We start from the raw sequence: 57,671 nt of genomic DNA on the forward strand, positions 1-57,671 counted from the left end.
AGACGGGCGGATTGACCGGGCGCAATAGCGCCTCATGCACGATTCGAGTGCGAAGAGATGAATGCCCATACATTCACAAGCGCGTGAGGGGGTTACTTGCCACGGACGCCGCCTCATCATAGAGATGATGCGACTTTTCGCCCTAGCGCAAACCGGGGTTTGCGCTGGGCCGAGCGCAAGCTTCGCTTGCGCTTCGGCAAAAGTTGCTGCGGAGTCACCTGGCGGGCCACATTTCTTCTCAAAGAAAACGGAAACATTCACGGCGGGGTCGTCGCCTAGTTGGCGGGTCTACGGGACAATCCTCGTGAGAGCGCCTCTATCGCGGGCCGGTTCTCCTCGAACCATTTCTTGAGCTCGGCGAGTTCGGCAGAGACCTTTTCCTTCTCCGCCTCCGTCTCCTCGTAGACCGTGTAGAGTTTCGCGAGCCTCTCGCGCTCGGTCTCGATCTTGGAGTTGAGGTCTTTGTTGTCCGCCTTGTAGTGTTCGAGTTCGGATATCTCGCTTCTCAGTCCTTCGAACTCGGCGAGTCTGCGGCGAAGCTCGTTCGACTCCTCCTCGAGCGATCGGACCTTCGTGTCCTTCTGGTTGATGACGCCCTCGATCTCGTAGAGGTTCGTGTCCTTCGCCTTCAACTCGTCCTCAAGGCGTGCCGTCTTCTCTTGAAGCGACCGCACGTCCTTCTCCTGCGTCTTGTAGATGTCCCAGAGTTTCACGAGCCGCTCCTCCTCGTCCTGGAGCCGTCGGCGGTCTGCGGCGGAGCGGTCCTCGGCCGTCCTTGTGGCGCCCGTCGCCTCGTTGACCCTCGCTTCGAGGCCGTCGATGAGGGCCATGAGGCTGTCGAGGTAAGACGTGTCGAGCCGTTGGCGGAAGCGTTCGAGCGAGTCGGCATCCCGCTTGACCTCGCTTTGGATGCGGCGCAGTTCCGCGTTTACCGCTTCGAGGCGGGTCTTGAGTTCGTCGCCTCCAGCAGCGCTTGGTTCGGCCATTCTTCCGGCCGCGAGATGTGCTCCATGCCCTTAAATATTGTTTGAGACTCGCCCGGCCACCGAAAAAGATGAAGTGGAGGCGTCGGTTGGGGAGTGCGTGCGCTACGCGGCAAAACTCGCCTACCAGGGGAGTGCTTTCCACGGCAGCCAGCGCCAGCCGCACGCTAGGACCGTTGAAGGGGACCTCTTGGAGTCGCTTGGCGCCGTCGGTGCCATCGATTCGGCCGAGGCCGCCCACTTCGCTTTTGCGGGCAGGACCGACCGCGGTGTCTCGGCGCTTGGGAACGTCGCGGCGTTCGATACTGGCTTTCGCCGCGATGAACTCCTGTCGGCGATCAACGCGAACATGCGGGACGCGTGGGTGTGGGCGATCGCGGAAAGGCCGTCGGCGTTCAATCCTCGGCACGCGAAGGCGCGTACCTATAAGTACATACTTGACGAGCGGGCCCTGTCCCCGGCCCGCAGCGAAAGGTCGAAGGCCGCCGCGGAAACGTTATCGACCGCTTTCAACGACGCGCTCCAGGTTTTCGTCGGCGAGCACGATTTCACCAGTTTCGCCCGGATCGAGCCGGGTGTCAACCCGGTGCGAAGGATCGATTCCATAAACGCGGTACCACGCTCCGGATTCGTCGAGGCGACCTTCGTCGGCGAGAGTTTCCTTTGGCACCAGGTGCGTCGCATCGTCGAGGCGGCGCGACGCGTGGCAGCCGGCGACATTCCTCTGAAGACGGTCGAACTCGCCCTCTCTCGCGAACGCGAAGCGGATCTCGGCATTTCTCCCCCGGATGGGCTGATCCTCATGGACGTCGCATACGACTTCTCATTCACGACGGATGAGCGCGCCGCCCGCGGAGCCCGCGAGGAGATCCAACGACGGCTCGCCGCCGCGACGCTTTCCGGACGCGTATTCGAGGAGATCGGCGCGTTCTAGCGCGGCCCGCCGCGCCGCAAATATATAAAAAAGGGGACCGCCTTGGCCCCCAAAAGCGGTGGCTCCATGGATATCTCCTCGATCCTGTCGCGTTACGACAAGAACAGACTGACGGTCGCCACCGTCTGCTCGCACTCGTCGCTCCAAATCTTCAACGGGGCCCGCAAGGAGGGCTTTCGCACGTTGGGCCTCTGTGTCGGAAAGCCTCCACGATACTACGACGCGTTCCCCTTAGGGAGACCCGACGAGTTTCTGTCGGTTGCGAGCCTCAAGGACATCGAGGCGTACCAGAAGGACCTCGTGAAGAGGAACGCGATCCTCGTCCCGCACGGGAGCCTCGTCGAGTACATGGGGACCGACGTCTTCGAGCGCGTCCCGGTCCCGACGTTCGGCAACCGCAAGGTGCTCCAATGGGAAAGCGACCGCGAGCGGTCGCGTAAATGGCTCGAATCGGCGGGGCTTCGCATGCCGGAGGTCATCGCCGATCCGAAAGACATCAACAAGCCGGTCATCGTGAAATACGACGGGGCGAAAGGCGGCCGCGGCTTCTTCATCGCCAGAAACCACGAGGAGTTCAAGCAAAGGATCGATCTCACGAAACGGTTCACGATCCAGGAGTTCGTCCTCGGGACGCGCTATTATATCTCCTACTTCTATTCGCCGCTACGCACCGATGGCTACCGCCTCTCAAAGGGATCATTGGAGATGCTTTCGATGGACCGGCGCGACGAATCCATCATCGACGAGGCGCACAGGCTCGGCTCCATCTACGAATTGGAGAAGATGGGCATCACGCCGACCTTCGTCGTCACGGGAAACGTGCCGATGGTGATGCGCGAGTCGCTCCTGCCGCAGGTCTTCGAGATGGGCGCGAACGCCGTCGAGCGCTCGATAGAGCTCTTCGGCGGCATGGTGGGACCGTTCTGCCTTGAAACCGTCGTCACGGACAAATTGGAGTTCAAGGTGTTCGAGATATCCGCCCGCATCGTCGCCGGCACGAACATCTACATCTCCGGTAGCCCCTACAGCGACCTCGTGGAGCCGGATCTTTCGACAGGCAAGCGTATCGCCCAAGAGCTGAAACGCGCGGTCAAGATGGATGCGTTGGACAAAGTAGTGAGTTAGGCAGCGGCGATCCGATCGAAGGGACCCCCCGGCGGGCCTCGCCCCCGGTACGAACTGTTATTACAGATTCGTGGCCATCGGGTCTTGACAGAATGCCGATTCCCTCGTTGAGCGCGATAGAAGGCGCGTTCCTGGTGAAGGCGTCATGCCGCGCGGTCCTTCGACTCACGGGCAAGGGGCTCGTGAAGACACTGCAAGACATCCTGTCAAACGACGTCGAAAAGATCGCGGGCGGCTCGGTCGCAACTTCGCTCCTCCTCACGCCGAAGGGCAAACCCGTTGCGGTCTTCGATGTCTTAGGCGGCGATGAGGCCGTCGAGATAGTGACGGACGTCGAATCGGTCGAGGAACTCACGAGGGAGCTCGGTCGTTACGCCCGTGTCGCCCGGGCGAGGCTTGAGCTCGCCGACGCGGTCGCGATGACGCTTTACGGCTCAAAGACCGTGGACACGATCGAAAAGGCCGAGGCCGGCCTCAAGGGGATCCATGACTCGCGCGGAGTCGTCACCATCCTCGCCCGGCCCGACGCGCATATCGCAACTGAGGCGAGCCTTTCGAAAGCAGGCGCCGTGGTCGTTTCGCGCGAGGACTTTGACCGCGCGCGGGTCAAGGCCGGCGTGTCATGGGGCGGGCACGAGATAGTGCCCGAATACTTCCCGCAGGAATTGGGGCTCGGGGGACTCATAGATTACAAGAAGGGCTGTTTCGTCGGACAGGAAACGATGGCGCGGCTCAAGAACTTCGGGCACACGAACCGCGAACTTGTTGGCATTGAGGCCGCGAGCGGCACACGTGTTTTGGTCGGCGCGGCCGTTCGTGTGGGTGGAGCGCAAGTCGGAACCACTACCAGCGCGATCGGTGGCGCTGCACTCGCGGTCGTGAGGACCGGCGCAGCCATTGAAGGCTTGGACGTCGAGATCGACGCCGCGACCAATCCGGTCCCATTCAAAGTAAGGACCATCGCAGGAATCCACGAGTGACGAATACGAGGCCGAGCAAAGAGCGGCATGGTTTTTGGCCTTGATCCATGGCCCCGCTTACGGTCCTATGGTTGCCGTCGAGGATGGGCAAACAGTGCGACTCCAAGGGGGACGGCGAGTGCGACTAGGAGCGCGGGACCAGGAGTTCGCGCTACCCCGTCGATGTCGCCGTTGGCGACCGACGTTTCCGGGCCGAGGCGGCCCTCCGCCGGACTATCGTCGGTGGTCGGGACAATAACCTCGAACTTTCCCTCAACCGCGTCGGACTCCACATTGGGTTGCGGGAATTCGTAACTTCCGGTGGGCTGGCCGGTGTTGTGGTAGGCAATAATCTTGAATTCCCTCATTTCGTCGGACGGGAAATTCGCGCGCGTGAGCGGAAGCACCCACACAAACTTGTTGTCCTCCGGTTGCGCCGTCCAACCTATGAATCCGGCACTCTCCGCACGCTCTTCCGTGCGGTTTCGATGAAGTTCCGTGAATCCCTCCGTGCGTCGTTCCTCAACGGGAACGGTGCCATCGAAAGAGAGCTCGAACAAATAGGTGTAGTCCGCGCTCTTGTACCAGGCTCGGTACCTCCAAGAATCGGTCATGGTGCCGTTGCGTTGATTCGAGAAGCTTGAGAGGTCTCGCAGATTCAATTCCAGTATTGCCCGCGACGACGTTTGTGCGAGGTTCACACTTAGAATGTCGACAGAGTCTTTCGCGGCAGAGGCAATCCAGGGAATCGTAATAGGTTTCACAGGCGTGACTAGGAAGGCGCTTACATCCCCCGCCGGGTCGTGCAAAATCTGGGGCTCACTCGACGTTGCGGATGCGATCCCGCCTAGACTTGGGATAATGAGTACCAAGAATACGATTAGAACGCCCGTTCCCGCACCGTTCACGATTTTTTCACCGTCTTCCGATATATATATATATCGGTGGCATTGAAACGCCGGGGTTCGAATGGGGCGAACAATTCTGGTAGCGGTTTTTCTCATGTGCGGAACGATGACTTTTTCGCCCGGTGTCCTTGCCGACCATTGCCGCGAAGGTTGGACGCATACGGACGCGGGTGCATGTGATCCTCCGACCTGCCCGGCCGGGGACGTATTCACGGTTTACCCCGAGGATCGTTGCGTGGATGGGCACGAATTCTGTGGCCAATTTGGCCAAGTACCGGTGTACAACCAAGATACCGGGCGCACCACATGTGCCAACGACGCTGACGACGACGGTGTGGGCGATCCCGTGGACAATTGCCCGGACGAGGCCAACCCGGGTCAGGAGGACGGTAACAATGATGGAATCGGTACGGCGTGTGACCCGTGCGAAACGCCGAGTGTGCTCACTCCAAGGGAATACGTGGATTGCGTCGTGATGAACTGGCAGAACTACTAGGGCATCCATGTGTATCTGACCGACGTGGACCGTCGGGGCTCGTTCCGCCCGAATGGCGCGAATCGGGCGCGCCTCCTCAGATGACCAAAGGATAATCCGTGGCGAGCGCGTGGGCCGCGCGTGCTCACACTCATCCTCGCGGATGCTGAACTCGAACGCGTCCCGCCGCAGATAGCAGGGCATCCATCGGTGCGCGTCCACTCCAAGAAGGCGCAGAAGAAGGGCGAGTGGCTGATGCTCGATTCGTCGCTTCACCACAAGGCCCTCGAATCCGTCCCGGACGGGGATCGTCGTGGGCGCCCCGACATCGTGCACCTGTTCCTCCTCACGGCCCTCGACTCGATCCTCAACATCGAAGGGGGCCTACGCGTCTACGTCCACACGCGCGACGACATGCTCATCACGGTCGACCCGAAGACGCGCATTATGCGCAACTACAACCGCTTCGTGGGGCTCGTCGAGCAGTTGTTCCACGTGGGGCGCGTGCCCCGCGAAGGCGAACCGTTGATGACGTTGGAGAGGGACGTGACGCTCGTGGATGCGGTGGAGCGCGCGAAGGCGGACCGCGTCATAGTCCTGTCAGAAGCGGGAAAACGCGTCGCGGTCCACGAATTCCTGGAGGAAGTCGGGTCGGCGAGCGAAAACGTCTGCATCGTCATCGGAGGCTTTCCAAAGGGAGAGTTCAGAAGCGACGTGTCAAAGATCGCGGGGGAGACTTTCTCCTTCCACACCTCCGCCTTGTCCGCGTGGGTCGTGGCCGCCGAGGTCATAGTCAATTGGGAACGGATCGCACTGGACCGATCGAAGGGCCCGGCGGAGGGGACCGCGGCGAAGGCGAGCGGGACCTTGAAAGGCTCAGGATTGAATCGGGAGCGGTTCCGCTAGCGGATCCGGAAGAGACGAGATCGCTCCCTACTGCTCCTGCTGCTTCGGAAGGTCCGCGACGAGTTCCACGAGCACGCCCATCTCGCCTCTTAGCTTCGGCCCGGTAAGAAGGGTGCCTGCGAACCCGCGGCTGCCTTGGCTGTTTTGCGTCGCGTCTGGAGCCGTGCAGTTCTCGTAGCAGTTGTCGGAGATCGAGGACCAAGGCCGGCCTCCCGTGTCGATGACGATGTCGATGAAGTCCGTGTTCCCGCCGCAGCGCACACCGCGGCCACAGTTCGCGCCGCCGCGTGCCACCGGGTCGCCCGGTTCATGGAGCGTGACGGTGACGATAGTCGGTTGTGAATCGAGCGCGTTCGTCGAAAGGCCCATGTACGCGTACCAGGCAACCTTTTGCATCTCGTCTTGCGTGCGCTCGCCCGTGAGGTTGTACGGGTCATCCTGTTCCGATCCGATGTATGCGAACGCGATGCGGCCGGCGGAGCCCGCGGCTATCGTGGCGTATGAAAGGCCCTTGACCTGCGGGGCCCCCACGATTATCGGGTCGCTCCATGTCGCCCCCTGGTCGGACGAGTGGGCGAAGTAAGCGAGGGCATCGTCGTTTCCCTCCCAGAGGGCGTAAAGGTTGCCGGCCTCGTCGACTGCGAGATTCAGCTCGTGGCCGGCGATCGGCACCTTTTCGCTCACGGTGTGGATCGTCCATGTCTTCCCATCGTCCTTGGTGACCGCGACTTGCGGGACGCCGCATTGGCCTTTCGGCAGGTAGACCGTCCCATCGGGCGCCGCCTTGAGGTGGCCATGGAGACCGCCGCAGAGCCCGTTCAACGCTCCGTTGAGGGCACCGTTCGGCGGGTCGCTTGCATCGATCTCGGCGTCCTCCGCCTGATAGCCGAGCCACACGGTGACGAGAGGACCCCACGTGACGCCGCCATCGAGGCTCGTGGCGCAGGAACTCCTATACACCTGGTTGATGCAGTAATAAAGGACGCTCGCGTATCCGGACGTCGTGACGGTGCGGGGTTTGGCGGCGACTATCGTCTGGTGATCGTGGACACCCGGGGGCAGGCCGCAGCCAGCGGGGTTTCGCTCCCAAGTCTTCCCCTCGTCGTCGCTCCAGCGCAGATAATCGCAGACGGTCCCGAGCAGGTCGATGCTATAGACGCGGTCCGTGGCCGGGTCGACATAAACGTAAGGATCGTTGGTGACCGGGGGTTCCGTGTGCCCGGTGGGAAGCTTTGGCGACACGTCCTTCCACGTGAGCCCCGTGTCGATGGTGCGCATTATTCTCGGGCCGCCCCCTTGCGCGGACATGAATACGGCGCCGCTTTTCGTGACGCCGATAGTGGGCTCGGCGACGGGCGCGGGAACGATACGTGCTATTCCCTTGGCAAGGATGAGTTCGGTCAGGACATCGGTCGAGGGGCCCGTCGTGACTGTCGCCGACGTGTCGAGAGCCCCCGTCGCCTTGTGGACGGTGGTCCCCGTGGGAGCGGTTGATGGCACGCCGGACAGCTGGTCGGAGACGAGGTCCGGGGTCGGCGCGTTCGAGACGCAGCCGGCGAACGCCGTCGCGATGAATATGAAGACTATGCCAATACTGATGCCCCCCTTACCCTGACGTTTCATCACGCAAAACTAGCCGCTGCATTGTTAAGAAGGTTGTTGACCACCGGTTGCCCGACCTCGGCCGTGGTTATATATGGCCCGCCGACCGCGCTCTCTCTAATTCTGTCCGATGTCGGCGCCCATTGGCGGCGCTTCCACGTAGGCTGAGACCGCAACGATCGGCAGAGACACCATGGAAGCTTCGACCGCCCCGTCGTGGCTGAAGCCTTGTGCGCCGAGAAGCGATGCATCGTGGGGTTTGGCGGGGTAGAGCCTGAATTCCGTGTAACGCCCCTCTTCGAGGATCCAATCCGGGTCTTCGGACTTGAGCGATAGGCCGATCGAATGGCCGGCCTCGAAGACCGTCTCCTGCGCGTACATCTTGAACGTGATCTTCGTCGCCTTGTCCATCTCCATCGGTGTCCCCTTGTCTCGGCTTTCGCGGTGACGTAGATCAAGGAAGCCCTTGTTCACCCACTTCATGGTGCCATTGGGGGCGACGTCGAAGAGTGTGAGCGACAGGTGGGCGTTGTCGCGGTTGATCGCGAGATACAGACTCACCGTGGGCTCGCCCGCGGACGCCATCGCGGCGTCGAGCGGGTCGCTCTTGAAGAAGAGCCGGTCGGGTGCATCCACGGGCGCGTCGGGGATCATCGATTGACCAGTCTCGTAGCGCCCCGCTTCCTCCAAGTTGGTCCTGAACTTGATCGGCTCATGGTCGTCCTCGGCCTTGAGTTTGAGGCCGCCGCGCGTCAAGTGCAAGTCCAAAGCCGATACCGGCGCGGGTGGCCACGTCGATTCCGTGTGCCAGCGGCCCGTGTTGTCTTGCACGAGGACGGCCGGTTCGTCCATTATGCCGTTGTCCTGGCAAGGAGAGCCGTCCGCGTTTGGCGTCCCGCCGGTCGAGCCGCAGAAGCCGTCCTTCAACCAGTAGTCGAACCATCGGGTCAACGTCTCATTCCAGTCGCTTCTCGACCATTCTTTGTTGAACCTGTTGTTGTTCGGGTAATCGTGCGCCCATTGGCCGAGCCACATCTTCTTCGGGCTCTTGATCGAGTCCCACTGGGGGATCGCGTTGTCTATCTTCACGTTCCAATCCTGGAGACCGTGGATGAGGAACACCGAGGCCTTGACGTTCCCGAGTTTCCCAGAGTAGTCGCGCTCGTCCCAGAAGGCATCGTGGTCGCCGTCGACACCGGTGGTGTAGCCTTTCGGCAGGTTTTCTGCGACTTCGGGGCAAAGGCTTTCGGCCGCGCGGTTCGGGTGCGGGCTGAAAGCCACGGGCGAATTCGGGTTCGCGTTGACTGGCGGAAAACCCATATCCCAGTCGATGAGCATCGTGTAATAAGTCGGGAAGAGGACTCCGCCGCCCGAGCTTCCCCAGTATGAGATGCCTTCGCGGTACATGTAGCGGTACATGTCGGTGATGCCGCTGATGGGGACGATGGTCTTCAGCGCCTCCGGCGCCCCGATGGCGGCCTCCCAGGGCGTGGTGCCGTCGTAGGACTTGCCGACCATTCCGACGCGGCCGTTCGACCAAGGTTGTTTTCCGAGCCATTCGACAAGCTGTTGTGCGTCCTTCTGCTCCTTCTCGCCGCCGAAGTCGTAGCATGCGCCGGAGTTCCCCGTTCCCCGGACACTCGAATGGACGACCGTGTAGCCGCGGGGGACGAAGTACTTGACGATGAAACCGTGGAAGCCGAGCCCCGTGTCGGTGGTGTTGTCCAGATTGGAGTTGCCGTAGTACGGCGAGAGGTCGAGGATGACGGGGGTCTTCGTCCCGTCAGGGACTTCGGGCTTGAAAATCGCGACATCGAGTTCGATCCCGTCGAACGCTTTCAAGAACGACTGCTCAACCGGAAGGATCCGGTGGATCGGGAGAGAGATCGCGCTGCTTCCGACGTCGATTCTCGCGTCGGGGGCGGCTTGGGGTGTCGAGATGCAGCCCGAAAGCGCGAGTGCGAACATCAGGGCGGTGGCGCCTGCGATCCTCATTATAGTACTGGTCCTCGGGAAGGAAGCCCGGTTTGCGCCACTTATAATTTGTTGTGCAAGCGTGTGGTCGGCCTGGAGCACATTGGGCCACGTCAAGCCTGCGCATCGGCCACGGCCCGTGGAAGCGGACGCTTGTTCGCGGCCTGTGTTGGGTCGCGGAAACGGTACCGGGTCATGTGGAATGGCGGCAGCCGCTTGTCGCGGGCTCTCGGGCCAGTGCCAATGGCCCTCGCTCCAATAAGTATTAAGTATGGCCCAGGTGACATTCGGCCTGTGAAATCCGGGGCGATCCTCGTAATCCTCCTGCTCATCGCCGGGAGTCTCGCCTTGCCGTCCGCGTCCGCCGCGCCCCAATTGGTCCATCACTATCCGCAAGTCGAGCAGGAACTGCGCGCGATCGAGACCGCGCACCCCGACCTTGCGACCGTGAAATCCATCGGAAAGAGTTCGCTCGGCCTCGACCTGTGGCACATAATGCTCACCGACATGAAAGTCACGGGCCTCGCGGACTCGCGATGCTCGTCCGCTGGCTCCTCGGCGGAAGGAGCCGCCTGTGGTCCCAAGTACAAAGTCTACATGGACGGCGGCCACCACGGGAACGAGGTCCTGGGCGTGGAACTCGTCTTCCTCTACATCAACTACCTCGTCCTCGGCTACGACGCGAAGGACCCCGAGGTGATGAACCTCCTCGCCCAGAACGAATTCCATCTAACTCCGATGTTGAACCCCGACGGGAACATGCTCGACACGCGAAAGAACGGCAACCAGGTGGACCTCAACAGGAACTACCCGTACGAGTGGGGCACCGACGGGGCAAGCGCCGATATCACGGCGGGGAACTACCACGGGCCGCAACCCCTCTCAGAATCGGAGATCAGGGCGAACACGGAGCTCGCGGCCAAGAACGACTGGGACGTCTGGGTAACGATGCACACGGGTGTAGCGGAGTTCTACTGGCCTTGGAGCTACACGAACGACGACCCTCCGGACCACGAGATGTTCGTCGCGATGGAGAAGCCCTTCGAGGCCGCGACCAACGGGCGCGTGGACGCGATGCAGTCGGCGGAACTCTACATCGCGGACGGCGACACCGAGGACTTCGCGTACGGAAGCCTTGGTATCCCCGCGTTCGTCTTCGAGGTCCACGAGGACCAGACCGTGCCGGTCTACCCCGAGGAGCTCACGGGTGTCTTGAAGGACCAGTTCAACGGCCTCAAATGGGTCGTCGCGAACACGCCGAAGTACGGAGCGAACCTCACCGTGGTATCGGCTGAACGATCCGGCGCCCTGCTGAACCTCACGCTCAGAAACGACGGCTTGGGCCCAGCTCGAAACCTTTCCTTGGCCGTCAAGGTGGGAGGTCAAGCCCAATACGTGTCTTCTGGCGGCTTGAACGGCGACGAACGCTTGGCGCCGGGCGCGACCACGACGCTGACGATTCCGCTCGGCGCGGCCCCCGTGGGATCCATTGAAGTCTCGGGAACGTATTCGCAGCTTCTCATCGGATCATCACGCACGAAGACGCTCGCCTACTCCTCGGGCGAGGCGTCGCCACTCGGACTTTCCGACGGACCCGCGCGAGTGCCCGGGTTCGAGCTTCCGCTCGTGATGCTCACCGCACTCGCGGCAGTCACGTTTTCCCGACGCAAGGCCTGAACCGCGTTCCGCCTTCTGTCGATCCACATCGCCGTCCCGAGCGCGAGCGCCGTGGCGGCGAGAAGGCCCGGCGCCGCATCGAAAGCGGACGTGACGATGTCCGAGGCCGCCGTCGTGACCGGATTGTTCCCTGTTGTTTCCCCGTAACCGGCGCTACGCTCGGTGTTCCCGCGCGCCTTCCCCGGAGGCGTCAAGGGTTCATCGGCGTACGGGATCCCCTCGCCGAAGCCCGAGACGCGGTCCCCGTGCCCGCCACCGGTTCCCGAGGGCCCATCAGCCGTCCCCCACCAGTTGCGATCGAATTCGGTCGAATGTTTGCCACCGACCACCCCAGCGTCCGAGTTGTCGAAGATGTCGTTTTCCGCGATCCGGTGGCTTCCATCAGCGATCGTGATGCCGCGCTCGTTGTCGTGGATGCTGTTCGCCTCGACGAGGAAGCTCCCGCCGTCGAGAACGACGCCGTCGGCGCTACGCGAGACGTCGTTTCCCTTGAGTCTCCCGGTCGCGTCGTGGAGGGCGAAGCCTTGACCGTTTTCCTTCACGCGGTTGTCGGCGATACGGGCGTCGCTGGTTTCCGACACCGAGACCGCTTCGCCCAGGTTCGCCTCAATGACGTTTCGAGAGATGTCCAGCGGCATCGCGCCGTTCGCCTTCACGCCGCCGTCGTTTTCCCGCAACGTGTTGGAGCGCGCGATGAGCGAGGAGGTCCCAGGCGAACTGGAGTCGATCTCCACGGCGTAAGCGCCCGCACGCGTGATGGTGTTCCCTTCGAGGGTCGCCGTGGAATCGAACATGGATATCCCCGCATCTTCGCTCTCCCGGATGACGTTCGAGCCGATCGTCGCCTCCACGTCCCCTCGAAGGAGTATCCCGTGGTAGTCGCGCGTAAGGATGTTGCGCTCGATCGTGACGTTCTCCGCGTTCCCCAGCACGATCCCGGAGTAGCGGTACCGTCCACCGGTGTCCTTCCCGTCGATTATGGTGTTGTCGCTTATCACGAGGTGGAATCTCGTGTTGAGGACGATGATCCCGTCCTGGGCCCTTGCCGAGACGGTCCACCCGGAGAGCCGGAACGGATCGTCCGCGGTCCCCTTGCCGCCGCCGACACCGTTTTTCAAGATGGTGTCACCAAGGAGGAGTTCGGCGTCGCCGTTGATGATGATCGGCGCGTGATGGCTCGTCTTCCCCGCGTCGATGTCTATCGCCGCGCCCAGAGGATCTTCTGGGGTGACGGAAAGGAGATCCACGGGAAGTGCGGCGGCGGCACTGCTTGCCACGAGTAGTGCAAGGATGACCGCCGGGCGGGAGGACATCGACAGTCCTTTGATCGTCAAGGTTGAAACCAGGAGCGCTCGGGCGCGAATGCAAAAAATGGTGTTGTGGCCTAGGGGCAAAAGGCCCCATGGCAATCGTCAAGAACGCGGGCACAGAACGTCGCAACGCCTTGGGGCGTCCAGTGGCACCAGCGTCGCCGAGTCAGCCGGGCTGCCCGTCAACGGTCTACCCGTCAACACCAGCCGTATCGGCGTTTCGACGAGCCACAGATGCTCAGCGGCCGGCACCTACAGGGTGACGCTCACCGTGACCGATGACGGCGGCGCCAAGCCGACCGACTCGGGCTACGACTGCAGGCGGTACGAGGGCGATACCGGCGAGTCGTACACCCTCACGGATCCGGCCGCCGCTGTTGGGGAATCCGGGTGAAGGTGTTCTCCGGCTCGGCGAGCGTGAGCTACGAGATAAGGGCCACGTACTGAGGCCTCACAAGTCCAATGAGCGGGTGCGGCGTTGACGCCGCCCGTGGTTGGGGTCACCGCACCAGGCCCAATCCGCAGGCTCCACCATTTCCTTTGGAGCGCTTCAAAGCCGAAACCTGGTGACGATTCGTCACGCACATAAATGGCGACCGTCATTGGGCGCCCCGGCGAAAATCCGGTGATCCGATTCTGGCCCCGTCCCGTTGGCACGGGAACGTTTATCTTCCGACCTTCGATATTCGGGTGACCCGCCGGGGGGCGGGTGATTTGGAGGTGAGGTTGGAGAATGTCCAGGCTCCTGTCGGTCACGTGCCGTCTTAGTGGGAGCCGCGCGTCGTACGCATCTTTCCATTCGGGGTTTGGAGGCTGGAGCGTAGAACACTTATCGACGGTCGGCAAGGACCGTCGAACGGATATCAACAAACGAAAGTGAAAATTCTCATGAAAAGAACTTTGTCAATCTTCGTTGCGATAGCGATGCTTGGAGTGCCGGCCGCGATGGCCCTTCCCGACGTAGGGACGCCCACCGTGCCCGAGACAGGCCCGACACGATGGATCGTCGGCTTCTACGAGATGCCCGACATCAAGGAAGGGGACCTCTACCTTGGCGAGCGCGTCGTCAGCACGACGCCGCAGGGAGGCTTCATCACCATAGAGACGATGAACTTCGACCTATTCGAGGCGAAGGCGAACCTCGACGAGAACGTGCAGTGGATCGAGACCGACTTCTCCGACCACCAGCTCTTCTTCTCGCCGAACGACTTCTACGTCGCCCACTCGTCGAACTGGGGCATGAACAAGATCGGTCTACCGACCGCATGGGACACGACCCTCGGCTCGACCTCCATCAAGGACGGTCACCTCGACTCCGGCCGCGTCATCGGCCACGAGGACCTCTCTGGGACGCGCTTCCAGAACGGTTTCGACTACAAGAACAATGACGCGACCCCGGACGACAACTCGGGCTGCAGCTGGCACGGTTCGCACACGAGCGGAACCGTCGCGGCGACGATCAACAACGCCAAGGGCTTCCCCGGCACGGCACAGGTCACGCTGCGGTCAATCAAGATCTTCGGCACCAAGGGGAACTGCCTAGCGGCCTCGACCACGGGGATCGCAAACGCGATCTACGAAGCTGGTAACCAAGGGAGCCACCTTAGCTCGAACAGCTGGGGCGGCGGCGCGTTCTCGACCGCGATAAACAACGCCATCAACACGGCGCGCGGCCAGGGGACGATCTTCGTCGCAGCGGCCGGAAACGGCGGCTGCAGCAACTGCATAGGGCAGCCTTGGCTCCCACAAGAAGCGAACGTCATCATCGTGACGGCGACCGACGTGAATGATGCGGGCGCCTCCTTCAACTCGAAGGGTCCGCAGACGGACGTCTCCGCTCCCGGTGTGGGCATCGGCAGCGCAGGTGGGCCGGGCAATAGCTACTATGTCATGTCGGGAACGTCGATGGCCACCCCGTACGTGACGGGCGTCGCTGGGCTCATCAAGACGCTCCACCCGACCTGGACGGAGCTCCAAGTCGAGGGCTGCTTGAAGAGCACCTCGCTCGACCTAGGTTCGGCCGGCGAGGACGACACCTTCGGCGCGGGCCGTATCAGGGCGAACCTCGCGGTAGGCTGCGTCTAAGCCTGGCTGATTCTGCCGCGCAGGTAGAAGTTGGAAGGCGGAGGGGAAAGGCGCGGGCGAGACGCTCGCGCCGTCTTTTTCCTTTTTTTATCGATGATAGCCGTACGCCCCGCGTTCGCTAGCCTCGGCGCCGATCGGATTGCGCCCGAAAGAATCACGACTTCCGCCGGCAACGAGATGGAACACGGTCCGCGCCCACTTTTTTATATCCCCTCGCCGTTGGCTCGCCGCCGCCAGAGGCGAGCCTTCATGGACACGAGGATATTGTTCGCCGCCGCGCTCGCGCTCGTTATCTTGTCATCCTCGGAGGCGACGGCGCGCGATTTCGATATCACCGTGGACGCGGACGGGGCTGTCTCTTTCACGACCGGCGACGCCTCGGTGATGGGTCCCGTGGACAACACGCCAGACGCCCGGTCTGAATGGCGCTTCGACAACGCGCTCGGAAGCATCAACGGCTCCATCACGTTCGAGGGCTTTTGGAACGTGACGCACCCGCGCCAGCCGCTCCCGAAGATCGACGGCACCTACTTCGCCGAGTGGCACGGCGACCCGACGGACGGGGCCCGTGAGGACGAGAATTTCACGAACGTGACGGGGACCGTCGACCGGCAGGTGTTCCTCTTCTCGTTCGCCCCCAACACCGTCACGTCGGCGCGCACTCTCCTTTTCGAGAAGGACACGACACCGCCGGGGTACACGCTGGGGGAGATCACGAACATCACGCACTACTCTTTCCTCATCGTCACGAACACGACGGAACCGGCGCTCGCCGACCTTCTCATTCGTCCCATGGCAGGAGGCGAGTACGTCATCAACCCCACGCCGTTTCCCGCGCGCCGCCAGAACTTCCCCGTCCAAGGCCTCCAACCGGCGACCACGTACGATTTCACGATCGAATTCTGGGACTTCTCGATGAACCACGTGAAAAGCGAGGTGCTCACGATGACCACGGCGCGTAAGCCCACGCCACCGCCTCCGATCCTCCTGAGCCTGTTCCCAGAGGACAATGCGTCCCTTCCAAAGAGCCCAGACGCGATCCGCGCGCGGGTCGTAAGCCCCAACGTGCCGCTCGTACACGGCGATGTCCGCCTCATACTCGACCTCAAGGAGTACACGCCGAACAGCACGTTCGATGGGGCGAACTTCACGTACGTGCCGGACAAGGCGCTCGCAGCTGGCCTCCACAAGGCAAGTCTCGATGTGACCGATTCGGCCGGTGGGTTCCTGCGCGTGATCTGGCGTTTTACGGTCGAACCGCAACGGGTGCCAGGATTCGAAGTCGCCCTCCTCGCTTCGGCGCTCGCGTGCGCAGCGACCGTTCTCAGGCGGCGCGTGTGAGGCGAGGCGCCCGGGATCGGGGACCACGTAGCCTTCTCACGTCTCGGATCATCGCCATCGCCGCTGCGACGTCGCTTATCGTCGGCGCAGTCCCTGCGAGCGCGAAGAGCTTCGACGTGCATTTCCTTGGGCAGAGCCCCGAGCCCGGCGAGACTTACGTGGGGACGCCTCTTGCCATCTTCGCCAACTACACATTCGAAGGGGACGCGGTCCCGGCGCGCACAGTCATCATCCTCGACGGGCGTAACGTCACATCGGGAGCCGCCGTGGGGCCCAACGGTTTCTTCGTCCTCCCGCCTCGGATACTGGAGATCGGCAAGCACAACGTGACGCTGGAGTTCTACGATGAACCCGGAGAGGTGACGACCGCGGGATGGGAGTTCACCGTCCGTCGCTCGGAAAGCCGCGGGGGGTTGGCGCCAGAGCTTGCCGTGTCCATCGTCTGGCTTCTCATCATCATAGCATCCATCGAACTCCTCGGCAGACGCCGCGAGTGATTGTGGATGAGTCCACCGTTTCCGAAAGGGTTTCCCCGGTCGGCCTAGTTTTGCGCGCCTGGCGTCCCGGTCTTGAAGTCCCAGCCGTACGAAACGTCTGGAAGCTCCACCCATTGGTTGGTCCGCGGATCGTTGGCGGTGTCGTTCAGCACCGCCGTCCTGTCCACTTCGACGTCCCAGAGGTTCGTGAGGACGACGGTCTCGTTTACATTGTCAAGGAACTGTCCTTCCGTGAAGTTCACCTGCAGGAATCCGTCGGCCGGAATGGTCGCCCCTTGTGGAAGTAAGAGGATCTTCTGTTCGCCGTGGAGCGCCCTTACGACCCACCCCGACACATCGACTTCCGAGAACTCCTCGTTGTGAAGCTCAAGCCACTCGTTTCCCGCGTCGCCGCCGTCTGGGTTCGCTTCCACTTCGTTGATGCGGACCATGGCGCACGCGGGCTCCCAAACAGTCGGCGCGTGGCGAAGCACGTTCTGGCCCTTGATCGTAAGGTTCCACGTGGCATCCGCTCCCACCAACATTGTGAGGTCGATCGTGTAATCGCCGCCTGCCGGGGCGGTCGCCAGGAACTTACCGAAGCCGGGCGAGGTCACGCTCTGATTCCCGACCTCGGCACCGGTTGAGTCGATGAGTTCGACGAGGAACCGGAACGCGATGCTAGCCGAAGGGCTGTCTTCGCCCACGACGAATTCGCTCGGCTCGTAATGGAGATCGAACCGGATGTTCCGATGGCACTGGTCTACGCTTATCGGAAAACGCGCGAGGTTCACGGGCTCGACGCCCTCGACGAGCAGACCGGCCAAGAAGTGGCCGCTCTGGTCAGCATACACGGGAACCTCGTCGAGACCCACCGCCGCTACGCTGGGACCCAAGAATAGCGTTACCGCGAGCACCGGAATCCCTCGGTCGAGCATGCCTCCCGGCACCTGATGCGCGCTGAGCCTTAAAACGGTTTTTCGGGTAAAGCCGGCCGGTCGGGGGAACGTCCTCCACCCGTCAATCTTCCGGGTAGCCGTTTCAACTGCATCAGTTGCGCCGGGAAACCCGGTTTCTCTCCGCCAGTCTGCCTTATGACGGGGTGCTGCGATTCTCGTAGCGGGGTTGGTGCGGGAGGTTGGTTCGACTTCTTGCCTAAAGGGGGAGCGGGCGCTCCAGCATCGCTGCACCATTCCGAGGTGAAAACTTGAAGAATGGAGTGAAGAACGGAACATTGGCGGCAGCTGTTTTGCTGGTGGTCGGAATCCTTCCCGCGCAAGCGCTTCCTGATGAGGGGCTCATCGGAGACGCGTTGACACCCGGGAATTACATCGTCGGCTTCTACAAGGACCCGTTCCTGAAAGCCGGCCAGGAGTACATGGGCGAACCCATCCTCGCAGTGGACCATGAACTCCTTTACATCATCGTCGAAGTCGATGACCCGGCGCTTTTCCAAGCGCGAGTCACCCTTGACGACGCGGTGCGCTACGTCCAATTCGACGATCCGAACTACGCGCACTTGAACTTCGTCCCGAACGACACGCAGTACAGCGCCGCAGGCCACTGGGGCTCCAAGAAGATCGGTGCGGAGGCCGCATGGGATCGGACCCTCGGCTCGACAAGCGTCAAGGTCGGCATGATCGACTCCGGGATATTCGCGACGCACGAAGACGTCGTCGGCTCTCGACTACTCGCCGGCTGGGATTTCGTGAACAACGACGCGACCCCGAACGACGAGTCCGGTTGCAGCTACCACGGGAGCCACACGAGCGGAACGGCCGGCGCAACGATCAACAACGCGAAAGGGATTGCGGGGATGTCGCAGCATTCGATTCTCCCTATCAAAGGCCTCGGCGGCGTGGGCTGTTCGGCGAGCTCCAGCATGCTCGCGAACTCGCTGCGCTTCGTGCGTGACCAAGGCGGCCACATAAGCAGCAACTCATGGGGTGGCGGCGGTGTCGACACCCTCATCAACGACGCGATACAGTACGCGCACGACGGCGGTGTTATCCACATTGCGGCGGCGGGTAACTCGGGTCCATGCACTAACTGCGTTGGCCAGCCGTGGAAGTCGAAGCCGACGGTCACCATCATCGTCGCCTCGACGACCTCGACGGACACGCAGTCCTCGTTCTCCAGCGAAGGCAGCGAGGTGGACGTATCCGCGCCCGGTTCGAGCATCCTCTCGCTCGGCGGGGGTGTGAGCACTTACCAGACGCTCTCCGGAACCTCCATGGCCACGCCCCACGTCGCGGGCACGGCGGCGCTTCTCAAGGCGCAGAACCCGGGCTGGACGTTCGCGGACGTCGACAACCGCCTTAAGACGACGGCGGTCGACCTCGGCCCCGCGGGATGGGACACGGACTTCGGCTACGGCCGCATCAACGCGGACGCGGCGACCGCAGGCGGACCCCCGCCTGCTGCTGCCTGTGGCGACGGACTCGACAACGACGGCGACGGTCTTACGGACTACCCGGCGGATCCGGGCTGCACGTCGACCTCCGACACCGACGAGTTCAACGCGCCTTCGGGTTGCAGCGGCGGCCCCGCGAACAACTGCTTCGCGAGCGCCACGACGATGTCTGCCGGCGGACAGACGATAACGCAATCGAGCGTCGGAGCGACCACGGAGACCGGTGAGCCAGCCCCATGTGGAAGCATCGGCGGCACCGTCTGGTTCAACTGGACGCCGACGACCTCGGGCACTGCGACCTTCGAAACGGCCGGTTCGAACTTCGACACCGTCCTCGCGGTCTACACGGGCTCGTCCTTGACGGCCTTGACGAACCTCAACTGCAACGACGACATCTCGGGCACCGACCTCGATTCGAGGATCGTCAGCTCCGTGACGGCCGGAACGACTTACCGCATCCAGGCGGGAGGCTACGCCAGTGCCACGGGCACGACGCTCGTGATGCGCGTCGTCGCGCCGGCGGCCTGCAGCGGCCCGACCGGGAACTGCTTCTCGACTGCGGTCGGGATCACCTCGATCCCCTATACGCAGACGAAGAGCACCGTGGGAGCGACCCTTGAGACGGGCGAGCCGCGGCCTTGTGGATCGATCGGCGCGACGGTGTGGTACACCTACACGCCGGCGACGACGGGGACCCGTGTTGCGGACACGATGGGCTCGAACTTCGACACCGTCGTCGCGGTCTACACGGGCTCGTCCTTGACGGCGTTGACGAACGTCGGCTGCAACGACGACATCTCGGGGAGCGACCTCGACAGCCGCGTGACGTGGACGGCGACCGCCGGAGTCACCTACCGCATACAGGTGGGCGGCTACAACGGTGCCACGGGAAGCAGCATGGTCTTCCACCTGAACTAGCGGGGAAGATCGTCGGGGGGCGATGTCGCCCCCATTTTCCTTTTCTTTTTTTTGATGTAGCGATGGGCCTCAGGTGGAACGTCCGTGAAGCATACGGTTCAGGCGATCCATGCCGAACGCTGATCCCTCGCCAGCGAACCGAAGCCTTGCAGTCATCGGACGGAAGCCAGTGGCCGGGCCGATGATTCTCTTGCCTCCGCCAACAAATGTCAATCAGGAGACCGTAGCAGCATCGACCGGGGCGAATTTCTTTCGATCGTCTTGCTTCCACCTCGCCACAAAGGTTAATCTCGCGACCATTGATGCACGCAACGTGCGCCGGGAGGCGCGCCGTTGCCGGCGGCCCACGCCGCCGGTTTCGCAGACACCCGCGATTTCGGGGTGCCAGCACCGCAAGGTGGAGAAAGAGATGACGGCAAGACAACGCAGACTACAATCAGCGCAAGCGAGATCGATAAACGCAATCGTCGCGATCTCAATGATCACGGCCGGGTTGGGACTTTCAGGTCTAGTCGGGGCAAGCCACGACACCACGGCGCCGACCTCTTCGGCGACCGTCAACGGGACCGTCGGTCTCGCAGGTTGGTACACGGGCTCGGTCACGATCCAACTGACGGCGACAGACGACCTCTCCGGCGTCGTTGCCATCTACTACGTCGCCGATGGCGGCGCGACGACCCTGTACGACGACGCGGCGCGGCCGGCATTTGGCACGCAGGGGTCGCATACGTTCAAGTTCTGGGCCGTGGACAATGAGACGAACGTGGAGACCGAGAAGTGGAACAACGTGAGCATTGACGTTGCGGCCCCACTGCTCGCGATCATTGCGCCCGATGACATCTCCGACTCCGGGACCGCCGTTCTATCGCGCGGTAACATCACGTTCCAGACGGAAGCCGCGGACCCGGCGAGCGGATTGAAGAACGTCCGCCTCCTATTGGACGGTGTCGTCGTCGTTTTCAGCGCGTCGACTGGCGGCCTGTACTCGTACACTTGGGACGCGACGAATGCCATGGTCGGTCAACACTCGTTCACGATCCGGGCGTTCGACAACGCCGGTCACCAAGCCGAGAAAACGCTGAAAGTCGTTATTCTTCCGTAGAGACCCCAAGGGGGCCCGATGGCCCCCTCTTCCTTTTCCCGTCCTAGTTCTCGGCGGCCGAAGGATTATCTCGCTTCGCGGCGATGCGCCGCCGTGGACGTCCCCCTCATCGCGGAGCGCTACATCGCCGAGGACGGCGAACAGCTCATCGACATCTGGAGGAATAGCGCCCGCGAACGCGTGTCGCCGCCGGTGTTGCCGTACTGCTTCTCGCAAGACGGGCTCAACGGCGGCTTCGTCACCGAGGAGCGTGTTCCCGTCCGGCCCCTCTCGTCGCTCAAGACCGAAGAGTGGTGGCGCTATTCGTTCCGCAACGTGACCGGAATAAGCGAGGCTTCGAGGAACGCCCGACCGCTCACCACGGCGGACGACCACGTCGCGTTCGTGGAGCGCCTTCTCGTCGATTTCCCCGATTTCTACAGGGGTTTCGCGAACAGCGACGAGTTGAAGATGCTCTTTCTCGACATCGAGCAGTACACCGAAGGCCGCGGCTTCCCGACTTACAAGGACCCGATGATCAGCATCGCGTGGGCCGTCAACGATTCGCCCGTCGAGTGCGCGCTCGCGACGTCGAAGGACGACCGCGATGTCCTCAAGCGTTTCCTGGAGGCCTTTCGGCGCCTCGACCCCGACGTGATCGTCGGTTACAACGTGCAGGCGTACGACCTCACGACCATTTTTCGCAGGATGCACTACCACGGGATCGACTGGAGAGCGATGTCGCGCGATTCCTCGCAACCCCGCCTCGGCGAGGACGTCTACGTCCCCGGCCGGGCAATCTATGACGTCTACGATTCCGTGAAGTACGACCAGACGCTCTACGGGATCAAAGGGCGGCGTCTCAAGGATGTGGGCGAGTGGATGGGCTTCGACGTCATCCGCGAGGACACATCGAACACGGCGGCGCTACTTGGAAGCGAACGCCTCGCGGCGTACAACATCAGCGACGTCGAACTGACACGTAAGCTCACCAACGTCTACTTCAGGAATTTTCTGGAGCTTGCGGACTTCTATGGGGCGCCGCTCAACCTCATCCTCCGTTCGACGCCCAACATCCACACCAACATCCTCCAAGGCCGCGTGTTCGCAAGGCTTTCGCCCCGGATAGTCTCCGATGGGCGTAACGACGAGCGGTTCCCGGCGTTCTATGGAAGCGCTTCCGAGAAGGCGTTCGAGGCGGCGGTCGTCGACATCTACAAGCGGGGACGCTTCGAGCCGCTCCACAAGCTCGATTTCTCGTCGATGTTCCCGTCCATCATGGTGAGTCTTGGCGCGGGAAGCGACAACACGCGGATAATCGGGACCGAGCCGTATGGTGCTTTCAGCGTGGAAAAGCGCGGCACGACGCGCATCTACCACATCCCGGACAAGACGAGGGACTGGAACGTGCTCGTCTCGATCGAAGGCCGTAGCATGACGGCCGAAGAGGTCGAGAAACTCATCAAACGGCGCCTAGAGTTGAAGCGGGAATCCAAGGAGACGACCGATGCGCGCGTACGCGATCGGTTGAACGCCCGTCAATCGGCGATGAAGATCATCCTGAACTCGATATATGGCGTCATGGGCTCGAGGCACGCAAGGTACGGGTCGCTTCCCGTTGCCATCGCAATCGTCGGCGTCGGGCGCCAACTCATACGGTTCGTGGAGGCGTACCTCGGCGACTCGAAGATCGAGACCGACACGGATGGCGTGTACTGCGACCGCGCTGTCGATCTTGACGACCTCAATCGAAGGCTCGAGACCTACGTGCGAAACGAATTGGGCGCGGAGTTCAAGCTCGGCATCGAACAGGATTCATACAGGAGCGGCTACTTCCACGAGAAGAAATCATACCTGCTCCTTCTCAAGGACGGTAGGCTCGAAAAGCACGGCGTCGCATTCAAGGGGTCGTCGCTTTGCGGCGTGTTCGACAAGACACTGGACCGGATCGCGCAGTCACTGCTTTCCGGCGACGGCCGCGAGCGCGACGTCGCCAAGTCATGCCTCGATCTCGAATCGTATGCGCCGGCCGATTTCGTGATGCGTCTCAGGTTCGGCAAGGAGGCGGACGATTACAAGAGCGACAACGCCCTAGGGGCCCAACTCGGGCGTGCCTTCAAGACGCTCCATGGTCGCGACCCGCTCGTCGGCGAGAGCGTCGAGTACGTGAAGACGAAAGACGGGTTCGATATAGTCTCGGAGAACGCGTTGGGGTGTCTCGACATGCAGTACTACAAGGCCCAAGTGGAGTCCATCGCGGAGCGTTTGGGGATACGTCTGAAGCCATCGCAGGCCTCCCTCGCCGCTTGGACCCCCTCTTAAACTTGATTCGTTACTCCCTATGGTTACCACCGAATGTTCTTTGCTTGAGGAAGCGGCTTCCACTTTAGCCGCCGGGAGCCGGTGGCCTAGAGGCTGCAAGACATGAGCAAACGTTCAAGCAAGGGCACTTATGCGAAGATTCTGGCGACCGTCCTCATCGGAGGCGTTTTGGCAGGGCTTGGGCCCCTCGCGGCCGCCGACGTGGACACGACAGCACCAGTCACTACCTCAAGCGTCAGCGGTACACAGCACTCAAGCGGCTGGTACACGTCGAACGCCGTCGTGACCCTTTCCGCCACGGACGACATCTCCGGCGTCAAGGCCACTTACTACAGGTGGAACGGCGGGAACAGGATCGGTTACAACCCGACGACGGGCCTCAACGTGCCCGCTGAAGGCACGACGGTCATCACCTACTGGTCCGAAGACAACGCGGGGAACGCGGAATCCACGCAGACACTCACGATCCGCGTGGACAAGATAGCGCCTGCGGTCGCCGTCACGTCCCCCGAAGCGGTCGCCGCGGACACGGCGGTCGCCGAGCCGGGCGTCATCCACTTCGCCGTGAGCGCGAGCGATGCGCCGGGAAGCGGCATCGTGCAGGTAAAGATGTACTTGGACGGCGTACTCGTGAAGGTGGACAATTCCGCGAGCGGCCCGTACTTCTATGACTGGAACGCAACGACCTCGGGACCCGGCAGGCACAGCTTCGTGGCGCGGGCCACGGACGCGGTCGGCCGCTCGGCGGAATCCTCGATCTCGGTGATCGTCTCCGTCGGAACCATAGGATAGGTCACGAGAGTGAGGGGGGAGGTGCCTCCTCATCTTCCTTTCTTGTTTTCACGTGTCTTAGCGACTCGCTATGCAACTTCCGCGATGCCCATGTCTCCCTTAGCGAGGCGAAGCGCGACTCGCCCCACGTCGTCCCGGAAAGCGAAAGTTTTAAACGACGCCGCTCCTTAGCGGGTGCGTCGGGCCCAAGGCCCGGTCAGACTGGTTCAAAGGCGGCCTTGGCCGCCCACGACTAGAGGGAGATAACATGAACGGGAGCAACGTTGGTCAGTCCAGGCTAGGCCTGGCGATGGTTGGATTGTTGATCGCATCTGCGTTCGGCGCGGGTTGGGTCGTCCCGGTCACGGCGACGCACGGCGTCGGGACGATCACCGCATGCCCGGCCGCAGCGCCCGGCTGCGATTACACGAGCATACAGGCAGCCATCGACCACGCCAACGCAGGCGACACGGTCGAAGTCGCGGCAGGCGTCTACTCGGAATCCCTCGTTGTTGACACGGACTTCCTTACTCTCAAGGGCGCCACCGGCGACCCCGCGCATGTGGTCGTGCAGAACACCGCGGAGATTGTGTTGTTTGTACGTGCCGATCAGTTCACTCTCCGGGACATCACGATACGAGCCGAGGGCGCGCCGAGCGGACCTGGAAACGGCGAACCCTACGCCGTACGGGTCGGGAGCGGCGCCACTGCCGGCTTCACGGCGGTAAACGCTGTCCTCGTGGGGGCAAAAACGGCCCTCGGGATATTCGGGGACGGTCTTCCCAGCGGGTTCGACGGCGTGACCGTGACCGACAGCAGGCTCACCGTCACCCAAGAGACGACCGGATTTGCGTTCAACGGCGACGGCGTCCGAGACGTACTCGTCACCGGCACGACCATCACGGGCGGCAAGGCCAACGTCTATTTCGAGGACGATTCGACCGCGGACATCGCCCTCAACAACAACACCTACGTGGGCGGCACGTGGGCGCTCTACGCGTCGAGTTCCGTACAAGGCGCGCAGATCGATGCGCGGTTCAACGACTGGGGCGCGTACACGCGCTCGGGCGTCGACGCGCGCATGTCGAACAACGGTGTGGCCACGACCGTGGATTCGACGTGCTTCTCCGATGGCCTCGGGAGCTGGCTCGAATGCGCGATACCTGTGCACAACGCCGCAACCGGGCAGGGGTACTGGACGATCCAGGATGCCATTTCAGCCGCATCCACAGGGGACACGATCCTCCTCGGACCCGGGACTTACTTGGGTGGCCTCACCATGGACAAGGCTCTGACGCTGTGCCAAGGGAACGCGGAGAACACCGGCTGCGGTTCCGACCCGGCGGACGTCGTGATCGACGGCAATGGCGCCATCTACACGATCTGGGTTTCCGCCGACGACGTCACCATCGAGGGCGTCACTGTGCAGAACCCGTCCCTCACGACAGTGGACCAGGATTGGGGCGCCGTGGATCCGAGCCTCATCGTGGTCTACGCCGACCGCTTCACGCTACGCAACGCGATACTCCAGGATCCCGCGTCGCGACTTCTTGCGGGTGAAAGCCGTTGGCACACGGTGGGAGTGAACATCGGCACGGGAAGCGATGACACGACTGTCGAGGACGTATTGATCCGGAACATGCCGGATTCGCTCGGGCCGGACGGGACCTGTTTCAGGCTCCCGTGCCGGACGACAGGCGTGTTCGATTGGAGCGGTGGGGCCGGCTTGAGCGTCGTCGATTCCACGATAGTGATGCCGGCCGGCGACTTGCAGGACCTTGCCGTGCGAAGCGTCGGCATCGGGGCCGGCGTCATGACAGGGGCGCTCGTGAGCGGCAACACGATCACGCTCGCGGACGGAGCGGCCCCCGGCGGCCTCTATGGCGTCTTTGGGGAGTTCGGCGCGTCCGAGTTCTCCGGCAATACCTTCGAAAGGGGCCGCCACGGTCTCTTCCTGAGAACGAACCCGACCGGAGACAACATCGTCTCCGGAAACACGTTCCGGACGAACTCCGAAGGCGTCCGGAACTACCCGGGCGGCACGCAGATCCTCGCCAATTCCTTCGATGGCAACGCCCGTTCGATTGTCTTGGCCGGGGCGCAGTCCAACGGCGGAAGCTCCCTTGGTATCGCCATCAACGAGAACATGTTCCAGAACAACCAGTACGCGCTTTCCCTCCTTTCCCAATTGTCTGGTGCCTCGGTGGACGCGCGCGAGAACGATTGGGGGGTGTACAATCGGAGCCAGATAGCATTGTTCGTGGATGACGCGGGCACGGGCAACGACGTGGATGTCTCCTGCTTCATCGACTCGGACCACGTGAGTACCGTCTGCCCGCCAACGCCTGATTTCTCGTTCGCCCCCGTTTCGCCGAAATGGGACGCGAACGTGCAGTTCAGCGACGCTTCCGCGTCCGGTGGCCGCGACCTCAACAGCTGGACGTGGTCGTTCAGCGACGGCGGCACGGCGTCCGGTCAGAGCGTCGGCCACGTGTTCGCCGCTTCCGGGACGTTCACGGCGACCTTGACGGTCACCGATGAGGAAGGTTATTCCGGATCGGTCACGAAACCCGTGACCGTTTGGAACACGGCTCCCGTGTTCGCGGCCCCGGCCGCGCAGACGGTGATGGAAGGATCCCAGATCGTGACCTGGATAACGGGTTCTGATGCCGATGGGGATCGCGTGACCTATTCGGCGACGGGGCTCCCCTCGGGCGCGATGCTCGTGCACAGCTCGTCCGGGAACAATTCGGCGTACGTCGCATGGACCCCCGGTTACGCAGCCTCCGGCGACTACACGGTGACGATCAGTGCGACCGACGGGGACCTGTCGGCGCCTAGCGCTGCGTTGGTGATCCACGTCCTGGACCATTCGGACCACACGGCCCCCGTGACCGTGTCGTCGGTGAGCGGGACCCAGGCGCCGAGCGGTTGGTACACGTCGACCGCGACCGTGGCCTTGACCGTCAGCGATGCCGGGGGGTCGGGGCTTTTGGCCACGTACTACCGGTTGAACGGCGGCGCGAGGATCGGGTATAATCCGGCGGCGAAGATCGGGGTGCCGACCGAAGGGACGACCGTGGTCAGTTTCTGGTCGGAAGACCGGAATGGTAACGTCGAGGCGACGCAGACCGTGACGGTCCGCGTGGACAAGAGCGGCCCCTCGGTCGCCATCACGTCGCCCGCGGGCCTCTTGGGCACGGATACCGCGCTCTCGAACGGTGGGAACGTGAACTTCACCGTGAGCACCAGCGACGGCGTCGGGAGCGGTGTGGTGCAGGTCAAGATGTTCCTCGACGGCGTGCTCGTGAAGGTGGACACGACCGGTGGTCCCTACTACTACAATTGGGACGCGACGGGCGCATCGCTTGGAAGACACACGTTCATGGTGAGAGCCACGGACGGCGTCGGTTTCTCCGCAGAGACGACGAGGGCCGTACTGAAGATCGGTTGAGCCGCGGACCAAGCATCTAGGGGGGCCGAGGCCCCCCTCTTTATCCTTTTTCGTTGAAGCGTCGCCGCTTCGTGGGGCGATGTTCGGTTTTTCCCAACCATCCTCCGTGGGTTTATACCTCGGCGGGTCCAATCACGCGGCAGGTGATACATTGTCAAAGACCGTGTTGTTGATCGCTTTCTTCGTCCTTGGAATGTCGGTGCCTGCCGCCCCCGGAGCGCTGCAGAACGCGTTGGCGCAGACAATCGTGAGCCACGAGGAGGGCTTCGTCGTGGACGGCGTGACGCTGGCGCCGATCACCGGCGCTCTCGTGACCTTCTACAAGACCGATCCCACGACCGGCGCCTCGCAGCCCGCCGGCACGGGCACGACCGATGCCGCCGGGAAGTATTACGTCCTCCTTTCTGCGGACAATTACCGCCGCGTCGTCTCGGCGCAAGGCTACCAGGAGTCGGCGTATCCGGGCCAATACGGCCAGACCTCGGCCCACCAACACGACATCGAACTCGTCTCCGCGGCCGCCGGATCTGAACTGCGGGGAAAGCTCTACGACGCGACTTCCGGTTCGCCGCTTGAGAACGTCTCCGTGGACATCCATGGCACGCGCCATCGGGATTTCAAGACCAATTTTTCCGCTACCTCCGAGTACGTTGTTAGGCTTCCCGGCCCGGACGATTACGTTGTTCGTTTCTCGAAGCCTTCCTTCGTCGACTTCGGCCTCGAATACACGGTCGCCGAAGCCGGTTCCAGCGGCGTACAGAGCATCCCGCTCATGCCACGTTCCGAACCGTGGGGTTGGGTGTCCGTCAGCGTCTACACGGTATCCGGTGACCGGCCCGTCGGCGTCGATGTCACTTTCAGCTCCAAGGACCGATCATGGTCCTTCGTCGCCCCCACGGGCTCGTCGGGGACGGTTTCGGCCGTAGCCTTCGAAGGCGCAATAGCAGCTGAAGTCGCCGACCCGCGATACGGCGACGGGTCCGCTTCCGGAAACGTCGTCGCCGGATCAAACAATGGACTCAAGATCGTCCTCGGCGGTTCGGGAAGCGGCGAGAAGGCGCGCGTGGAAGGCCGCGTCATCGACGAAGCTGGAAACGTCGTCGGCGGTGCGGCGGTGCGTCTCAACAACGAATACGTCTACTACGCGGCGACGGAAGGAAAGGCCGCCGAGCCGGTGGCGTCCTCGCCCGATTCGCCCGCGTCCACCTCCGTCATGCGCGCTTACCCCTGTTGCGATTACGAGTACCAGGAGACGACGACGGACTCCGACGGGACCTTCGGCTTCTCGACCTACGCCGGAAACAAGCGCATCTCGGTCGAGGCGCGCGGTTTCGGATACGCGAACCGCCTCGTTACCGTCTCCGGCGGCGAGACCGCGCGGGCCGATTTCACGCTCGAAAAAGTCCCAGGCTACACGGTGAAGGTCACCGGGGCCGTAATCGACGCTAACACCGGCAAGCCAGTGAGCGGTGCGTCCGTCAACGTGGAGAACGTCGAGTGGTCGCGCTACAACTACACGACGACCGATCCGCAGGGCCGCTTCATGGTGATGACGATGCCCGGTTACACGAACGTCGTGGTCCGGGTCGACCAGTACTGCTGCGTTGTGTACGCCTCCGAGGGAACCGCTGAAGGATCGGGCGGCTCGAGTTCGGGAAGCGGCGGCACCGCCTCCGATCCGGTGGCGTCGAACAGCACCGAATCGAGCACGGCGGGACCCGCCGTGGCAAGTCCATTGGTGCCATCCCGCGATTCGAAAGGGCCCGAATACTACACCTACGTCACGTCCTTCGAGTCAAACGACGGCGACACTGTGACCCTCGACATCAAGCTCAAGCCAAAACCCGAGCCCGATTCGAAGATAATCGGCTACGTCGTAGACTCGAAGACGAACCAGGCCATCCCCGGTGCCTACGTATACGTCCAGAACGAGGACACGGGCGACTGGGGCTACGCTAGCACCGACGAGAACGGCTCGTTCATCTTCACGGTGAGGGCGGGCCACCATCTCGTCGGAGCGAGCGCTGAAGGGCATTTCCAACGCATGGTCGCCGTCGACGTCGGATCAAAGGACGTCCAGCGCGTGGATCTCATACTCGTCGCCGGCGAGCAGAAGTACGCGCCCTACGAGGAGCACTACTACAAGTGCCCGCCCGACGCCGATTGTGCGGCGCCGATGATGGAAGCGAGCGATTCGCAAGCACCTTCCTCGTACTCTACGGGAGGGTCGCAGGCGTCGTCCGTCGGAAGGTCCACCGCCTTCGCCGGTAACGATGGCCAGGCGTCCTACAGCGGCAAGGGCGGCCTGCCGAAGTACGGCGAGAAGATCGACCTCGATGAATTGCGGGAGAAGTGCACGGCAGGGATACTCGAGTGCAGGTCCGTCCCGGGCCCGGAGATCGCCCTCGTCGCTGTCGGCGTCTTGGGCGCGGTGGCAGTGCTACGATCAAGGAGGAAGTGAGCGGTGCATCGCCGCGCGCGGGTGCGCCCACCCGACGCAGCCCGCGCGTGGCTCGGTTTCTTCCTCGTGATTATCCCTGTGGCCGGTTGCGTCGATCAAACCTCTAAGATTTCCCCCATCTGCGTGGGCGGGTTGGACGAGGGGACTGGCATGGACATCGTTTCCAGCACGTCGATCCAAAACGTTTCGCAGGGGGAGTGGCTTCGAATAGGCGGCGACGAATACATGCTCCCTCGGCTAAACTTGTATGTCTACTCGGGGCCCTTGGAGACGTTCTCCTTCAACATCGGACTTGCGCCCGCAGGAGCCCGTCTCCTGGCGCGCGATAACGGGACTTCGGAGATCTGGGTCAACGTGCAGGTGACAATTGATGACGTGGTCTTGGGCGAGGGTGAGGAGGCGGTCCTGAAACTCCAATCGGAAAAGACCTTACGGGCCGGCGGCTATGTTTTGCACGCATGCATTGAAAAGGTTGTCGGGCCCTTCGTGCTGAACGGTCCGCCACCGCGGCACTTTGCCTTGGCGACCAAAGAACTGAACCTGACGTTCATGCCCTACACGGATTAGGCCGTGACCATGTCGAACGTCCTCGACTTACAGGCAGGACATTCCAAAACAAGAAGCTCCGTCCGCTCCCTAATGACCGTGAGCGGGGAGTGCCCGCAAGTCGGACATGACTTGCTGGGCCCTCTCCCCTCGCGTGCCTTCTGTTTCGCCTCCGCGTGAACGTGAGCCGTTCGAGCTTTCGCTTCCAATTCTTGCGACGCTCCAAACGATTGTGCATTTGGCGGCTAATAGAGACTCCTTGTCACACCTGGTGGTGACAAAGAAGGAAAACAGCGCCTTTTCGAATTCCGGGGGAGCGGGATTTGACAGGTAAGCGCCGGACCAGACCGGGTGCCGGTCCCCGACAAATATCAAGGGGACTTCGCGAAGCGTACTTGAGCTTGAAGCGCCAATGGCAATCCCCATGCACCTCCCGCTCGAACTCGCATCCGCATGGCTTAGCCACAGGTGTGAGACGCACAAATGCGACTACAAGGAGTGTGGTGCCAGCGACGAGCTTGCCGTCCTCGGCATGACGACTACGCTCGGGGCGGCCGCGGGTAGCTTCGTCTGGAGGCGTCAGGGAGCGGTCGTAGGGTGGTTGGCCGGGCTCGGGGTGGGCATGTGGATCAACTATCTCGCCGATTACGTTCCGACGGAGGACCCGGTCGGCGAGGCGACATCGAGGGCGTTCTTATCGGTCTCTCCGCCTGAGCTATCGAACCTTGCGCGCATGGCACGAAGATTCGCCGCCGCCCGGCGAAAGGCGGCGATCCATGTCCGGCCTAGACCGGTTCATTGCGTCGTGGCCCCAGATCCTCACATGAGTCCCGTAACCGTTCCATCCGCGAGGAGATCCATGTTCTGCGCCGCCGGGGATTTTCCAAGCCCCGGCATCCTCACGACGTCGCCCGCCATCACGACGAGAAAGCCCGCTCCGGCCGACGGGTAGAGGTCCCTGATGTTCAGTGTCCACCCCTTGGGCCGGCCTTTGAGCTTCGGGTCGTCGCTGAGGCTGTACTGCGTCTTCGCGATGCAGATTGGGAGGTGCGCGAGGCCTAGCTTGTTGATTACACGTATTGATTGCTCGGCCTTGTAATCGTATTCGACCGTCGCCGCGCCGTAGATTCGCGTCGCGACGGCCTCGATCTTCGATTTCACGTCCTCCCGGTTGCTGTACATGTAGTGGACCTTCGTGGGTCGCGTCGCTGCGTCCGCGACCAACTTTGCAAGCTCAAGTCCACCGGCGCTGCCTTTCGTGTAGAACTCGGCAAGCGCGGCCGGAACGTTCAGGGCTGCGCAATGGGCGAGGACGGCATTGAGCTCGGCTTCCGTGTCGAATGGGAACCGGTTCACCGCGACGACCGGGTTGAGGCCGAACTGGCGGACGTTCTCCAAGTGTTTGTCGAGGTTCGCGAGGCCCACCTGCAACGCTTGCAAGTCCTCGCGCTGGAGCGCCTCCCCATCCAGGCCACCGTGCGCTTTGAGCGCTCTCACCGTCGCGACCATCACCGCGCACGTCGGTTCGAGCCCGCGATCCCTTGCGAAGATGTGGATGAACTTCTCCGCCCCGAGATCCGCGCCGAACCCCGCCTCCGTCACGGTGAACTCGGCGAGCCTTCTTGCGAGCCTCGCGGCCGTGACGCTGCTCGTGCCGTGGGCGATGTTCGCGAAAGGCCCGCCATGGACCAAGGCCGCCGTGCCTTCGCTCGTCTGGACGAGGTTCGGGCGAAGCGCGTCCTTTAGAAGGACCGCCATGGCGCCCGAGGCCCTTAGGTCGCCCGCGTGGACGGCGCCGCCCGAATGGTCGGTGCCGACGATGATGCGGTCGAGTCTCGCTTTGAGGTCGGATACGCCCTCGGCGAGGCACAGTATCGCCATGACCTCGCTAGCGGCGGTGATTATGAATCCGTCTTGGCGCGGGATGCCGTGGGACTTCCCGCCGAGCCCGATGACGATCTCCCGGAGCGCCCGGTCGTTCATGTCGATCGCGCGCCGGTACGATAGTTGCGTCTGGTCGATCCGGAGTTCGTTCCCGTTGTGCATGTGCGCATCGACCATCGCCGCCAAGAGGTTGTGCGCGGCCGTCACCGCGTGCTTGTCCCCCGTGAAGTGCAGGTTGATGTCGGCGCTCGGTCGGACGCTTGACATGCCGCCGCCAGTGGCGCCGCCCTTTATCCCGAACACGGGCCCGAGGGACGGCTCCCGCAGGCTCACGACGGAAGTGTGGCCGATGGCGTTCAAGGCCATCGAGAGGCCGATGCTCGTCGTGGTCTTCCCTTCCCCGAACTGGGTCGGCGTCATCGCCGTGACGAGGACCAGGCTTCCCTCGGGGCGGTCCCTCAACCGATCAAGGCTCGAAAGCGAGACCTTCGCTTTGTGGTCGCCGTAGAGCTCTAGTTCATCGTCTTTCAGTCCGATCGCGTGGGCGACTTCCCTGATCGGTCTCAGCGGCGGATCACCCAAGGCGCCTTCATGGCATTCCACGCAACAGTCTGATGCCGTAAATAAGGAATCGGTAGGTACATCGGTAGTCGAAACGCGCCGGCCCGCGTGTCAGCCCGTATGGATCGAGAAACATGGCACTTCCTGATAGTTTACCGTGGGTTTCATGAGGCCGCGCGGGCTCTAGGCGACGTGGAGATTCTTGAGGACCGGGAACGCCGGAAGGCCCTCGTCGAATCCCTCAGAAGTCGGGGGCATCTTCGTTCCGAAGCCGTGGCCGATGCGATGCTACGCGTCGAGCGGCACAGGTTCCTTCCGCCTTCCCTAGCGTCCCAGGCGTACGACGACAAGCCGCTGGAGATCGGCGAAGGCCAGACGATATCCGCTCCCCACATGGTCGTGATAATGGCGGAGGCCGCGAAGGTGGCGCCGGGGCAGAGACTCCTGGAGATCGGCGGCGGCTCCGGCTACATGGCGGCAATACTCAGCGATCTCGCCTACCCCGCGGGGAAGGTATACACGGTCGAGAAGTCCGAACCCCTGGCGCGCACCCTTCTCGACACCGTTACGCGCCTTGGCCTAAGGCCCGGCGTCGAGGTCTACATGGGCGATGGGAGCCAGGGGATATCCGAAAAGGCTCCGTTCGATCGCATCATCGTGTCATGCGCGGCCGCGAAGATACCGCCCGAACTCGAAAACCAGCTCGCGCCCGGCGGGATACTTCTCGTGCCCCTCGGAGGACACGGCGGCCAGAAGCTCATCCGCATCACCTTCGCCAACGGAAAAAGGAAGACGGAGGACCTCGGAGGATGCATGTTCGTGCCCATGGTGTGGGGAGGACGGGCGCCGATGCGCATGGGTTGAGCCGACGGCTCAGCTGAAAAACGCGTCAAGGCTCTTTTGAGGCTTCTTCCCTGCGGCCGCGGTCATTTTTCCAACCGTCCCCCTCACCCTCTCCTCGTTGAACGCGTGCTCGTTCACGAGTATGTCTACGACCTTCGCCTCGTCCACGGCCTTCCATTCGAACGTGGTCTTGTCCCACTCTTGTGGGGACAGGAATATGGCCCGGATCTCTTGCACCGTCTCCTTCTCTATGTCGCCCTTCAGTAGGTCGGTCACGTTCTTACCTTGTGTGACCGCTTTCAACGCCTTCTTTGCGCCGTAGCCGTGCACACCTTCGTTGAAGTCGGTCCCGCATAGGAGGGCGACGTCGATGAGTTGTTCCCTGGTCACCCCGAGTGCCTTGAGTAGGGGCGCGGCCTCGACGATCTCCGGCGACACGTCGGTCCATGCTTGGCGGCCGGGGAGTTTCCGCCTGCCTGAAAGCGTCAGGTTCCGAAGGAGCCGAGGGGCGCCGCACAGGAGGGAATCGTAGTCTTGCGACGCCGCCGTCCAGGCAAGACCGTCCTTGGCAAGGTTTGCCGCGAGCGCTTCGCCCTCGCCTGGTGCTTCGACGACGGGGACCCCCATCGCGGCTAGAAGTGTTCGCGCCTCCGCCGACATGTCGCGCGACAGGACCGAGGTCTGCGCCGCCTTGCTTCGCGCCCTTTCGAGGTCGCCGGCCGCGAGCGCTTCCTCCATCTCGGCCGCGGCTTTCACCTTGCGGGCCTTGCGCTCGGCGAGGGTGCGCGCTTTCAACGGGTGCGCCGGCCCGTCGAACACGTAGACCGGTTTGATGCCGTTCTCAACGAGGTTCGCGGTGCGGTAGAACAGGCCTGAAAGATGGCTTGTCACGCGGCCGTGGGAATCCTTGAGCGGGGTCCCGTCGGGGCCGCGGATGGAGGCGAGGAATTGGTAGAGGGAGTTGAATGCGTCTATGGCCACGACGCGGTTTGAGAGTTCTTCGAGTTTCACGGGCCGGAACTCGACGATGCCGGAGAGGTCGACGCCCATCGAGGGGTCATCGTCGGCCCTGGAGATAATTGTGAGGGCTTGCCGGCCTTTGGCGCAAGTTGAATCGGCATGCGGCGAGAAGCAGCGTGTCGGATTCCGTCAATCGTGTCGCCGGCAGGCGCGGTATCCCACCATGGCTGTTTCAAGGATCGACGGCGCACACGCGTCCGGTCTCGTTGTCGTAGAGAAGTCCAATGACTTCGAGGCCCTTCGGCATCAATGGGTGGCTGCGGACGAGCTGGACGCTGCATAGCACGTTCGCTTCGGCGTCCGCGAACCCGCCAAGCCACCGCTGAAAGTCGGGACGCATGACCTCGTGCAGCGGGACGTCGGTCGTCGTGGCGATGCTCTTGGCGATCCGGAACTCCCCATGGCCGACGAGCGTCATTCCGCACTTTGTGTGCCCGAGGATAGCGACGGTGCGGACACCCAGAAGGTGCACGGCCACGACCAGCGAGCGAAGGGTGCCGTCGTCAAGCACGTTGCCGGCGTTTCGGATGACCTTTGCATCGCCGTGCCTCAGGCCGAGCACCTTTTCCACGTTATGGCGGGTGTCCATGCAGGCGAGGACGGCGAGCTTCATCGCGGGAGGCGTTGCGAGCCCCTTGTCCGCGGGGTCCCAATCGGACTCCACATAACGACGGTTTCCTTCCAGCAAGGCCTTGAGGATGCGTCGAGAGGTCGGCGACGCCGATCTCCGCTGGTCAGTTGGGGCCTTGCCCGATCGCGCCGATGCCTGCCCGGGTTTCACGGGTCTCGAAATGGGCGCTAGAGTCCAAAAGGATTTGGTGGTCTGAACCACGATTCGGCGTACACGAGTTCTCTGCTCCCAAGACCACGGATCGCTCTTGCGGTCGTAACCGGGCGCCGCGGGTCGTTGCTGCACCCACGGTCGGACATCTTGTGCGTCGCCGCGGCTCGCGCGGGTGCATACCGACATCCTCGAGCACGGGGTCAGAGTTCGTGGGCCTTCTCCGGGTTCTTCCACACCTTTCGGAAAGTCGCGATTGCCGTCCACTCGCGTCGGAACAACGCAAGCTCCAGGCCGATGAGGCCGAAATAGATCACGGTCACCCATTCGCGGACAGGCGCTCCAGTGCCCAAGACCGACGGCACGATCCCCAAGAGGTACGGGTCGAGCACGGGGTCAAGAAGCTGTATGAACCATAGCGTGAAGAGCAGCGCGCCTTCCCACCAGATGAAGCGCATCTTCATGAGGCAGGCGACGGCGAAGAGGCCCTGGGCCGCGGTGAGCAATATCTCTACGTTCTGGTGGGCGTCAAAGGCCATGAGTTGAAAGCCCTTTCCGGCGAGGATGCTCGTGCCTTGGAACACGAGTGGGATCATGGCGATGAGGAGCGTCCACTGGTTGATCTTTGCGGAAAGCAGGTTCACGAAGGCGACTTTTCCGCGCCCGGTCCTGCTCCAGTAGGTGGCGGTGATGAACTCGGGGGATTCGGAGAGGAGCGGGGCGATCCACTGTACCAGGACGTACGCCGACAGGCCCAAAATGACGGCGAACTCCAGCATGTTGTGGTAGAACGGCTCGACGGCCAGGAGAAGCAACAGCCCCCCGACGAAAAGCGACGTGAGGGCGAAGGTCTTCTGGAACCGGCGCGACTGGCCCATGACGTGTTTCGGTACTCCCCGGAGGTGTTCTTTCTCCTCCTCGCCGACGGGCGGGATGCGGCGCAAGACCCAGAGGTAGGTCACGTAGATCGCCACAAGGACCACCGTGTCGAGAAGGGTGATCGTGTGCTGGAAGAAGAAGACCAGCGAATAGAGGGACGGGATGAGGAGGAAGACAATCTCTACGCTGTTCTCCGCATCTAACCGCATCTCGCGGGCGTTTCCGCCGGTCTTGCGCGCCCGCATCACCGTGAGGAAGAACACGAGCGGCAGCGCGAGACCGACAAGGATCCTGTTCGCTCCCGTGAAGTTCGCCGTCACGTATACGAGTTGCGACGGGTCGAGGGCAGCGTTCTTGGCGATGACGGCCTCGACCGCGAATTCAGGGAGCACCTGCAAGAGGGCCAGGACGGCCAACGCCATGCCGCGGGAGACGAAGAACGAGGCGACTTCTGTGGCCCAGGCGATGAGGAACGTCGCGCTTATCACGGCTGGGAACGGCCAGAGTTTGTCGAGCATGCCTAGGGCGGGACCGTCGAGGGCCGCGAGGGGGGGCCAATGTAACCTCATCGCTCGCGCTCTTCCCTCAGGCTAGTCGCCACGCAAGGGGGATGAACGAACACGGCTTATAGGTGACGTAGGGGCAGCGGGAACGCCCTCGCCAGAGTACGTACTTAAGCGCACTTGGCTCCGAGCTCGGGATCGCGGCGTCGCGCGACCGCAGAGAAGGCGACACGGAGCGCACCGTCGATCGGGACGAAATGCACGGTGAACCCGTTCTCGGTATCCGACGGTGGCGAATAGGCCTCGAACATGCTAGCCGTCGCTCCTGTGGGCCTTACTGTGAAATCTCCAAATATATTTATATCGACGAGGAGAGAATGACCCCATCGCTGGAATTCTCGGATTCTACGGTGTAACGATCGGCCAATCAGGGTGCGCTGGATGAGCAAGGAAGACAAGCGTGGGGAGAAACGGACTGGCAGAGTGGCAGACAGCATCAGCGAGGCGACCGGGGACCCCCGCGTGCGGAACATGAGCGACGAAGAACTCGCCGCATACGTCAAGGAGAACTTCTCGGAGCGGGAAGCAGAACTCTCGCGCCTTGAACGCCAGATGAAGGCCCAGACGACCGAGGTCTCCGAACTGCAGGCCGTCGTGAAGGCCTACGAGGACAAGTTCAACCAGATCAAGGAGCCACCACTTCTTTCGGGCTACGTGCTGCGCCTACACGGCGACGACCTGGGACAACGCGAGGTCTCCGTGGCGAACGGCACCCAAGTGCTCAAGGTCAACACCGGAAACCTCGAAAAAAACGACTTGGAGCAGGGCCAGTACGTGTGGCTCCACCCGAAGACGTTCGCGATCATCGCGGGAAGCCAGCATCACGAGCAGGGGATCGTCGGGAAAGTCGTCGAAGTGATGGGCGGGAAGATCGTCATCAGCCTCGGCGACGGGTTCGAGAAGAAGGTCGTCGAACTCGACCCCGCGGTCGCAGAGGACATCAAGATCGGCTACGAGGTGTCGCTTCTCCCGCCCACCCTTGAGATACTCGAGGTGCGGCCGTCCTCGGAGATCCGCGACCTGTTCCTCGGCGAAAAACCGAACGTGCGCTATGCGCAGATAGGCGGCCTCGAAGAGGTCCTCGAACGCATCCGCGACGTCGTCGAACTCCCGTACAAGGAACCGGAGCTATTCAAGAAGATCCGTTTGAAGGCGCCACGAGGGGTCCTCCTCTACGGTCCGCCCGGGTGCGGAAAGACGCTCATCGGGAAGGCCGTCGCCACCGAGAACGATTTCACTTTCTTCAACGTGAAAGTCGCCGACATCCTCTCGAAATGGGTCGGCGAATCGGAGAACATGATCAAGGCCATCTTCAGGAAGGCCCGTGAGAACGCGCCGAGCATCATCTTCTTCGACGAGTTCGACGCCCTCGGGACGACCCGGGGCCAACAGGACACGGCTGGTGTGCACAAGAACATCATCGCGCAGATACTCTCCGAGATGGACGGCATCGTCGCTTTGAACGACGTCTACGTCTTCGGGGCGACGAACCGGCCGGACATGATAGACCCGGCGCTTCTACGCCCCGGCCGCTTCGACGAGGTCATAGAGCTACCGAGGCCGAACCGCCAAGGTGCCCGGGCAATACTAGACATCTACCTCGCCCCCGACCTGCCACTCCAGAAGGCCTACGTGGACCAGTTCGGAAGCAAGGAGAAGGCTCTCGAAGCCCTCAAGGAAAAGGTCATCTCCGAACTCTACGACGAAGACAAGTGGATCGAGTGGAAACTCGACGTGGAAGCAAAAGAGAACGTGAAGACGATCAAGAGGAAGGACATCGTCTCGGGCGCACTCATCGAATCCATCGTGACGACGGGCAAGAAGAACTACGTGAAACGCGTGCTCCAATACCCGAAAGGAAGCCCACAGCGCGACGCGGAGGGCCTCGCCCCCGAGGACCTGGTGAAGGCCGCTGAAGAGGAGTCGAAGGAGCACGCGCTCGTCGAGTCCTCGGTCTACCAGAAGCGCCAAAGGGAGCGCGCAAGGTTCAGGCCTGAAGGCGTCGAAGTGATGTAATCTCGTGACCGCACCCGCAGGGGTTCACGACGCACTCGCTCGGGAGATTTTCGCTTGCCGCCAGTGTCGCGCCGAATCATCCAATATTGCGACCGCCGAGGCTCGCCGAGACTTCGCAGAAGCCGTCGGCGCTGGCGGCGTCGGAAATCTTCGGGAGCCCCAGATTATGGACGGCCCCGATCATTGTGACATTTTGGTTGTAAGCATTAACCCCCGTCTTCACATGGGTTCGGCCCCAGTCGTAGATGAGGAAGAATACATTCGCGAAAGGGCGCGCACGGCCGCGAAGGATCCCGAGGGACCATTAGACAAATTCGTTGAGGCGGTCCAGCGGGTCCTTCCTGAGGGTTTCAGCTGGTGGAACCGCGAAAACAACACGGTTGGGAACACAAGAATCTGCAAGTGCCCCACAGCAAAGTGGACGGGGAAGTTTGCTTGGGCAGCCGAGGCTTGCGGTGATCGGTTCTTCGCGCGGGAGATTTCAATGCTGCAACCACGCGCTATCTTGATTACTGGGAAGGCCGAGTGGCAAACGATGCTTTCGGTTTTCGGAATCACGACTGACCAGTTCGAGGACACGGCAGACCTCTTACCACTGATGGGGCGGATCGACGGCCGGGACATTCGCATCGTCGCAGCGCATCATCTCACAAGAAAACTGACACTCGATCCAGTCTATTTGGAGCGGGTCAAGGCACTGCTTACGATGGCTATTTCGGCGCGGAGCTGGCCGCCTACATGACAAACGCCCAAGCTTGGTTAGCTTTCATACTCGTCGGTGGTTTCGAATTCCAAGCGCCAGGCCATCTCGCCGCCTTAAACGGTTGTAAACGCGTTCCAGGGTTTACATTTGTGGCGTTCCCTCGTAACCCTTAAGATAGGCCTCGTACACATCTTTTACAGTAGTGTAAAAAATGTTTACAACCATCTTCGGCGACACCCCGAACGCGCGTATCCTTGGGTTCCTCAAGGACCACGCCGAGTTCGACTACACGATCTCGGAGATTGCCCGTAACTCGGACGTGTCCCGCCCGACGACCTACAAGGTCGTCGACGAGTTCGTGAAGAACGGGATCCTCATCGAGACGAGGAAGGTCGGCATCAGCTCGTTTTACAAGCTCAATCTCGGGCATAACGCCGTGAAGTACTTCATGGACATGGACGAGGGGGTGCTCGCCCCTTCGCCGGGCGGCAAACAGCGTCGTCGACTCCCACAGGACAGGTCGCGGGGGCAGTCACGCTGAAAGGAAGCGTGGGGAGGAGAGCATGAGGCCGATGATCCAGGGTTCGGAGCACGAATACACGCTCTACAGCCAGAAGATGAACCCGATCGGTGTCGACCCGCACAGGTTGGCCCTTGAGATACTCCGGGGCTCCGACCTAGCGCTTCAAGGGGAATACCTGAAGGACGGTGCTCGCGCGTATTTCGACGTCGGCCACTTGGAGATCTCGACTCCGGAGGTCGACAATTTCATGGACCTCGTGCGATGGGAGAAGGCCGGTGAGAAGATCGTCGACCTCCTTCGTTTGAAACTCGAGAGCGACCACGGCGTCAAGATCAACGCGTACAAGAACAACACCGACCCGGACGGCGTCTCCTATGGGAGCCACGAGAACTACTGTGTCTCCCGTCAGTTGGCCTTCCCGGACACTTTCATCAAGAAGCTCGCCCCCCACCTCATCTCGCGGATAATCTACTGCGGGTCGGGCGACATCATCGAGCAGAAGTACGTGCTCTCGCCGTGCGCATACCTCACGAGCCAGATGGTCTCCGGAGGCAACCTCTACAACACCGGGGTGCTGCACACGCGCGACGAGCCCCACGCAGACCCGTCCCGCTTCAGGCGCCTCCACGTGATAATCGGCGACGCGTTGATGAGCGAGGTCTCCATCATGCTTCGCTCCTTCACGACCAGCATGGTGCTTCGCGGTATGGAAGAGGGCCGTTTCGAGGACGCCCCCGAATTCGCGGAGCCGCTACGTGACCTTTGGAAGATGGTGGAGACACTCGACCCTCTGAAGTGGAAGTTCGAGATGAAGGACGGCAAGAGCCAGTCTCCGATGGACGTGCAGCGCTATTATATGCGCCACGTGGAGGACATGATAGATACGCAGGAGGAGAAGGAGGCCTTCGCGCTCTGGGAATGGGTCCTTGAGAAACTCGAGAAGGGGGCGATGAAGGACCTCGCCCGCAAAGTGGAGTGGGCGGCGCGCCTTTACGAGGTGGAGCGCCAGATCGTTCTCAAGGGACGCGCGGAGAACGTGGAACTCGCCGCCGTGAAACAGTACTCGGAACTGAACGAAGGCCGCAGCCTCTACTATAAGCTGCAGAACGAAGGGAAGATCGACCGCGTCATCACGGACAAGGAGATCAAGTTCGCGATAAACAACCCGCCTCCGAACACCAGAGCCGCCGCGAGGGTCAAGATCCTCGACGAGTACGAGGCGGCGAGCGTCGATTGGGCCGAGATACGGATCATGACGGAGGACGGCGGTTCGGAGACGATAGAGCTCCCGGACCCGTACTCGACGAAGGTGCCCATATGACGCGCATGAGGATGAGAGCCTTGCAACAGGGGTCCACCGCAACGCTCAAAGGGTCACAAGCGGAATGGGATATGACGCAAGGGACGAGACACCAAAGCACGCCAGCGAGAGACTAAGATGACCGAGACAAGACTGAAGAAGAAACAGAAGAAAGACAAGACGTCCGAGGTCAAATTCGACGTCGGCGAATCGTTCGACGCCGCCTCAGCGAAGGACAAGGACTTCGACCTCGACCTCGAGGCCAGCCGGTTCCAGGGAAAGAAGGGACAGGCCGGCACGAGGAGCAAGTCGAGCGGCTGAAGCTCAGGAGCGTGACGGCGGCATTGATTCCAGTTCCGTGACGACAAACCCGCAATGGCCGCCGGCACTCGTTGCTCCGGGCATCCGAACCGTGGGCGCCGCGCTTTTGCCAACCCCTAAATAACCCCACCTTGATAGCGGCGCGACCCATGGTGGAAACGGCCGAGGCTACGTCTTCTCCCCCAACGCCCATCGACTTCAACAGCGACGTGAAGCCCGCGCTCTTCATGGCGGTCCTTTTTCTCGTTGCGCTGTCGCTCGCGGTCGCGATCACGCCCATCTATGTCGATCAGGGCCTCCAGCTTACCGACGATCCGCAGGACGTCGTGAATCCTGCGATATACCTCGTGTTCGTGATCGCCTTCACGGCCGTCATCCTCGTGATTGTGAGACTCGGCCGTGAGAAGGTCGTGAAGTACATCATCCTGGGCGCGGTGTTCACGTCCATCAATTACGTGTTCTGGCCGCTCCTGAACCTCGTCACACGCGCAGAGGTCGCTGGAGTGAGCATCGCCCTTGCGGTTTCCATCGTCCTCTCCGCCGCGATGGTCATTCTATTGTACTACTACCCCGAGTGGTGGGTCATCGACGCGGTCGGGGTAGCCGTCGCGGCCGGTGCCGCGGCGCTCTTCGGGATCTCGTTCGGGCTCTTGCCTTCGATCCTGCTCCTTGCCGGTTTCGCCATCTACGACGCGATCGCCGTCTATCGCACGAAGCACATGATAGACCTCGCCGACTCCGTCCTGGACATGCACCTGCCAATAATGCTCGTGGTGCCGAAGTCGAAGGGCTATTCGTTTCGCAAGGAAGCGGCGAGGTTGAAGGAGAAATTGAAGGAAGGAGAGGAGCGCGACGCCATGTTCATGGGGCTCGGGGACATCGTGATCCCGGCCGTGCTCGTGATATCGAGCATCCGGTTCCTGCCGATGTTCCCGGCGAACGCGGCCGACGTCTTCGGCATCGCGCCTTTCATGTTCGTCGCACTCGGGACGACGGTCGGGATATTCGCCGGTTACGCGCTCCTCATGTACTTCGTGTTTTCGGGCCGTCCACAGGCTGGCTTGCCGAGCCTCAACGGTGGAGCGCTGGTCGGTTTTCTCCTGACTGCCGTCCCATTATATGGTCTAGGGCCGCTCACCAGTTTCAACCTAGGATTCTGACCGCGGACGAGGTCCGGGTCATCGCTAGGTTGAATGCGGCGATGTTCGCCGCGGCGGCATCCTTCGCCCTGCTGAGCGCTGTCAGCGCGACCCGTAGGGGACGCCTGCGCGCGGCCGTACACCGCACCGGCGGAGCCCCCACGAGGAACGCGCCTTTCACATGCACAGGCGCCTGACGGGCGATGTTCACCGTCTGTACAAGCGCTTCCACTGATCGGACTCGTAGAGTCTTACCATGGAAATACAGTGTTCCACCCCCTGGGGCGGTCGTTTTGTGATTCCCGCCGCGCGGCGTGCTAGAGCCGCTCGGCTATCATCATCGCGCCCCAGACTATTGCCGCGACGCCCGTTAGGGTCTCGAGGGTCATGAGACGCACGAGAAGCAGTATGCCCAGAAGGATGAGCACGCCGCCCGCGATCTCTCTTGTCAGTCCGTACTTCTTTGCAGTTCTTTCAACGGTAGCTTCCATGTTGTTTGCCACCGGCCCTGAAGCGGCGCCCGAGGCTATAAGAGGGTTCCGGGTCGAGGTTCGAAGGGTCTAGTGATGATACATGAATCCCACGGCGCCAGAACATGGTACAAGTAGGCGAAGGCTGGATATGTACGGAAAGGTATCAACGGTGCCGGTGGCGACCTTGGTTGATGGTGCGTGATGGCAAGATGAGGGGAAAGATCGCGAAGCCTTACGGCACGTCGGATTCCCGCGCGGCGGATTCCCAGGTTGGCAAGGCGTCGGTGAGTCTCTACAACGAAGACTGCGTCGCCGGCATGCAAAGACGCCTCAAGCCACGCTCCGTGGATGTCGTGGTCACATCTCCACCGTACAACCTCGGCATCAAGTACGGGACCTACGTGGACTCCGGCTCGCGCTCCGAATACTTGTCGTGGCTCGGCCGCTTCGCGATCGCGTTGAAGGAAGTGTTGGCCGATGAAGGATCTTTCTTCTTGAACATCGGGAGCAAACCGTCGGATCCTTGGGTGCCCTTCGAGGTCGCATCCGAGATGCGAAAACACTTCGAACTCCAGAACGTCATCCATTGGGTCAAGTCCATCGCTATCGACAAGGACGCGGTGGGAGATTACGACGTGCTCAAGGGAGACGCATCGTTTGGCCACTTCAAGCCGATAAACAGCCCCCGGTTCCTCAACGACTGCCATGAATTCATCTTCCACTTCACGAAGACCGGTGGAGTGCCGCTCGACCGGCTCGCGATCGGCGTCGGGTACCAGGACAAATCCAACGTCAGGCGATGGAAGGGCGCGGGAAACGACGTCCGTTGCCGTGGAAACACCTGGTTCGTCCCCTACGAGACGATCCAATCACGCGACAAGGACCGGCCGCATCCGGCGACTTTTCCCGTGGAACTGGCCAGGAAATGCATCCTGCTCCATGGAAAGGAGAGGACCCGGCTTGTGCTCGACCCCTTCCTTGGCATCGGCAACGCCGGGCTTGCGGCCGCGTCGCTCCAAAAAGACTTCGCCGGGTTCGAGATCGACAAGGACTACTTCGGCACGGCGGAAGCCGCGATACGCGGTCCCAAGGGCGATCTCTAAGCGTCGAAGCTAGGCTATATTCTCCTTCTTCGCGCATTCGGGGCAAAGGTTGACGCGCTCCCCGCCCGGTCTAGTTATCCTGTACTTTACCGATGCCGCCTCGATCATCTTTCCGCAGTTCGCGCAATTGTGCATGGCTTCACCGTGATGAGAGCAGGGAGGCGCCTCGGAGGCTCTCCGCGACGAGTTGAACGATGTGCTTCACTTCTTTCTTTCCGTCCATCCGGGTCATTAGCTGCATCTGGCAGAAGGGGGAACTGGTCACCACCGCGTCCGCGGCCCCGGACTCGATCTTTCCGCAGGAGGCCTCGAAGAGCTTCTTCGAGACCTCGTCTTTCACGAGACCGTAGCCTAGCCCTGCTCCGCAGCAGCCCTGTTCGTCGGTCGTGGGGAGCAGTTCCACATCGGGAAGCGACTTTAGTAGTCGCAGAGTCTCCTTCCCATCGCCCTGCGCGCTCAAAGCACAGGGCATGAGGTAGCGGACCTTGCGTTTGGGACCGGTCCGTTCCGGGAACTTCACCTTCGCCTCGTCCAGGAAGAATTCGGCGAAATCGTAGACGCGTCGAGCCACTGCACGGGCTTTTTCCCTGTATTCCTCGTCGTCAGGAAATAGCGTCTCGTAGTGGCGGAGCATGTAAGCGCACTGGGGCGCCGTCGTCACGATCTTTTCGTGCTTCAAGAGGCTGTCGATGTTCTCCTTCGCGTGCGCTTTCGCCTCGGTGGTGTGGCCGAAATTCAATCGGGCGGCCCCGCAGCATTTTTGCTTTGGCAGAGCTAGCTCGACGTTCGCCTTGTTGAGGATCTCCTGCAGGTCCTCGGCCACCCCCGAGATGAGGAGGTTCTCGCAGCAACCGTAGAAGTACGCGGCCTCGGCGTCGCGCTTGCGCCGCGTCTCGCCCAGCGTCTCGACCCGCTGGGGGACGCGCGCCTTTCCGGCTAGCGTATAGACGATGCTCGTCGCGAAGCCGCCGTCGTCGGTCGTCTCCACTATCTTTGCAAGCGGTGTGGGATACCTCGCTCTCGATTCGAGGATCGTCTGCGGGACATCAACGCCGGTGGGGCAGGCGGGTAGGCACAGTTTGCACTCGATGCAGTAATCCGTGAAGCCGCGGCCCGCCGCGTCCTTCTCGCTCGCAAGGCGCACCCAACCGCGCGGCCCGTACTGCTCCTCGTTGAAGATCTCGTGGACGGGGCATGCGTCGTTGCAAGCGCCGCAGCCGATGCAGGCGCTCGTGGACTTGAAGGCGTCGAGCGCGATTTCGCCGCCCGCTCCCGCCCACAGGACGTCAGGGTTGAGGATCCCGGACGGGTCGATCAATCTCTTCGCTTCAAGGGTGAGGGCGGAGGGCTTCTCTCCGTTCCTTTCGGCCGAATACCGTCCGCTTCCTCCGAGGGGGCGGTGCCGACCGCCGTACTCGATGGCGCGTTTCGAAAAGCGGTCGCGCGTCTCGACCGATTCCTTGAGCGATCCGCCGTAGAGCGGGATGACGAGAGTGGTCTCCGTGCCGAAGACGGCGTAACTCGGGACGAGGTTCTTCTGCTCTTTTCCCACGGCGTCCGCCGTCTTGATGAACGCGGACAGTTTGTCGGATGGGATCTCGTATGCACCGAGGGAGAACGGCGCTTGCCGTGACTTGCGCCCGTTCTGGTGAAGGCCGCGCAACGCGATCCTCGCAAGCGAGTTGAAATCGTCAAGGTCCTCGGGCGTCCCGGCGCGCGTCTTCTCGGCGAGTCTGAAAGAGGATAGTTTCGAATCGATGGTCGGGGGAAGGTCGCCGAGGTTGTCCCCGAGGAATTCCGCGACGATGAGTGCCTCGCACGTCTTGTCCACTTTGAGGCGACGCCGGTCGGTCGTTTCAAGCGCGTTCTGGTCGAGAAGTTCCACGGAGGTGGCTCCAAGCCCAGCAAGTTCGCCCCCTACCTTCGCCGCGTCTTCGATGCGGGCAGCCTGCACCACCGCCATGACTTCCTGCTTCGGCCTCTCGAGAAGGCGCAGCTTGATCTCCGTGACGATGCCGAAAGTGCCCTCGGTGCCGACGAAGAGGCGGGTGAGGTCGGTCTTTCCGCCGGCCGATCCTGCCTGGAATTCCGTGACACTGGCGAACCGCCCGTCTTTTCGGGCTTTCTGGGCCTCGCCCGCTGCGAGTTTCGCGACCGCCGCCGCAAGTGCGGGTTGGCCTTCCATGAGCGTTTGAAGTTCTTCTGATTTGGAATCGAATTGCCGCGCGACGATTTCCGCGCCCGTGGGGAGGACGACCTTGAGCTCAAGTACGAAGTTCCCGGTCGTCCCGTACTTCGGTGAGCGCGCGCCGAAGGCGTTGGTCGCCACCATCCCGCCGATGGTGCAATACGGAGCGCTCGCGGGATTCACAGGGAAGAAGAGCCCGTTCCTTCTTGCCGAGCGCTCAAGGTCGGAAAGACGCGCTCCAGGTCTCACGCGCATCGTCTTCTCCTCCTTGTTGACCTCGACGACGCCGTTGAATTTGGAGAATTCCAGTACGATGCCCGTCCCGATCGCCCCGCCGCCGAGGTTCGAGCCCGCGCCCCGTGGGGTCACGGAGATCCCTTTCGCGGCCGCGAACACGACGACCTTCTTCACGTCGTCGGCTTCGCGCACGAAGACGACGGCGCGCGGCTGGATCTGGTACGGTCCTGCGTCGGTGGAGTACGATGTCAGCGTTCCCGCGTCTGTAGCGACACGGCCTGGGGCAAGAAGCGCCTCCAACTCGGTTTCCAATGAAGACAACTGGACCGCTCTGCAATCCAATGATGGTCTCGCCTTTAAAACTATCGCGGCCGGGAGCAAGCCCGTCGCAAAACGCAGTCGCATTCCAATCTTTGCGCGCGATAATAGTCGGGGCAGATCGCCGCGGCCTTCGATTCAGGTCTTCAAGTCGTGACAAACGGTTAAATCGGTCCCCTCTTATTGCGCGCTGGTAAGCCAATGTCCAAAATAGGATTCGTCGGAGCAGGCAAGGTCGGCGCGTCGGCGGCGTTCTCCCTCATCCACATGATGGAACCCGACGAGATGAGCATCGTTGACATCGTGGAAAACCTTGCCACGGGCGAGGCGATGGACCTCAACACCGCCGCGGCCGCGATGGGGAAGAAGACCGTGATCCGGGGCGGCAAGGACTACTCGCTCCTCGCGGGGTCTGACCTCGTGGTGGTCGCCGCCGGGTTCCCGAGAAAGCCGGGGATGACCCGCCTTGACCTACTCACCAAAAATATCGACATCACGCGCGACGTCGTCAAGAACATCGTCGCCCACGCTCCCGCGGCCCACATCTTCTACGTCGCCAACCCCGTCGACGTGTTGACGTATGCCGCCTGGAAGATCAGCGGCAAGCCCCGAAACGAGGTCTATGGGATGGGGGCCTTCCATGACACGGTGAGGCTTTGGGACGTCCTTCGGGACAATTACCACGTGAAGTCCCCCGACGCGTACATCTTGGGCGAACACGGGGAGACGATGTTTCCCGCCCGCTCGGTCGCGAACGTCGGCTCGGCGAAGGTGGAATGGAGCACTATCGGGGAGACCGTGCGCGGCCGCGCCGCGAAGATAATCGAACTCAAGGGCGCCACGTACTTCGCGCCGGCGGTAGCCATCGCCATCCAGGTCAAGTCGGTCCTGAACAACGAGAGGCGCCTGCTCCCGACGAGCTGCGTCCTGCAAGGCGAGTATGGGTTGAACGACGTTGCGATCGGCGTGCCCGCTATCCTCGGAAGGAACGGCATGGAGCGCGTTGTCGAGCTTCCCCTCGACAAGGACGACGCGGCGCACTTGCACAAGAGCGCGGCGGCAGTGAAGGAAAAGATAAACGAGGTCGCGGACAAGATCAAGGCGTAGGCACGCGCTCGTAAAGCCGGTCGCCGTGCGCCTCGTCGCTTTCTTTTGGTCGACATGTCCACGCCGAGGAAGACAACTTCGCCTTTTCCTGGCCCCGGTGTCCTTTCCCTTCGGGAGTGCGAAACCTTGAAGTCATCCCAAGCATACTAATGGCCGGGCTGAAAGAGTGGCAGGGTATCCCTTAAGAAGTATCGGAACGGCCGGTAGACATCGCGCTGGCCTTGCGGTTTTCATCGCCTTATTCCTTCTAGCGCCCGGCTCCTTCGTCCTTCCCGCTGCCGCAGACTCGTCGACCGTCGCTTCCGGTTCGTTGGCGACCGGGCGAAGCCATTTGAGCGCCGTCTGGACCGGTGCTGTCGCCTACATCTTCGGCGGTTACGAGGGCGGGATAGGGAACGGCGTGGACGACATAGTGAAGTACGACCCCGTGGCGGATTCGGCGACCGTTATCGCGTCGGGCTTCCCGTCGGTCCGGTACGGGACGGCGGCCGCCTTGTCGGGCAGCGACGCCTACATATTCGGCGGGTGGAACCGGAACGAGATCTTTCGGTTCAACACGACGACGGAGACGGTCACTCAGATGGCAGCCCATGTGCCCTCCTTCCTCGCGTATTCGCACGCGGTCTCCGTCGGGCCCGACATCTATCTCCTCGGTGGCGCGACGAGTTACTACGCGCTTCCATACATCTGGAAGTACACGCCATCGACGGACACGCTCGTCGAGATGGGCGGGCGCCTCCCCATCGGGACGGCCCAGGCGGCCGCATTCTGGGACGGTAGCAACATCTACGTGGTCGGTGGCAGAAACGACACTTCGACACCATTGGCACAGATCCAACGGTACAACCCCGCTACCGACACGGCAAGTCTCGTCGCGGCGCTTCTTCCCGGGACCAGGTACGGGGACCAAACGGCCTGGGACGGCACCTACGCCTACGTCTTCGGCGGTTGTGGGACGCAATGCTACACGGCGCAGGTCGCGAGGTTCGAACCCTCCACGGGGTCGCTCGTGACCATGGCGTCTCCACTTGCGCGGAGCATGGGCCACGGGGCGGCCATCTGGAACGGCACGCGTGCCTTCGTCTTTGGCGGGTGGAACGGCTCATCGCAACAGACACAAATCCAATCCTACGTCCCCGCGCCCGGAGCGCCCACCGGAGTTGCGCTCGCCAAGGGACCGGGAATGGGCCAATTGACGCTCTCATGGGAGGCACCGGCAGCGAACACTTACGGCGCGGCGATAAGCGCGTATCGCGTCTACCGCTCGGACTCGCCCGGAAGCGAGGTCTATGTGTCCTCCACGCCCGTGACAGGGTTCACGGATTCGGGACTTGCGCCGAATATCACGTATTACTACCAGGTCAGTGCCGTGAACCCAAGCGGCGAAGGGACACTATCGGTCGAAGCGAGCGCCCGGACATACGCCGAGGTCCGTCCGGGGTCGCCGGCCGCGTTCCAGGCCGCGCCGAGTGGCGCCGGTCGAGTGCTTCTCACGTGGCTCCCACCGCCACAAAACGACGGCCCACCATCGACGGGGTACCTCATTGTCCGCTGCGTTGACGACATCTTCTCTGGATGCTCCGATCGGCGCGACATCGACATCGGGGATGCGTCGATGTACGAGGACACGGGCGTCGCATCTGGGCTGTATCACTATTATCTTCGTGCGAAGAACCTCTATGGCGCCGGCGCGTTCGTCGACGCGAGGACGATCGCGGCTGGCTAGGCGGCCTAGAAAACGCGTTGATTGCGCAAGGTGGCCTCAGCCCCACTCGTACCCGACGCCCTTCCCGCCCGCCGGGTGCTCCCATCTCGTCTTCCCGACCACGGCACAGGTGCCACATTCCACACAAGGCTGCGTGTCCAGTACAACGAATTCCTTCCCCCCCGCCTTCTCGATCCTATAACAACCTCTGCTCGAATCCGGGCTCGAAACGGGGCACGCTGTCACGCATCGCCCGTTCACGGCGATGGAGTCGTCAAGCATCTCGATGTGGGCCTTGCCGATGTCGGTGTCGTACTTGAGGGCCCCGATGCGGTCGTCGAGGCTACGGAGTTTCAACGGCGGCGCGTCCTCGACGGGTGTTCCGTAGTTCTTCGCAAGAAGTGTCGGGAGCGTCACGTATGTGAACCGGGTGTCCGGTGCCGTGAGCGCCTTGTTGTAGTTGCCCATGAGCCCTTCGACGAACTTCGCAACGGGCTTGATCTTGATGAGGAAAGGGAGAAACGGTGCTCCGAATGTCGCTTGAAGCGCCGTGACCTTGGCGCCGATGCTTCGGTACTTCTTGAGTTCCTTCGCCATGGGCGTTTGCTTCAGCCATGCGGCATACGTAGGGCCCGCTGCGGTCGGCTTGCCTTCCTTCTTTGCCTCGATGTAAGCTTGGGCCGCGAGTATCCCCGCCGTTATCCCGTGGTTCATCCCCTTGATGATGGGGCCCGCCGCCTGCATCTGCCCTGCGGCATCGCCAACCGCGACGAGGTTGCCGCTGTAAGGCCGCGTGAGGAGCGCTTTCTTCCCGTCCGGGATGAGCTTCGCCGAGTACTCTGCCTCGTCGTAGTAGCCGCCAAGCCACTTTCGGAGGAGCCGGTGTTCGAGCATGGTGTCGAGCAGTTCGTGCGGCGGCCTGCCGTTCTCCGTGACCGAGTCGAGGTGGAAGACGGTGCCGATCGACAGCGAGTCCCGGTTCGTGTAGAGGAAGCCGCCTCCGCGCGCTTTCCCGAAGATGTCACCTGCGACAAGATGCGCGGCACCTTCGTCGGAGCGGAGGCCAAAGCGCTCGTTGATGCCTGCTTCCGGCATCTTCACGACGACCTTCACGCCCTGGAACCATTTTTCTTCCGTGCCCCAGCCGCGTAGTCCCGCCTGGCGCACGAGTTCCGATGTCGCTCCGTCGGCGGCCACCACGAGATCGGCCTTTATGGGGTCGATCGAGTCCGTCGTGACACCGACTACCTTGCCATCTTCCATCAACGGGCCCGTGACGCGCACGTCCGTGAGAAGGCCGCCGCCGGTCTTCTTGCACTCCTTGTGGACCTCGGCCGCTAGCCACCGGTCGAACTTGCCGCGTAAGATCGCGTAGGACCATTTGGTGTTGTGGTCGTGGAGTGGTTCGAGGTCGAGCGTCTTCACCTTGTCGCCCGACACCGCGTGCATCTTGTACGTCGTGATCGCCCGCTCTACGGGAGCGCGCGTGTGGAAATCGGGGATCAAGTAGTCGAGGTTGTACCGGGTGTTCGTCTGGCCATAGAGGATGCCGCCCGTTGCGTTTTTTTGCCCCGCGAACTTGCCGCGCTCCAAGACGAGCGTCTGGATGCCGCTACGCGCAAGTTCAAGTGCGGCGGCCGCCCCAGCCGGTCCCGCCCCCACGACGACGGCTTCGAATCGTTCCATCTATCTTCCTCCTTTCTTGGCTTCAAGCGAAGAGATGAGGCGGGGAAGGACTTTGAACAGGTCGCCGTGCACGTAGACGTCGGAGAACTCCTTGATAGGTGCGTTCTCCTCGGTGTTGATCGCGATTATCGTCCCCGACTTGTCCATGCCTTTCTTGTGCTGGATGGCGCCCGAGATGCCCACTGCGATGTAGAGACGCGGTTTCACCATCTGCCCGGTCTCCCCTATCTGGCGCACTTCTTCGACGAGGTTCTTCAACGACGGGTCCACTTTGTACTTCGCCGTGACGACGCCACGGGAGACGCCCATCTCGCCGCCGACCGTCTTCGCAAGCCGTTGGCCGAGCTTGATCCCCTCGTCGGGGTTCTCGGCTATCCCTCGACCAATCGATACAAGGACGTCGTACTTCGTGAGATCGATTCCCGTGGTGAGCCGTTCCCTCTTCACGATGCGAACGCGCAAGTCCTCGGCCCCGAGATTGAATGCGTGGTTCACGATACGGCCCTTGCGGGAGGCTTCTCGCGGAAGTGCGGCAAACGAGCCCGGGATGACGGAGCATGCCTGCGGCCAGTACTCCTTCGTCACCTTCCCGTCTTTACTCACATTGTCCAGGCAAAGGATGGTGGACCACTCGAAGCCCGAGAAGTCCGGCCTCTTCATGTTGAGGACGCGTTCGAATATGACCTCCGCGCCGCCGGTCTTGAACGGGTGCTTGATCTTCACGTCCTCGATGTAGAGCTTGTTGCAGTCCGAGGCGCAGCCAGATTCCAAGACGGCCAAGACCGTCGCGGAGAGGTCGCGCCCGTTTATCGTTGCGGGAAAAAGGAAGTATCGCGGTTTCGAGTAGGCCTTGTACTCATCCGTGCCGGTGGACATCTGGCCGATTATCGTCGTGTAGACCTCGGTGCGCAGGAATTCTAGTTCCGCGTGATCGCTCGTGTACACGACGTCGGCGCCCCGCTCGATAGCCTCTTGGCACAGTGTGTCGGTGTGGTGGCCGAGGACGACGGCAACCACTTTCTCGTCGGCATGGTAGTCGCGGTTGTAATTGTCCATCAATCGGCGCGCCTCGCCGAGCATCTCGAGCGTGACTTGCAGGAATTTCCCGTTGTGGGTCTCGGCGAACACCCACATGTCGGCGTAGCGGCCGGCGGGCGGTGTCACACGTAGTGGTGCGCTCTGTACGGCCGGCGGGGCGGGGGCAGCAGGTGTTCCCGCAACGGGTGTCGCCGGCGTGGCCAGGATAGGAGCGCCGCTTGGTATTGTCGGTGCCGCCGCGGCCATCCTAGTGGCCTCCCTTTGTCACCGGTGTTGCGGGACCTTCGAGGATGGCGGTGATCCGCTTCACGAGCACGTTAAGTTCCTCGTCGCTTGTGCCGTTCAACACTTCGGCCGTTCGCTCTCGGGGCGCTTGGGGGATCGGCTCCACCATCTTCACGATCGTAGGCGAGCCGAGCACGCCTATCTTCTCGTCGGCGAGTTGGAGGTCTGCGGCGCTCCACACCTTGAAGACGGGGTCGATGGTCTTCGCTCGGCTCATGGTCTCGTCCTGGAGGTTGAGGAGTTTGAGGCGGTGGGTGGCAAGCCTGTAGTTGGTCTTGAACTGGGGGTCGGTCACGACGAACGCGGGAAGCGGCGCCTCGACCTCTTCGATCTCGCCGTACACCGTCCGCCACGCGCGCACCAGGCGTCGTTTCTCGTCGACTTCGAGCTTGACGACGTGTGTGAGGAGCGAGTAGCCGAGTTTCCACGCGGCTTGGGGTCCGGTCTGGCCGGTCTCGCCGTCGGCGGACTTGAACCCTGCGATTATGAGGTCGATCTGTCCGGACCCGTTCGGTGCTTGGCAGGACTCCGCGCCGATCTTCTTGACGCCGGCCGCAATCGTTTCGGCCGTCGCCAGCGTGTCCGCAGCGCCCATTTTGCGGTCAGAAAGAAGGTAGGCCCGGTCCCCGTAGGTCGTCATCGCCTCTTCGAGGACCTTCTTGTAGTTCGGAGGTCCCATCGACACGATGTGCACGGTGCCGCCGTACTTCACCTTCATCTCAAGGCACGCGTCGAGCGCGAACTTGTCGTTCGGGTTGAGGACGGTGGGGGTGGAGCCGCGATCGAGCGTGTTGTCATCCTTGAACTTGACTACACCTTCGCGAAAATCCGGGACGCCTTTCACGAGCGCGACGTAGTTGAAAGCCATGACAGCACCGTTTAAAGCCCCAAGAGGAAGGGCACAAGCCGCGGGAATCGTCGACAGCGTTTTAATGTTTCGCAGGTACGGCACCCTTTCGCCGGCGCGCACACCGGGTGTGCGCTCGGCCGGGCGCACCAAAAGTGCGCCACGGCGCCAAGCGCGAAAGCGCGCCCGGAAAGGCTCCTGCCTGCCGTTCCGCACGAGGTTGGCTACCCTAATATCCGGGATGGGACCGTTTGGCGGGACGCGAGTCATTCCATCTTCACAATCCGCAACATACATACAAATAGGTACATCTTTGAGGCGGTGCGCAAACCCTTTCGCCAAAACATTCAAGACGCCAAGGGGCGACTCCTGTCCGGCCCCATGCAGTCGATGCGCCGACATCGGCGCCCACTTGGTCAAGTCGAGAGGGGCCCGCAAGAGGTCGGAGAGGAGAACAATGTCTACCAAAGGATTCCTGTCAGGGCTAATCTGCGCGGTCGCGGTCGTCACCGCCGGTTGCGTGCAATCAGACGTGACCGCGGACGACGCCTCGACAAGTACGATATCGACCAGCAGCGCTTCGTCGCACCAATCCAGCGGCGGCACCCAAGTATCCGTCGACGCGGAAGGCGCCAACGTGACCGTCGGAAACGAGTCGACCGAGGCCGCGGCTCCACAAAAGGTTCGGAAGGAGGAGAAGCTCGCGTTCGAAGGGAACACAGGCGTCGGGGCGTGCCTTCCCTCTGGCCTCGGAAGTTGCAGCGGGCCGGGTGTGCCTGGCACCGGCAACGAATGGTACCTTCCCAAGCTCACCGGCCGACCCGTCGCCGCAGAAGTGGCGATGACCTGGATGGCGACGACCCCCGCTTCCGACCACCTTCGGCTGACCGTCGGCGCCGCCTACACATGCGGGCAGGGTGGCCAGTGCCTCGACGGGGTGAAGACGGTCGGGGGACCATCCCCGCTCATCATCAAATTGGAGGGGCTCATGCTCAAGGAAGGGCAATCGCTTGGCTTCGTCGTGTCGACCATCTCGATGACGCCAGACCCCGTCTACACTTTCGTGGATGCAGGGCAGGATTTCATGATAGCGGGGACAGCGATCGTCGAATCCACGTCGTGATGCCCGCGTGTCTGGCGCTTCTCACCACGAATAATCCTTCGACAAGGACATCGCCCGATATATCGTCTTGATCTCCTTGTACTTCCCAGGATTGAGAAGCGCCGTGAGAAGCACCGGGATGAGGTAGCGGCCCCGGCTCGAACCCTCGCCGAAGACGAGCGTCGTGGGGAGATACCTTGCGAGCCTCACCATCTCGTCGTTGTCCATGTCGATGAGGTACTTCACGGCGTTCTTGAAGCTCGGGTCCATGATCGGATGCGCGAAGACACGTGATTGGTAGTCGGAGAGCCGGTCCGTTGCGATGCAATCCGCGAGGATCTCGCTCGCGAGTATCACGGCAGCAATGCCGCCCTTCGTCACCGGGTTCGTGAACCCCCCGGCATCGCCGGCGAGCACGATGTTCCCCTTCTGGCACATGTTGCCAGAGAACCCGATCGGGTACGCTTCCTTCACTTTCACGCGCCCGCCCACGTTGTAATGCTTTGAGAAGGCGTCGAGCCGGTGCCAGTCGTTACCAGTGTCTGCCAGTATACCGACGTTCAGCACATCGCCTTTCGGGAATATCCACGCGTACTCGCTGCACCAGCGCTTGTCCGTGTAGAACTCGAGGCGGTCTGTCTTGTAATTGGAATCGACGATCCGGTATTGGATGCCGAGTTTCACATCGACTTCGCCGCCGATGAATGCCCGCACCTTCGAGCCGGGACCGTCGGCGCCTATGAGGACATCGTACTGCATCCTTGCGATGTCATCGGCGCCGATGCGCTTTCCCGTGACGTACTTGCCGCCGCGTTTTTGGAACTCTGCAGCCATCGCGGGGATCCAGTCGCATCTTTCGATGGTGTAGCAGCGCTCGTTGATCTCGATCTTCCGTGGCCCCGGGTACCACCAGACGGCGCCGGGAAACGATTGCGACGTGTACGGGAACGAGTCGAACGCCTTGAAGCGGGCCAGGTTCTTGTGGGATATCCCTTCGCCGCAGAGCGTCGTGTACGCCTCCGGCGCCATCTCGTAGATCGTGATGTCGTATGGCCGGCCCGAGGCGTGCGGCCGCTCCATTATCTGGAGGGCGTTTATGAGCCCCGCGAGGCCGCCTCCGACGATCTTGATGTCAATGGGCTTCGCCACGGGAGCGCGAATCATCGAAAGGGGTATAATTGCTTATTCAGGCGCTCGCCCCGGTCTCTCGGGACCCGCGCGTCCGGATCGCAAGGGTCGATCATCCTCCCCTGCCTGTTCTCATTCGTCGGCGTTGAAGAACAAGGGGACGAGGAGCAGCCCGAGCCCGAACCAGAGGATCGAGATTATCAGGAGCTCCAGCGAGAACGATATGAGGTAAAGGTCGACGGCCAGGCTTGCGAAAGGCAGGCCTATGAAAATCAGGACGAACGCGAGTTTGGAGTCGGCCGCCACGGTATCCTCAAGTTGCGGCATAGAGGCGGTTCGTTTATCAACGTTTCGCAGCGGGACGCGGGGAAGAGCCGGGCTTCCCCGCACTTCGCCCCTCGCAGGCGGGCCTTTTCCCCCTAAACCGTTAAATCCAACCTCCTTGTTGGTTCGGCGATGCCGCGGAAGCTAGAGCGGATAGTGCTTGCGACGCCCTTCCTTCGGGACGGGTTCGGCATCGAGACGCGCGTTCGCGAGCTCAGCCGGAACCTTCCAAGCTCCATCGACTCCCGGATAATCTGCCTCCAGCAGACCTCAAGCCTCGAGCGCGACGCGAAATCCTACAAGGCCCCGCGCCTCATCCACAGCCTTTCGTCGAACAAGTGGACGCGTTTCTCGTGGCCCGCCCGGGCCCTTCTCAACACGTACTACCGCCGGTACCTCTGGGACGCCGACGTGATAGACGCCCAATACTACCCGATGACGCACCTTCCGAAGAGCGGACGGCGCAAACTCGTCATCACGTGGCACTCCGTCACCTTCCCGCACCTCGTCGAGTCCTTCGAAGAGGCGAAGGTATTGAAGAAGGAGTACTACTCGATGCTCCGCCAGATGAAGAAGGCGGACCTCGTCATCTCCGTGAGCAAGTACGGGGAGCGTGAGATACACGAGGTCGACGACTCGATCCCCGTCGAGGTCGTGCCGAACGGCGTAGACACGGACGCCTACAAGTTCAAGCCCTTCGAGAAGCGCGGCAAGACCATCCTCTCCGTCGGCCGCTTCACGCCGCACAAGGGCCACGACGACGTCATCGTCACTTTCAAGCGCGTCCTAGACCAGATGCAGGACCCCGAGCTTCGCCTCATCATCGCCGGCTCCATGCACAACCCCGCCTACTTCGAGAAATTGAAGGACCTCGCG

At 62.1% G+C, this 57,671-nt stretch carries 44 protein-coding genes (1 of these 44 running past the window's edge); 27 read left to right on the plus strand and 17 right to left on the minus strand.

All coding sequences use genetic code 11. From position 1 onward, the window contains the following. Window positions 1-275: 275 nt before the first annotated feature. The gene (locus HY556_08580; protein MBI4393832.1) at window positions 276-986 is read right to left on the minus strand and encodes a hypothetical protein; all 711 of its coding nucleotides are present in this window, start codon (window positions 984-986) and stop codon (window positions 276-278) included. Between the two features lie 73 nt (window positions 987-1,059). On the opposite strand from HY556_08580, the gene truA reads away from it, so the two are divergent. The 3 genes from truA (at window position 1,060) to HY556_08595 (ending at window position 4,022) form a co-directional block, all read left to right on the plus strand. Then, the gene (gene truA, locus HY556_08585; GenBank protein ID MBI4393833.1) at window positions 1,060-1,917 is read left to right on the plus strand and encodes a tRNA pseudouridine(38-40) synthase TruA; all 858 of its coding nucleotides are present in this window, start codon (window positions 1,060-1,062) and stop codon (window positions 1,915-1,917) included. 66 nt (window positions 1,918-1,983) lie between these two features. After that, window positions 1,984-3,042: a formate--phosphoribosylaminoimidazolecarboxamide ligase gene (locus HY556_08590; protein ID MBI4393834.1), complete on the plus strand. Its 1,059-nt coding sequence runs from the start codon at window positions 1,984-1,986 to the stop codon at window positions 3,040-3,042. A 92-nt stretch (window positions 3,043-3,134) separates the two neighbouring features. Further along, window positions 3,135-4,022 carry a hypothetical protein gene (locus tag HY556_08595; protein MBI4393835.1) on the plus strand — a complete coding sequence of 296 codons (888 nt, stop codon included), beginning with the start codon at window positions 3,135-3,137 and terminating at the stop codon, window positions 4,020-4,022. 65 nt (window positions 4,023-4,087) lie between these two features. On the opposite strand, the gene HY556_08600 is transcribed toward HY556_08595, so the two are convergent. Then, window positions 4,088-4,702, minus strand: a complete 615-nt coding sequence (locus tag HY556_08600) for a hypothetical protein (protein MBI4393836.1) — start codon at window positions 4,700-4,702, stop codon at window positions 4,088-4,090. A 268-nt stretch (window positions 4,703-4,970) separates the two neighbouring features. Here HY556_08600 and HY556_08605 point away from each other — a divergent pair, with 268 nt between their 5' ends. Beyond that, the gene (locus HY556_08605) at window positions 4,971-5,405 is read left to right on the plus strand and encodes a thrombospondin type 3 repeat-containing protein (protein ID MBI4393837.1); all 435 of its coding nucleotides are present in this window, start codon (window positions 4,971-4,973) and stop codon (window positions 5,403-5,405) included. Between the two features lie 120 nt (window positions 5,406-5,525). Continuing rightward, the gene (locus HY556_08610) at window positions 5,526-6,290 is read left to right on the plus strand and encodes a 16S rRNA methyltransferase (protein MBI4393838.1); all 765 of its coding nucleotides are present in this window, start codon (window positions 5,526-5,528) and stop codon (window positions 6,288-6,290) included. 27 nt (window positions 6,291-6,317) lie between these two features. On the opposite strand, the gene HY556_08615 is transcribed toward HY556_08610, so the two are convergent. The 3 genes from HY556_08615 to HY556_08625 form a co-directional block, all read right to left on the minus strand. Further along, a complete protein-coding gene (locus HY556_08615; GenBank protein MBI4393839.1) occupies window positions 6,318-7,913 on the minus strand; it encodes an exo-alpha-sialidase in 1,596 nt (531 codons plus the stop codon). Window positions 7,914-8,009: 96 nt separating this feature from the next. After that, window positions 8,010-9,887: a CocE/NonD family hydrolase gene (locus HY556_08620; GenBank protein MBI4393840.1), complete on the minus strand. Its 1,878-nt coding sequence runs from the start codon at window positions 9,885-9,887 to the stop codon at window positions 8,010-8,012. Window positions 9,888-11,416: 1,529 nt separating this feature from the next. Further along, entirely contained in the window at window positions 11,417-12,856 is a 1,440-nt protein-coding gene (locus tag HY556_08625) for a right-handed parallel beta-helix repeat-containing protein (protein MBI4393841.1), read from the minus strand. Between the two features lie 885 nt (window positions 12,857-13,741). On the opposite strand from HY556_08625, the gene HY556_08630 reads away from it, so the two are divergent. The 3 genes from HY556_08630 (at window position 13,742) to HY556_08640 (ending at window position 16,776) form a co-directional block, all read left to right on the plus strand. Beyond that, window positions 13,742-14,938, plus strand: a complete 1,197-nt coding sequence (locus HY556_08630) for a S8 family serine peptidase (protein ID MBI4393842.1) — start codon at window positions 13,742-13,744, stop codon at window positions 14,936-14,938. Between the two features lie 249 nt (window positions 14,939-15,187). After that, window positions 15,188-16,279, plus strand: a complete 1,092-nt coding sequence (locus HY556_08635; GenBank protein MBI4393843.1) for a hypothetical protein — start codon at window positions 15,188-15,190, stop codon at window positions 16,277-16,279. Next, window positions 16,276-16,776, plus strand: a complete 501-nt coding sequence (locus HY556_08640) for a hypothetical protein (protein ID MBI4393844.1) — start codon at window positions 16,276-16,278, stop codon at window positions 16,774-16,776. Before HY556_08635 ends, HY556_08640 begins: the two co-directional genes overlap by 4 nt. A 44-nt stretch (window positions 16,777-16,820) precedes the next feature. Here the strand turns inward: HY556_08640 and HY556_08645 are convergent, their stop codons facing one another. Further along, on the minus strand, window positions 16,821-17,693 hold the full coding sequence (locus HY556_08645; GenBank protein MBI4393845.1) for a lamin tail domain-containing protein: 873 nt from the start codon (window positions 17,691-17,693) through the stop codon (window positions 16,821-16,823). A gap of 269 nt (window positions 17,694-17,962) precedes the next feature. Here HY556_08645 and HY556_08650 point away from each other — a divergent pair, with 269 nt between their 5' ends. From HY556_08650 to HY556_08680, 7 genes are all read left to right on the plus strand, one after another. Further along, window positions 17,963-20,086, plus strand: a complete 2,124-nt coding sequence (locus HY556_08650; GenBank protein ID MBI4393846.1) for a S8 family serine peptidase — start codon at window positions 17,963-17,965, stop codon at window positions 20,084-20,086. A gap of 409 nt (window positions 20,087-20,495) precedes the next feature. Beyond that, window positions 20,496-21,188: an Ig-like domain-containing protein gene (locus HY556_08655; protein MBI4393847.1), complete on the plus strand. Its 693-nt coding sequence runs from the start codon at window positions 20,496-20,498 to the stop codon at window positions 21,186-21,188. A 93-nt stretch (window positions 21,189-21,281) separates the two neighbouring features. Beyond that, window positions 21,282-23,489, plus strand: a complete 2,208-nt coding sequence (locus HY556_08660; GenBank protein MBI4393848.1) for a ribonuclease H-like domain-containing protein — start codon at window positions 21,282-21,284, stop codon at window positions 23,487-23,489. Window positions 23,490-23,591: 102 nt separating this feature from the next. After that, complete coding sequence (locus HY556_08665; protein ID MBI4393849.1) at window positions 23,592-24,281, plus strand: Ig-like domain-containing protein; 690 nt, start codon at window positions 23,592-23,594, stop codon at window positions 24,279-24,281. A 289-nt stretch (window positions 24,282-24,570) separates the two neighbouring features. Next, entirely contained in the window at window positions 24,571-27,714 is a 3,144-nt protein-coding gene (locus tag HY556_08670; protein ID MBI4393850.1) for a PKD domain-containing protein, read from the plus strand. Between the two features lie 151 nt (window positions 27,715-27,865). Next, a complete protein-coding gene (locus HY556_08675; GenBank protein MBI4393851.1) occupies window positions 27,866-30,175 on the plus strand; it encodes a carboxypeptidase regulatory-like domain-containing protein in 2,310 nt (769 codons plus the stop codon). Between the two features lie 132 nt (window positions 30,176-30,307). Continuing rightward, entirely contained in the window at window positions 30,308-30,742 is a 435-nt protein-coding gene (locus HY556_08680; protein MBI4393852.1) for a hypothetical protein, read from the plus strand. A 798-nt stretch (window positions 30,743-31,540) separates the two neighbouring features. On the opposite strand, the gene HY556_08685 is transcribed toward HY556_08680, so the two are convergent. Then, on the minus strand, window positions 31,541-33,208 hold the full coding sequence (locus HY556_08685; GenBank protein MBI4393853.1) for a formate--tetrahydrofolate ligase: 1,668 nt from the start codon (window positions 33,206-33,208) through the stop codon (window positions 31,541-31,543). A gap of 150 nt (window positions 33,209-33,358) precedes the next feature. Here HY556_08685 and HY556_08690 point away from each other — a divergent pair, with 150 nt between their 5' ends. Continuing rightward, entirely contained in the window at window positions 33,359-34,030 is a 672-nt protein-coding gene (locus tag HY556_08690) for a protein-L-isoaspartate(D-aspartate) O-methyltransferase (GenBank protein MBI4393854.1), read from the plus strand. A 9-nt stretch (window positions 34,031-34,039) separates the two neighbouring features. Here the strand turns inward: HY556_08690 and HY556_08695 are convergent, their stop codons facing one another. The 3 genes from HY556_08695 to HY556_08705 form a co-directional block, all read right to left on the minus strand. Beyond that, a complete protein-coding gene (locus HY556_08695; protein ID MBI4393855.1) occupies window positions 34,040-35,059 on the minus strand; it encodes a flap endonuclease-1 in 1,020 nt (339 codons plus the stop codon). A gap of 142 nt (window positions 35,060-35,201) precedes the next feature. Further along, on the minus strand, window positions 35,202-35,693 hold the full coding sequence (locus tag HY556_08700; protein MBI4393856.1) for a carbonic anhydrase: 492 nt from the start codon (window positions 35,691-35,693) through the stop codon (window positions 35,202-35,204). Window positions 35,694-36,013: 320 nt separating this feature from the next. Next, window positions 36,014-37,258 (minus strand): sodium:calcium antiporter, encoded by a 1,245-nt coding sequence (locus tag HY556_08705; protein MBI4393857.1) that lies wholly within the window; start codon window positions 37,256-37,258, stop codon window positions 36,014-36,016. 375 nt (window positions 37,259-37,633) lie between these two features. Here HY556_08705 and HY556_08710 point away from each other — a divergent pair, with 375 nt between their 5' ends. The 6 genes from HY556_08710 to HY556_08735 all read left to right on the plus strand — a co-directional run bounded on the left by HY556_08710 (window position 37,634) and on the right by HY556_08735 (window position 43,275). Beyond that, window positions 37,634-39,268, plus strand: a complete 1,635-nt coding sequence (locus tag HY556_08710) for an AAA family ATPase (protein MBI4393858.1) — start codon at window positions 37,634-37,636, stop codon at window positions 39,266-39,268. A gap of 166 nt (window positions 39,269-39,434) precedes the next feature. Continuing rightward, window positions 39,435-40,010 carry a hypothetical protein gene (locus HY556_08715; protein ID MBI4393859.1) on the plus strand — a complete coding sequence of 192 codons (576 nt, stop codon included), beginning with the start codon at window positions 39,435-39,437 and terminating at the stop codon, window positions 40,008-40,010. A gap of 172 nt (window positions 40,011-40,182) precedes the next feature. Further along, window positions 40,183-40,512: a winged helix-turn-helix transcriptional regulator gene (locus HY556_08720; GenBank protein ID MBI4393860.1), complete on the plus strand. Its 330-nt coding sequence runs from the start codon at window positions 40,183-40,185 to the stop codon at window positions 40,510-40,512. A gap of 22 nt (window positions 40,513-40,534) precedes the next feature. Next, window positions 40,535-41,815, plus strand: coding sequence for a proteasome accessory factor PafA2 family protein (locus HY556_08725; protein MBI4393861.1), 1,281 nt, complete (start codon window positions 40,535-40,537; stop codon window positions 41,813-41,815). Between the two features lie 117 nt (window positions 41,816-41,932). Beyond that, window positions 41,933-42,115, plus strand: coding sequence for a hypothetical protein (locus HY556_08730; GenBank protein MBI4393862.1), 183 nt, complete (start codon window positions 41,933-41,935; stop codon window positions 42,113-42,115). Window positions 42,116-42,264: 149 nt separating this feature from the next. After that, window positions 42,265-43,275, plus strand: a complete 1,011-nt coding sequence (locus HY556_08735; protein MBI4393863.1) for a hypothetical protein — start codon at window positions 42,265-42,267, stop codon at window positions 43,273-43,275. 296 nt (window positions 43,276-43,571) lie between these two features. Here HY556_08735 and HY556_08740 read toward each other — a convergent pair whose 3' ends face one another. Continuing rightward, window positions 43,572-43,757, minus strand: a complete 186-nt coding sequence (locus tag HY556_08740) for a hypothetical protein (protein ID MBI4393864.1) — start codon at window positions 43,755-43,757, stop codon at window positions 43,572-43,574. Window positions 43,758-43,936: 179 nt separating this feature from the next. On the opposite strand from HY556_08740, the gene HY556_08745 reads away from it, so the two are divergent. Next, complete coding sequence (locus tag HY556_08745; protein MBI4393865.1) at window positions 43,937-44,830, plus strand: site-specific DNA-methyltransferase; 894 nt, start codon at window positions 43,937-43,939, stop codon at window positions 44,828-44,830. A 139-nt stretch (window positions 44,831-44,969) separates the two neighbouring features. Here the strand turns inward: HY556_08745 and HY556_08750 are convergent, their stop codons facing one another. Further along, on the minus strand, window positions 44,970-47,567 hold the full coding sequence (locus HY556_08750; GenBank protein ID MBI4393866.1) for an FAD-binding oxidoreductase: 2,598 nt from the start codon (window positions 47,565-47,567) through the stop codon (window positions 44,970-44,972). 207 nt (window positions 47,568-47,774) lie between these two features. Between HY556_08750 and HY556_08755 the strand changes: the two genes are divergently transcribed. Next, window positions 47,775-48,680 (plus strand): malate dehydrogenase, encoded by a 906-nt coding sequence (locus HY556_08755; GenBank protein MBI4393867.1) that lies wholly within the window; start codon window positions 47,775-47,777, stop codon window positions 48,678-48,680. Window positions 48,681-49,011: 331 nt separating this feature from the next. After that, window positions 49,012-50,406, plus strand: a complete 1,395-nt coding sequence (locus tag HY556_08760; protein MBI4393868.1) for a fibronectin type III domain-containing protein — start codon at window positions 49,012-49,014, stop codon at window positions 50,404-50,406. Window positions 50,407-50,442: 36 nt separating this feature from the next. Here HY556_08760 and HY556_08765 read toward each other — a convergent pair whose 3' ends face one another. The 3 genes from HY556_08765 to HY556_08775 are packed head-to-tail and all read right to left on the minus strand — an operon-like array spanning window position 50,443 to window position 54,262. After that, window positions 50,443-52,071, minus strand: a complete 1,629-nt coding sequence (locus HY556_08765; protein MBI4393869.1) for an FAD-dependent oxidoreductase — start codon at window positions 52,069-52,071, stop codon at window positions 50,443-50,445. Further along, window positions 52,072-53,355, minus strand: a complete 1,284-nt coding sequence (locus HY556_08770) for an electron transfer flavoprotein subunit alpha/FixB family protein (GenBank protein MBI4393870.1) — start codon at window positions 53,353-53,355, stop codon at window positions 52,072-52,074. It lies immediately after the preceding gene. A 1-nt stretch (window position 53,356) separates the two neighbouring features. After that, window positions 53,357-54,262 (minus strand): electron transfer flavoprotein subunit beta/FixA family protein, encoded by a 906-nt coding sequence (locus HY556_08775; protein ID MBI4393871.1) that lies wholly within the window; start codon window positions 54,260-54,262, stop codon window positions 53,357-53,359. Between the two features lie 436 nt (window positions 54,263-54,698). On the opposite strand from HY556_08775, the gene HY556_08780 reads away from it, so the two are divergent. Then, entirely contained in the window at window positions 54,699-55,364 is a 666-nt protein-coding gene (locus HY556_08780; protein MBI4393872.1) for a hypothetical protein, read from the plus strand. Between the two features lie 21 nt (window positions 55,365-55,385). On the opposite strand, the gene HY556_08785 is transcribed toward HY556_08780, so the two are convergent. After that, entirely contained in the window at window positions 55,386-56,492 is a 1,107-nt protein-coding gene (locus HY556_08785; GenBank protein ID MBI4393873.1) for an NAD(P)/FAD-dependent oxidoreductase, read from the minus strand. A gap of 111 nt (window positions 56,493-56,603) precedes the next feature. Then, window positions 56,604-56,798, minus strand: coding sequence for a hypothetical protein (locus tag HY556_08790; GenBank protein MBI4393874.1), 195 nt, complete (start codon window positions 56,796-56,798; stop codon window positions 56,604-56,606). Window positions 56,799-56,927: 129 nt separating this feature from the next. Between HY556_08790 and HY556_08795 the strand changes: the two genes are divergently transcribed. Beyond that, on the plus strand, window positions 56,928-57,671 hold the 5' portion of the coding sequence (locus HY556_08795) for a glycosyltransferase family 4 protein (GenBank protein ID MBI4393875.1). It continues 405 nt past the right edge of the window; the window shows 744 of its 1,149 coding nt (coding positions 1-744); it begins with the start codon at window positions 56,928-56,930; its stop codon lies off the right edge, out of view.

The organism is Euryarchaeota archaeon (assembly GCA_016207515.1).
Classification (GTDB): Archaea; Thermoplasmatota; SW-10-69-26; order JACQPN01; family JACQPN01; genus JACQPN01.

Coding starts and splice junctions, on each gene's coding strand:
- HY556_08580 (MBI4393832.1), bottom strand. CDS start 986: ATGGCCGAACCAAGCGCTGCTGGAGGCGACGAACTCAAGACCCGCCTC.
- HY556_08590 (MBI4393834.1), top strand. CDS start 1,984: ATGGATATCTCCTCGATCCTGTCGCGTTACGACAAGAACAGACTGACG.
- HY556_08595 (MBI4393835.1), top strand. CDS start 3,135: ATGCCGATTCCCTCGTTGAGCGCGATAGAAGGCGCGTTCCTGGTGAAG.
- HY556_08605 (MBI4393837.1), top strand. CDS start 4,971: ATGGGGCGAACAATTCTGGTAGCGGTTTTTCTCATGTGCGGAACGATG.
- HY556_08615 (MBI4393839.1), bottom strand. CDS start 7,913: ATGAAACGTCAGGGTAAGGGGGGCATCAGTATTGGCATAGTCTTCATA.
- HY556_08620 (MBI4393840.1), bottom strand. CDS start 9,887: ATGAGGATCGCAGGCGCCACCGCCCTGATGTTCGCACTCGCGCTTTCG.
- HY556_08625 (MBI4393841.1), bottom strand. CDS start 12,856: ATGTCCTCCCGCCCGGCGGTCATCCTTGCACTACTCGTGGCAAGCAGT.
- HY556_08630 (MBI4393842.1), top strand. CDS start 13,742: ATGAAAAGAACTTTGTCAATCTTCGTTGCGATAGCGATGCTTGGAGTG.
- HY556_08635 (MBI4393843.1), top strand. CDS start 15,188: ATGGACACGAGGATATTGTTCGCCGCCGCGCTCGCGCTCGTTATCTTG.
- HY556_08645 (MBI4393845.1), bottom strand. CDS start 17,693: ATGCTCGACCGAGGGATTCCGGTGCTCGCGGTAACGCTATTCTTGGGT.
- HY556_08655 (MBI4393847.1), top strand. CDS start 20,496: ATGACGGCAAGACAACGCAGACTACAATCAGCGCAAGCGAGATCGATA.
- HY556_08665 (MBI4393849.1), top strand. CDS start 23,592: ATGAGCAAACGTTCAAGCAAGGGCACTTATGCGAAGATTCTGGCGACC.
- HY556_08670 (MBI4393850.1), top strand. CDS start 24,571: ATGGTTGGATTGTTGATCGCATCTGCGTTCGGCGCGGGTTGGGTCGTC.
- HY556_08695 (MBI4393855.1), bottom strand. CDS start 35,059: ATGGGCGTCGACCTCTCCGGCATCGTCGAGTTCCGGCCCGTGAAACTC.
- HY556_08705 (MBI4393857.1), bottom strand. CDS start 37,258: ATGAGGTTACATTGGCCCCCCCTCGCGGCCCTCGACGGTCCCGCCCTA.
- HY556_08710 (MBI4393858.1), top strand. CDS start 37,634: ATGAGCAAGGAAGACAAGCGTGGGGAGAAACGGACTGGCAGAGTGGCA.
- HY556_08715 (MBI4393859.1), top strand. CDS start 39,435: ATGGACGGCCCCGATCATTGTGACATTTTGGTTGTAAGCATTAACCCC.
- HY556_08720 (MBI4393860.1), top strand. CDS start 40,183: ATGTTTACAACCATCTTCGGCGACACCCCGAACGCGCGTATCCTTGGG.
- HY556_08725 (MBI4393861.1), top strand. CDS start 40,535: ATGAGGCCGATGATCCAGGGTTCGGAGCACGAATACACGCTCTACAGC.
- HY556_08730 (MBI4393862.1), top strand. CDS start 41,933: ATGACCGAGACAAGACTGAAGAAGAAACAGAAGAAAGACAAGACGTCC.
- HY556_08735 (MBI4393863.1), top strand. CDS start 42,265: ATGGTGGAAACGGCCGAGGCTACGTCTTCTCCCCCAACGCCCATCGAC.
- HY556_08745 (MBI4393865.1), top strand. CDS start 43,937: ATGAGGGGAAAGATCGCGAAGCCTTACGGCACGTCGGATTCCCGCGCG.
- HY556_08755 (MBI4393867.1), top strand. CDS start 47,775: ATGTCCAAAATAGGATTCGTCGGAGCAGGCAAGGTCGGCGCGTCGGCG.
- HY556_08765 (MBI4393869.1), bottom strand. CDS start 52,071: ATGGAACGATTCGAAGCCGTCGTCGTGGGGGCGGGACCGGCTGGGGCG.
- HY556_08770 (MBI4393870.1), bottom strand. CDS start 53,355: ATGGCCGCGGCGGCACCGACAATACCAAGCGGCGCTCCTATCCTGGCC.
- HY556_08775 (MBI4393871.1), bottom strand. CDS start 54,262: ATGGCTTTCAACTACGTCGCGCTCGTGAAAGGCGTCCCGGATTTTCGC.
- HY556_08780 (MBI4393872.1), top strand. CDS start 54,699: ATGTCTACCAAAGGATTCCTGTCAGGGCTAATCTGCGCGGTCGCGGTC.
- HY556_08790 (MBI4393874.1), bottom strand. CDS start 56,798: ATGCCGCAACTTGAGGATACCGTGGCGGCCGACTCCAAACTCGCGTTC.